The 56227-nt window shown below is 70.6% G+C and carries 53 protein-coding genes and 3 pseudogenes (2 of these 56 running past the window's edge); 31 read left to right on the top strand and 25 right to left on the bottom strand.

Annotation, left to right across the window (positions count from 1 at the left end; translation table 11 throughout):
• Together OG395_RS11630 and OG395_RS11625 are read right to left on the bottom strand one after the other, a co-directional pair.
• Positions 1–795, bottom strand: the 5' portion of a protein-coding gene (locus OG395_RS11630; protein ID WP_327242834.1) for a diaminopimelate decarboxylase. The gene continues 588 nt to the left of window position 1, outside the view; only the first 795 of its 1383 coding nucleotides appear in the window; the start codon lies at positions 793–795; its stop codon lies beyond the left edge, outside the window.
• A gap of 106 nt (positions 796–901) precedes the next feature.
• A complete protein-coding gene (locus tag OG395_RS11625) occupies positions 902–2548 on the bottom strand; it encodes a PucR family transcriptional regulator (RefSeq protein WP_327242833.1) in 1647 nt (548 codons plus the stop codon).
• A gap of 256 nt (positions 2549–2804) precedes the next feature.
• Between OG395_RS11625 and OG395_RS11620 the strand changes: the two genes are divergently transcribed.
• Positions 2805–4214: a M64 family metallopeptidase gene (locus OG395_RS11620; protein ID WP_327242832.1), complete on the top strand. Its 1410-nt coding sequence runs from the start codon at positions 2805–2807 to the stop codon at positions 4212–4214.
• Between the two features lie 28 nt (positions 4215–4242).
• On the opposite strand, the gene OG395_RS11615 is transcribed toward OG395_RS11620, so the two are convergent.
• The 3 genes from OG395_RS11615 to gndA form a co-directional block, all read right to left on the bottom strand.
• Positions 4243–5040 (bottom strand): family 1 encapsulin nanocompartment shell protein, encoded by a 798-nt coding sequence (locus tag OG395_RS11615; protein ID WP_266978310.1) that lies wholly within the window; start codon positions 5038–5040, stop codon positions 4243–4245.
• Positions 5040–6113 (bottom strand): Dyp-type peroxidase, encoded by a 1074-nt coding sequence (locus OG395_RS11610; RefSeq protein ID WP_327242831.1) that lies wholly within the window; start codon positions 6111–6113, stop codon positions 5040–5042. The genes OG395_RS11615 and OG395_RS11610 overlap by 1 nt, the downstream gene beginning before the upstream one ends.
• Positions 6114–6257: 144 nt before the next feature.
• Positions 6258–7700 carry an NADP-dependent phosphogluconate dehydrogenase gene (gene gndA / locus OG395_RS11605; protein ID WP_327242830.1) on the bottom strand — a complete coding sequence of 481 codons (1443 nt, stop codon included), beginning with the start codon at positions 7698–7700 and terminating at the stop codon, positions 6258–6260.
• A gap of 407 nt (positions 7701–8107) precedes the next feature.
• On the opposite strand from gndA, the gene OG395_RS11600 reads away from it, so the two are divergent.
• Together OG395_RS11600 and OG395_RS11595 are read left to right on the top strand one after the other, a co-directional pair.
• Positions 8108–8527 (top strand): MarR family winged helix-turn-helix transcriptional regulator, encoded by a 420-nt coding sequence (locus OG395_RS11600; protein ID WP_327242829.1) that lies wholly within the window; start codon positions 8108–8110, stop codon positions 8525–8527.
• Complete coding sequence (locus OG395_RS11595; RefSeq protein WP_327242828.1) at positions 8524–8961, top strand: hypothetical protein; 438 nt, start codon at positions 8524–8526, stop codon at positions 8959–8961. Before OG395_RS11600 ends, OG395_RS11595 begins: the two co-directional genes overlap by 4 nt.
• Before the next feature lie 198 nt (positions 8962–9159).
• On the opposite strand, the gene OG395_RS11590 is transcribed toward OG395_RS11595, so the two are convergent.
• The 3 genes and pseudogenes from OG395_RS11590 to OG395_RS11580 all read right to left on the bottom strand — a co-directional run.
• Positions 9160–9366 carry a hypothetical protein gene (locus tag OG395_RS11590; RefSeq protein WP_327242827.1) on the bottom strand — a complete coding sequence of 69 codons (207 nt, stop codon included), beginning with the start codon at positions 9364–9366 and terminating at the stop codon, positions 9160–9162.
• A 1-nt stretch (position 9367) separates the two neighbouring features.
• Positions 9368–9694, bottom strand: coding sequence for a hypothetical protein (locus OG395_RS11585; protein WP_327242826.1), 327 nt, complete (start codon positions 9692–9694; stop codon positions 9368–9370).
• A 203-nt stretch (positions 9695–9897) separates the two neighbouring features.
• A pseudogene (locus OG395_RS11580) lies at positions 9898–10215 on the bottom strand (substrate-binding domain-containing protein); the annotation flags it as partial.
• A gap of 274 nt (positions 10216–10489) precedes the next feature.
• Between OG395_RS11580 and OG395_RS11575 the strand changes: the two are divergent.
• On the top strand, positions 10490–11791 hold the full coding sequence (locus OG395_RS11575) for a transglycosylase family protein (RefSeq protein ID WP_327242825.1): 1302 nt from the start codon (positions 10490–10492) through the stop codon (positions 11789–11791).
• On the opposite strand, the gene OG395_RS11570 is transcribed toward OG395_RS11575, so the two are convergent.
• Positions 11761–13008 (bottom strand): DMT family transporter, encoded by a 1248-nt coding sequence (locus tag OG395_RS11570; RefSeq protein ID WP_442818542.1) that lies wholly within the window; start codon positions 13006–13008, stop codon positions 11761–11763. The genes OG395_RS11575 and OG395_RS11570 overlap by 31 nt on opposite strands.
• A 201-nt stretch (positions 13009–13209) precedes the next feature.
• On the opposite strand from OG395_RS11570, the gene OG395_RS11565 reads away from it, so the two are divergent.
• From OG395_RS11565 to OG395_RS11555, 3 genes and pseudogenes are all read left to right on the top strand, one after another.
• On the top strand, positions 13210–13944 hold the full coding sequence (locus tag OG395_RS11565; RefSeq protein ID WP_327242823.1) for a (2Fe-2S)-binding protein: 735 nt from the start codon (positions 13210–13212) through the stop codon (positions 13942–13944).
• 21 nt (positions 13945–13965) lie between these two features.
• Positions 13966–14558, top strand: a pseudogene (locus OG395_RS11560) (PA14 domain-containing protein); the annotation flags it as partial.
• Positions 14559–14986: 428 nt separating this feature from the next.
• Positions 14987–15529: pseudogene (locus tag OG395_RS11555) on the top strand (glycoside hydrolase domain-containing protein); the annotation flags it as partial.
• A gap of 68 nt (positions 15530–15597) precedes the next feature.
• Here the strand turns inward: OG395_RS11555 and OG395_RS11550 are convergent.
• Positions 15598–15960: an STAS domain-containing protein gene (locus OG395_RS11550; RefSeq protein WP_327249312.1), complete on the bottom strand. Its 363-nt coding sequence runs from the start codon at positions 15958–15960 to the stop codon at positions 15598–15600.
• Positions 15961–16280: 320 nt separating this feature from the next.
• Here OG395_RS11550 and OG395_RS11545 point away from each other — a divergent pair, with 320 nt between their 5' ends.
• Together OG395_RS11545 and OG395_RS11540 are read left to right on the top strand one after the other, a co-directional pair.
• The gene (locus tag OG395_RS11545) at positions 16281–16751 is read left to right on the top strand and encodes a helix-turn-helix domain-containing protein (protein ID WP_327242589.1); all 471 of its coding nucleotides are present in this window, start codon (positions 16281–16283) and stop codon (positions 16749–16751) included.
• A complete protein-coding gene (locus OG395_RS11540) occupies positions 16640–17422 on the top strand; it encodes an IS630 family transposase (RefSeq protein ID WP_327242822.1) in 783 nt (260 codons plus the stop codon). The genes OG395_RS11545 and OG395_RS11540 overlap by 112 nt, the downstream gene beginning before the upstream one ends.
• 13 nt (positions 17423–17435) lie before the next feature.
• Here OG395_RS11540 and OG395_RS11535 read toward each other — a convergent pair whose 3' ends face one another.
• Positions 17436–17948: a MarR family winged helix-turn-helix transcriptional regulator gene (locus OG395_RS11535; protein ID WP_327242821.1), complete on the bottom strand. Its 513-nt coding sequence runs from the start codon at positions 17946–17948 to the stop codon at positions 17436–17438.
• Between the two features lie 80 nt (positions 17949–18028).
• Here OG395_RS11535 and OG395_RS11530 point away from each other — a divergent pair, with 80 nt between their 5' ends.
• Positions 18029–19192: a PP2C family protein-serine/threonine phosphatase gene (locus OG395_RS11530; RefSeq protein WP_327242820.1), complete on the top strand. Its 1164-nt coding sequence runs from the start codon at positions 18029–18031 to the stop codon at positions 19190–19192.
• Positions 19193–19254: 62 nt separating this feature from the next.
• Here OG395_RS11530 and OG395_RS11525 read toward each other — a convergent pair whose 3' ends face one another.
• The 5 genes from OG395_RS11525 to OG395_RS11505 form a co-directional block, all read right to left on the bottom strand.
• On the bottom strand, positions 19255–19710 hold the full coding sequence (locus OG395_RS11525) for an ATP-binding protein (protein ID WP_327242819.1): 456 nt from the start codon (positions 19708–19710) through the stop codon (positions 19255–19257).
• A 99-nt stretch (positions 19711–19809) separates the two neighbouring features.
• Positions 19810–20253, bottom strand: coding sequence for a response regulator (locus tag OG395_RS11520; RefSeq protein WP_327242818.1), 444 nt, complete (start codon positions 20251–20253; stop codon positions 19810–19812).
• On the bottom strand, positions 20250–21875 hold the full coding sequence (locus tag OG395_RS11515; protein ID WP_327242817.1) for a sensor histidine kinase: 1626 nt from the start codon (positions 21873–21875) through the stop codon (positions 20250–20252). Before OG395_RS11515 ends, OG395_RS11520 begins: the two co-directional genes overlap by 4 nt.
• On the bottom strand, positions 21868–23121 hold the full coding sequence (locus tag OG395_RS11510) for a PP2C family protein-serine/threonine phosphatase (RefSeq protein ID WP_327242816.1): 1254 nt from the start codon (positions 23119–23121) through the stop codon (positions 21868–21870). The genes OG395_RS11515 and OG395_RS11510 overlap by 8 nt, the downstream gene beginning before the upstream one ends.
• 344 nt (positions 23122–23465) lie before the next feature.
• Entirely contained in the window at positions 23466–24356 is an 891-nt protein-coding gene (locus OG395_RS11505; RefSeq protein WP_327242815.1) for an RNA polymerase sigma factor SigF, read from the bottom strand.
• A gap of 404 nt (positions 24357–24760) precedes the next feature.
• On the opposite strand from OG395_RS11505, the gene OG395_RS11500 reads away from it, so the two are divergent.
• Positions 24761–26245, top strand: coding sequence for an SDR family NAD(P)-dependent oxidoreductase (locus OG395_RS11500; RefSeq protein ID WP_327242814.1), 1485 nt, complete (start codon positions 24761–24763; stop codon positions 26243–26245).
• 276 nt (positions 26246–26521) lie between these two features.
• Complete coding sequence (locus OG395_RS11495; RefSeq protein WP_266978285.1) at positions 26522–26695, top strand: hypothetical protein; 174 nt, start codon at positions 26522–26524, stop codon at positions 26693–26695.
• 153 nt (positions 26696–26848) lie between these two features.
• On the opposite strand, the gene OG395_RS11490 is transcribed toward OG395_RS11495, so the two are convergent.
• Genes OG395_RS11490 through OG395_RS11480 form a run of 3 tightly spaced genes read right to left on the bottom strand, consistent with a single transcriptional unit; the run spans position 26849 to position 29743 of the window.
• Positions 26849–28285, bottom strand: coding sequence for a lipase maturation factor family protein (locus OG395_RS11490; protein WP_327242813.1), 1437 nt, complete (start codon positions 28283–28285; stop codon positions 26849–26851).
• Between the two features lie 37 nt (positions 28286–28322).
• Positions 28323–28832: a DUF1990 family protein gene (locus OG395_RS11485; protein WP_327242812.1), complete on the bottom strand. Its 510-nt coding sequence runs from the start codon at positions 28830–28832 to the stop codon at positions 28323–28325.
• The gene (locus OG395_RS11480; protein ID WP_327242811.1) at positions 28829–29743 is read right to left on the bottom strand and encodes a YndJ family protein; all 915 of its coding nucleotides are present in this window, start codon (positions 29741–29743) and stop codon (positions 28829–28831) included. Before OG395_RS11480 ends, OG395_RS11485 begins: the two co-directional genes overlap by 4 nt.
• A gap of 131 nt (positions 29744–29874) precedes the next feature.
• Between OG395_RS11480 and OG395_RS11475 the strand changes: the two genes are divergently transcribed.
• Complete coding sequence (locus OG395_RS11475) at positions 29875–30327, top strand: hypothetical protein (protein WP_327242810.1); 453 nt, start codon at positions 29875–29877, stop codon at positions 30325–30327.
• A 23-nt stretch (positions 30328–30350) separates the two neighbouring features.
• Here OG395_RS11475 and OG395_RS11470 read toward each other — a convergent pair whose 3' ends face one another.
• On the bottom strand, positions 30351–31775 hold the full coding sequence (locus OG395_RS11470; protein ID WP_327242809.1) for a sensor histidine kinase: 1425 nt from the start codon (positions 31773–31775) through the stop codon (positions 30351–30353).
• On the bottom strand, positions 31772–32509 hold the full coding sequence (locus OG395_RS11465; protein ID WP_327242808.1) for a response regulator transcription factor: 738 nt from the start codon (positions 32507–32509) through the stop codon (positions 31772–31774). The genes OG395_RS11470 and OG395_RS11465 overlap by 4 nt, the downstream gene beginning before the upstream one ends.
• Positions 32510–32706: 197 nt before the next feature.
• Between OG395_RS11465 and OG395_RS11460 the strand changes: the two genes are divergently transcribed.
• From OG395_RS11460 to OG395_RS11420, 9 genes are all read left to right on the top strand, one after another.
• Positions 32707–34059 carry a ferredoxin reductase family protein gene (locus OG395_RS11460; RefSeq protein WP_327242807.1) on the top strand — a complete coding sequence of 451 codons (1353 nt, stop codon included), beginning with the start codon at positions 32707–32709 and terminating at the stop codon, positions 34057–34059.
• A 23-nt stretch (positions 34060–34082) separates the two neighbouring features.
• Entirely contained in the window at positions 34083–34523 is a 441-nt protein-coding gene (locus tag OG395_RS11455) for an FMN-binding protein (protein WP_327242806.1), read from the top strand.
• A 34-nt stretch (positions 34524–34557) separates the two neighbouring features.
• Positions 34558–35271, top strand: coding sequence for an FAD:protein FMN transferase (locus tag OG395_RS11450; protein WP_327249311.1), 714 nt, complete (start codon positions 34558–34560; stop codon positions 35269–35271).
• Between the two features lie 109 nt (positions 35272–35380).
• The gene (locus tag OG395_RS11445; RefSeq protein ID WP_327242805.1) at positions 35381–37447 is read left to right on the top strand and encodes a SpoIIE family protein phosphatase; all 2067 of its coding nucleotides are present in this window, start codon (positions 35381–35383) and stop codon (positions 37445–37447) included.
• 160 nt (positions 37448–37607) lie between these two features.
• Complete coding sequence (locus tag OG395_RS11440) at positions 37608–39014, top strand: wax ester/triacylglycerol synthase family O-acyltransferase (RefSeq protein WP_327242804.1); 1407 nt, start codon at positions 37608–37610, stop codon at positions 39012–39014.
• Positions 39015–39138: 124 nt separating this feature from the next.
• Positions 39139–40128, top strand: a complete 990-nt coding sequence (locus OG395_RS11435) for an aldo/keto reductase (protein ID WP_327242803.1) — start codon at positions 39139–39141, stop codon at positions 40126–40128.
• Entirely contained in the window at positions 40125–40436 is a 312-nt protein-coding gene (locus tag OG395_RS11430; protein WP_327242802.1) for an L-rhamnose mutarotase, read from the top strand. Before OG395_RS11435 ends, OG395_RS11430 begins: the two co-directional genes overlap by 4 nt.
• A 1-nt stretch (position 40437) precedes the next feature.
• Complete coding sequence (locus OG395_RS11425) at positions 40438–41292, top strand: amidohydrolase family protein (RefSeq protein ID WP_327242801.1); 855 nt, start codon at positions 40438–40440, stop codon at positions 41290–41292.
• A 42-nt stretch (positions 41293–41334) separates the two neighbouring features.
• The gene (locus tag OG395_RS11420) at positions 41335–42195 is read left to right on the top strand and encodes an Fpg/Nei family DNA glycosylase (RefSeq protein WP_327242800.1); all 861 of its coding nucleotides are present in this window, start codon (positions 41335–41337) and stop codon (positions 42193–42195) included.
• On the opposite strand, the gene OG395_RS11415 is transcribed toward OG395_RS11420, so the two are convergent.
• Entirely contained in the window at positions 42188–42892 is a 705-nt protein-coding gene (locus tag OG395_RS11415) for an anti-sigma factor family protein (RefSeq protein WP_327242799.1), read from the bottom strand. The two genes, OG395_RS11420 and OG395_RS11415, sit on opposite strands and share 8 nt — an antisense overlap.
• Before the next feature lie 36 nt (positions 42893–42928).
• Here OG395_RS11415 and OG395_RS11410 point away from each other — a divergent pair, with 36 nt between their 5' ends.
• The 4 genes from OG395_RS11410 (at position 42929) to OG395_RS11395 (ending at position 46772) form a co-directional block, all read left to right on the top strand.
• Complete coding sequence (locus OG395_RS11410) at positions 42929–43681, top strand: LytR/AlgR family response regulator transcription factor (RefSeq protein ID WP_327242798.1); 753 nt, start codon at positions 42929–42931, stop codon at positions 43679–43681.
• A gap of 63 nt (positions 43682–43744) precedes the next feature.
• Positions 43745–44107 carry a hypothetical protein gene (locus OG395_RS11405; RefSeq protein WP_327242797.1) on the top strand — a complete coding sequence of 121 codons (363 nt, stop codon included), beginning with the start codon at positions 43745–43747 and terminating at the stop codon, positions 44105–44107.
• On the top strand, positions 44104–45585 hold the full coding sequence (locus OG395_RS11400) for a sodium/solute symporter (protein ID WP_327242796.1): 1482 nt from the start codon (positions 44104–44106) through the stop codon (positions 45583–45585). Before OG395_RS11405 ends, OG395_RS11400 begins: the two co-directional genes overlap by 4 nt.
• A complete protein-coding gene (locus tag OG395_RS11395) occupies positions 45582–46772 on the top strand; it encodes a sensor histidine kinase (RefSeq protein WP_327242795.1) in 1191 nt (396 codons plus the stop codon). Before OG395_RS11400 ends, OG395_RS11395 begins: the two co-directional genes overlap by 4 nt.
• A gap of 22 nt (positions 46773–46794) precedes the next feature.
• On the opposite strand, the gene OG395_RS11390 is transcribed toward OG395_RS11395, so the two are convergent.
• On the bottom strand, positions 46795–47331 hold the full coding sequence (locus tag OG395_RS11390) for a hypothetical protein (RefSeq protein ID WP_327242794.1): 537 nt from the start codon (positions 47329–47331) through the stop codon (positions 46795–46797).
• Between the two features lie 124 nt (positions 47332–47455).
• Between OG395_RS11390 and OG395_RS11385 the strand changes: the two genes are divergently transcribed.
• Positions 47456–47653: a zf-HC2 domain-containing protein gene (locus OG395_RS11385; RefSeq protein ID WP_327242793.1), complete on the top strand. Its 198-nt coding sequence runs from the start codon at positions 47456–47458 to the stop codon at positions 47651–47653.
• On the opposite strand, the gene OG395_RS11380 is transcribed toward OG395_RS11385, so the two are convergent.
• Together OG395_RS11380 and OG395_RS11375 are read right to left on the bottom strand one after the other, a co-directional pair.
• Positions 47587–48153, bottom strand: coding sequence for a sigma-70 family RNA polymerase sigma factor (locus tag OG395_RS11380; protein ID WP_327242792.1), 567 nt, complete (start codon positions 48151–48153; stop codon positions 47587–47589). The genes OG395_RS11385 and OG395_RS11380 overlap by 67 nt on opposite strands.
• A 244-nt stretch (positions 48154–48397) precedes the next feature.
• Positions 48398–51298 carry a glycoside hydrolase domain-containing protein gene (locus OG395_RS11375; protein ID WP_327242791.1) on the bottom strand — a complete coding sequence of 967 codons (2901 nt, stop codon included), beginning with the start codon at positions 51296–51298 and terminating at the stop codon, positions 48398–48400.
• Positions 51299–51395: 97 nt separating this feature from the next.
• Here OG395_RS11375 and OG395_RS11370 point away from each other — a divergent pair, with 97 nt between their 5' ends.
• From OG395_RS11370 to OG395_RS11355, 4 genes are all read left to right on the top strand, one after another.
• A complete protein-coding gene (locus OG395_RS11370; protein ID WP_327242790.1) occupies positions 51396–52535 on the top strand; it encodes an ROK family protein in 1140 nt (379 codons plus the stop codon).
• A 222-nt stretch (positions 52536–52757) separates the two neighbouring features.
• Entirely contained in the window at positions 52758–53627 is an 870-nt protein-coding gene (locus OG395_RS11365; protein WP_442818751.1) for an ABC transporter permease, read from the top strand.
• Positions 53624–54544, top strand: a complete 921-nt coding sequence (locus OG395_RS11360) for a carbohydrate ABC transporter permease (protein WP_327242789.1) — start codon at positions 53624–53626, stop codon at positions 54542–54544. The genes OG395_RS11365 and OG395_RS11360 overlap by 4 nt, the downstream gene beginning before the upstream one ends.
• Before the next feature lie 49 nt (positions 54545–54593).
• Positions 54594–56227, top strand: partial view of a substrate-binding domain-containing protein gene (locus OG395_RS11355; RefSeq protein WP_266978259.1) — the 5' portion only. Its footprint extends 1 nt past the window's final position; 1634 of the gene's 1635 nt are visible here — the first part of the coding sequence; the start codon lies at positions 54594–54596; the stop codon is cut by the window's right edge — 2 of its three bases fall inside, at positions 56226–56227.

Genomic DNA, 56227 nt, shown 5'->3' with positions numbered 1-56227 from the left:
GGCGGAAAAAGTGGGCCGTACGGAGTCGTCCTCGAAGTTGACGGGCAGTCCGCCGCCGAGGTCGATGCTGGTGACCTGCCGGGCACCGAGGGTCTCGTTGATCTCCTCGGCGAGTCGGTACGTCTCCGCGACCCCGGTCGCGATCAGGTCCAACGAACAGCCCTGGGAGCCGACATGGGCGTGCAGGCGGGTCAGCCAGGAGTGTTCGGCGAATGCCCGGACGACACTCTCGCGCGCGCCGGGGTCGTGCAGTGCCACGCCGAACTTGGAAGTCGGTGTCGCAGTGCTCATCGCGCTGATGGAGCCCCCGCCCACCTGTGGGTTGATGCGCAGCCCGATGACGGAGACCGAACTCCGGGGCCGGAGCGAGTCGATGCGCCGCACCTCGTCGAGGCCGTCGGCATTGAGTGCCACACCGAGCGCGAGCGCCTGACGGATCTCGTCGCGCGTCTTGGCGGGGGAGTCGAGGACGATCGTCGAGGGTGCGAAACCGGCGTCGAGGGCGAGTCTCATCTCACCGGGGCTGGCGACCTCGCATCCCATGCCGCAGTCGGCGAGCAGTCTCAGCACGGGGACGAGGGACGCGGCCTTGGCGGCGAAGGTGTGCAGCACGGTGGCGGGCGTGTCGGTGAACGCGCCATGGAGGGCGGCGACCGAGTCGCGCACCCCGTCGGTGTCGATGAACCCGGCGACGGGCCGGCCCTCGCCGAGCAGCCCGGTGCCGACGGCGTGGCGGACCGCGGCGGCGACACGCGCGGAGGACGAAGGGCCCGGAGCGGGCGTGGTGAGAGGCATACGGCGAGAGTCGGTGATGGGGGCCCCACAGGTCTCTGTCGAGCAGAACAGGATCGGCGCCGGACCTTGGCCGCAGGGCCAACGACCGTACGAATCAGGGACAAACCTAGCCGCTCAGCCGGACGGCGAGGGTGATGAGCAGCCGGGTGTCGGGGTCGTCGAGATCGACGCCGTACCGCTCCCGGGCGCGGCGCAGCCGGTACCGCAGGGTGTTGGGGTGCAGGACGAGCTTCCGGGCGGCCCGGCCGACGTCGCCCGACGCGTCGAAGTAGGCGGCGAGTGAGCGGACCAGCTCGCCCCCGGTCGCCAGGTCGGACCGTACGAGGTCGTGCACCGGCCCGCTGCCCGCTTCCCAGACCGGCCGTACGGCGTCCAGGACCCGCAGGACGTCCAGGGAGGCACCGATTTCGGCCGCCCCGGCGTACCGCAGGGGCTCAGGCCCCCCGCCGTCCGCGGCGCGGTTGCGCAGCACCCGTACGACCAGCGCCGCCTCCTCGCAGGAGGCGGCGGCCCGCAGGGCGGTGGGCACGACGGGACCCGCCCCGACCCGGACCGGGGCGGAGCCGGGCATCGACACGGCGAGTGCGTCCAACTCACGTGCAAGACGCAGCACTTCCCTGTCCTCGCCGCGCTCGACGGGCAGCAGCACCAGCAGTCGGTCCCTCTCGCGCAGCACGCGCGCCGAGGGGTGGTACGAGGATGCCTGCAGGGCGAGTACATCCAGGACGCGGTCGGCCGACGCCCCTGCCGCGCCGTCGCGTTCGGCCACCAGGACCGCGCACGGCGCGTCCGGTGGCAGCCCCAGCGACCAGGCGTGGGTGCGCCGGTCCCCACGCCCGTACAGCAGGCCGCTCAGCGCATGGTTCCTCCGGCGCACGGCCCCGCTCTCGCGCAGCCGGTGCTGCACCAGGTGTGGGGCGGCGGCCTCCGCTCCGCGCCGCAGCGCATCCGCTGCTTGCGCGGAGAGCGCGCTCCCGTCCCTGGCCGCCCAGATGGAGCCGAGGACTTCGGAGCCGCTGCGGACCGCGATGATCAGACGCTCGGGGCTGTCGCCTTCGGCGGCCCGGTGGATGACGTCCCGGGAGGTCCACAGGGCACGGAGGATTCCGCTGCGCCGGAGTTCGGCGACCCGCCACTGGGGAACCCTGCCGCCGAGAATCGTGGACCGGCGGACCCCGTCGGCCTCGGGGCGGGTGGCGGAGTGGGCCAGCACCCGGAAGCGGGTGTCCTCGATGGTGATGGAGCCCCCGGTGTTCTCGGCGATGGCCGAGGCGAGGGCTGCCAGCCCGCCGGCTGAGGTGTCCCCCGTGGTGGCCGTCTCCCCGGTCCGGACCGCCTCGGCGTAGGAGAGCGCGGAACGCAGCAGGGTCGCGGTGTCGGTCCAGTCGGCCCAGGCCGCACGGGCGAGCAGGGCGATGCCCGACTCCTCGGCGGCGGCCAGTGCTTCGGGCGCCGCGGGAACCCCTTCCGTGTCGCGGAGCACGACGGCGCAGGCGCCGCGCCGGGCGGCCTCACGGACCGGGCCCGCCGCGGAGGCGGAGGAGGCCGGCGGGCCGACGGCCAGCACGATTCGCCGGTCGAGTGACTGTGCCTGCCCTTCGTCACCGACGGCCACACCGCGGACGCCGACGACGTGGTCGGCGGGCGCGAGCAACAGGCGGAGTGTGCCGCTGTCGTCGAAGGCCAGGATCTCGCGGAGCGTGACCCCGGAGTGCGGCTCCCGCCCCGGCTCGGGCACGTCGCGCCTCGTCATGGGAACCGAGCATACGAGCGACCGGCCGATGGCACGAGTACGCCCGGTGTCCGGTCGGCGAGGGGTGCCCGATTCGGGCTCCATGAGCGGCGATTGACCGGATTCGATCACCGAGCGCTCGGTTTCCGGGTCTTGTTCCGTGCTCCTTCCACCCCTAGGTTAAGCGTCAACCTAAGTCGATTTAATTCGCTGATTAGCAGCTGAGCGCACGCCGTTGCGCGTCCGCTCGACGTCGGAGCCCCTCAAGGAGTTGTACATGCGCATACGCCCGGCCACGCGCCGAACCACCGGATCGGTGGCGGCGCTTGCCGTTGCCGGCCTGCTCGCAGCGACCGCTGCCGCTGCCGCCCCCGCGGCGGCCGCCCCGACCGGGGGCGACGGCAAGGGCAGCCATCGCGTGGAGTACTTCCCGGAACCGGGAGGCGCCGGGAAGACCGTCGAGGTCCCGGCCACCGCACCCAGGAAGAGCGGCCGGAAAGCGGGCGAGTCCCAGAACGCCGCCGAGGCCGCTTTGGACGGTGCGGTCGGCAGGCAGCAAGTGACCGGCTCGACCGACGACCGGCTCGACGTCGTGATCATCGGTGACGGCTACACGGCCGACCAGCAGGCCGATTTCCACGCGGATGCCACGGCCAAGTGGGCCGACATCACCGCCGTCGAGCCGTACCGGAGCTACCGGGAGCTGTTCAACGTCTGGACCGTCGACGCCGTCTCCAACGAGTCCGGCATCAGCGGCGACCCCGGCGCCGGCATCGTCAAGGACACCGCGCTCTCCAGCTACTTCTGGTGCGGGGACATCGAGCGCCTCGTCTGTGCCGACATCGACAAGGTGGCCTCTTACGCGGCCGAGGCGCCCGCCGCCGACCTCGTCGTCGTCATCGCCAACTCCACCAAGTACGGCGGCGCGGGCTACTCCGGTCTGCAGGCCGAGGGCTACCCCTTCGGGGGCGTATCCACGCTCTCCTCCGACAACTCCAAGTCGAGCATGATCGCCGTTCATGAGATCGGCCACTCGGTGGGCCTCCTGGACGACGAGTACACGTACCCCTCGTACGGCACCTGGACCGGCGGCGAGACCGACGGACCCAACTCCACCACATACACCCCCGCGCAGCTCGCCGAGAGGCGCGCCAAGTGGTACCGCTGGCTGGGCGAGAGCGACCCGACGGGTTCGACGGTCGGCACGTACGAAGGCAGCGCCTACTATCCGCTCGGCATCTACCGGCCGACCTCGACCTCGCTCATGCGTGAGCTGTCCAGCACCGAGTTCAACCTGCCGGGACGCGAGGCGATGATCGCCGGGTTCTACCGCGCGGGCAACGCACTGAGCAGCACCCTCGACACGAGCGCCGCGATCACGCACGGCAAGCGGATCCGGGTCACCCTCGCCGGCCTGGGAAGCACCGGTGGCCAAGGACACGGGTCCGGCCCGGCGGACGGTCTCGCGCGGACGGATCTGCGCTGGTACGTCGACGGTGTCGAGAAGGTCTCCGCCCGCGGCCGCACCGCCGTCACCCCGGCCTCGCTCGGCGTGCGCGCGGACGGCCGCGGCCACTGGGTGACCGCCGAGGCCGTGGACCGTACGGACGCCATCCGCGACCCCGCGGTCCGCGCCCTGGCCACCGACACGCTCACCTGGACCGTCGAGGCGGCCGGGCACCGGTAGGCGGCAGCCCCGGACCCGGCCCCGGCCGTCAGGCGATGATCGGGACCACGGCTTCCGGCGTCAGCATCCGGAACGTGAACGACTGGTGGAAGTAGAGCCGGATGTGCGTCGCGTCGTGGTCCCGATAGCCGATGGACAGATCCTGGCCCAGGCGCAGTTCGAAATCGCCACCGCGGGTGGACAGCAGCACACCGCCGGCGACGGCGGGCGCCCAGAGGATCTGGTCGTCCAGCAGCCGAGCGAGATGCGTGGCCACCGGATAGCCGTGGTCGGACGTCTCGGTCGCCTCGGTGAACGCATCGGCGCCGAGCAGCAGCCGGTACGGCCCGTCCACACCGGCCAGCCGCAGCTGGGTCAGCGCCTGGCTCACCGTGGCCGGATAGTCGCGTGCATCGGCGGGCAGCGGCAGCGGAGCGTGCGAGGAACCGTCGCGCAGGCCGGTGATCCCGGCCGCCGCATACCCGTCGATGACGGCCATGTCCTCGGCGAACGCACAGGTCCGGGCGGCGTCCTTGACGGGCTGCCAGTCACTGTCGTCGGAGCCGCGCTCGACATCGTCCACCGCGGCCCGGGTCACCGTGAACGGCACCCGCCACTCGATCACCGGCACCGAGGTACGGGCCCGGGCGATGACATCCGGCGTCGGCGGGTCGATGTCCCGCAGATGCCCGTCACCGACCGCCGAGAACGACGGTCCCTCCGGATCCGTCACATCGATGACGCGGCGGCCCGCCAGGTGACGGCTGAAGGTGCGTCGGGCCTCCTCCTCGATCTGGTCCCAGGCGGCTTCCGTGACGGGGGCGAGCTCTCGGTGGAGGTTGTTCATCACTGGGCGCTTTCTTGCAGGCTGCCGATATGCAGCGAACCGTCCCGCGCATCCGCCGGAACCGTGATCCGTGCCACCGGCGCGGACGCAGGTTGCGACAGGGACTCGGTCCCGGACAGGAAGGGGGACGGCGGCGGGGCGTCGAAGAAGTCGGCGCTGGGGGCGTAGAAGAGGGTGCCGGTGACGGCGGTTGAGAAGTCGAGAATGCGGTCGTACGTGCCCGGCGGATTTCCGAGGAACATATTGCGGAGCATCTGTTCGGTCACGTCCGGATCGGCGGCATAACCGATGAAGTACGTGCCGAAATCGCCCTGTTCGAAACTGCCGAACGGCATGTTGGCGCGCAGGATCTCGCGCGCGGTACCGTCCGGCGCGGTGAGGGTGTTCAACGCGACATGGGAGTTGGGGGGTTTGACGTCGTCGGGCAGCTCGACGTCGTCCTGCTTGGTGCGGCCGATGACACGCTCCTGCTCCTCGGTGCTCAGCGTGTTCCAGGACGCCAGGTCGTGGAGGTACTTCTGGACGATGACATAACTGCCGCCTGCGAAGGCGGGGTCGGCTGCGGGGCCCACGAGCGCCGCCGTCCGTGCTCCGGCGCCGATCGGGTTCTCCGTCCCGTCGACGAAACCGAGCAGGTCCCGGTGGTCGAAGTACCGGAACCCCTGCGTCTCGTCGACGACCGTCACCGCCCCGCCGAGCCGGTCGAGCAGGCGCGCGGCCCACTCGTAACACGCGTCCATCCGCTCGCCCCGGACGTGGAGCAGCAGATCGCCCGGTGTGGCGGGGGCGTGGTGGCGCGCGCCGTGCAGCTCCTGGAACGGATGGAGCGAGGCCGGCCGGGGCCCCGCGAACAGCCGGTCCCAGGCGTCCGAGCCGAACCCGGTCACGCAGGCCAGTCCTGCGTTCGGCAGCCGGAAGTCGATGGAACGGGCGAACGCCGCAAGGTCCGGCAGCACGTCGCGTACGGCGTTCTCACCACCGGGTTCGATCGTGGCGACCAGGATCAGGGCGGCGGTGGTCAGCGGCGTGACGACGGGCTGGGCGGCGGCCGGGTCCGGGACGGCGTCGGGCATGCGGAGGCTCCGAGTGGGTGGTGGCGACGGCTCGGCGGGGGCATCCCGGTGGCGCGGGACGCCGACGGTACTCGCTGCTACTTACGCATACGTACGGCCCCGCCGCACCCCGGGGTGACCCGACCGGGCGACCGACCGCCCCCGTCAGCCGGTGGAGACCTCCGACCGGTCGCCGCCCCATAGCGTGTGGAACGAGCCGTCACGGTCGGTACGCCGATAGGTGTGCGCTCCGAAGAAGTCCCGCTGCCCCTGTGTGAGCGCCGCGGGCAGCCGGTCGGCGCGCACCCCGTCGTAGTACGAGAGCGCGGCGGCGAAGCCGGGGGTCGGTACCCCTTGGCGCGCGGCCTCGGCGACCACCGTCCGCCAGTCGTCCTGCGCCGCACCGATCTCGGCGGAGAACTGCTGGTCGGAGAGGAGGCTCACCAGCCCGGGGCGCGCGTCGTACGCCGCGCGGATCCGGTCCAGGAATGCGGCCCGGATGATGCATCCGGCCCGCCAGATCGCCGCCACCCCACCGAGATCGATGTTCCAGTCGTACGCCTCGCTGCCCGCCCGGATCTGGTGGAACCCCTGCGTGTAGGAGACGATCTTGGAGGCGTACAGCGCCTGTTCGACCTGGTCGGCGAAGGCTGCCGCCCCTGCCCCGGTGAGGGGAACGGCCGACGGCCCCGGCAACTCCCGCGCGGCCTCGCGGAGATCCACGTGGCCCGACAGAGAACGGGCGAACACCGCCTCCGCGATACCGGAGACCGGCACCCCCAGATCCAGGGCGATCTGCACCGTCCAGCGGCCCGTGCCCTTCTGCTCGGCGCGGTCCTGCACGATGTCGACGAAGGGCTTCCCCGTCGCTTCGTCCGTGTGGGCGAGGACTTCGGCGGTGATCTCGATCAGATACGAGTCGAGGCGCCCGGTGTTCCAGCTGCGGAATGTCTCGGCGATCTGCGCGGGGGAGTAGCCGGCCACCCGACGCAGCAGGTCGTACGCCTCGGCGATCAGCTGCATGTCCGCGTACTCGATGCCGTTGTGGACCATCTTCACGAAATGCCCGGCGCCGTCGGGGCCGATGTGCGTGGTGCACGGGGTGCCGTCCTTCGCCTTTGCGGCGATTTTTTCCAGCAGCGGCCCCAGGGATTCGTACGACTGGGTGGAGCCGCCGGGCATGATGCTCGGCCCGTTCAGCGCGCCCTCCTCGCCGCCCGAGATACCGACACCCACGAAGTGGATCCCGCGCTCCCGCAGCTCCTTCTCGCGGCGGCGGGTGTCCTCGAAGTGGGCATTGCCACCGTCGATGATGACGTCGCCCTCCTCGAGCAGCGGGGCGAACTCCTGGATCACGGCGTCGGTCGGATCGCCCGCCTTCACCATGATGACCAGCCGACGCGGCCGTTCCAGCGCCGCCACGAACTCCGCGGGTGTGCGTGCGGCGACGAAGGTGCCCTCGTCGCCGAAGTCCTTGACCAGGGCATCGGTCTTTGCGGACGTACGATTGTGCGCCGCGACCGTGAAGCCGTTGCGGGCGAAGTTCCGGGCGAGATTGCGACCCATCACCGCGAGTCCAGTGACGCCGATCTGCGCAGTGCCGCTCATCTGTGTGCTCCTGCAATCTGTCGAGGATGCCGGGATGACCAGTATGGATACGGGACGCGGGCATGGCCTGTTCACGCTGCCGCGGCAGAACGTCCGTACGGTCGGGTGAGGAGCCGCCCGGACCGGGCCGGTGGAACCGGATCTTCGGTGTGGAACAGGATCGTCGGCGACAGAGGGCCGGGCATGACCGGCCGGGCCGCCGACCGGCTGCCGGCGATCGGGGGGTCTCCTGACGCTGATGACGCAGCTCGACGAAGAACCCGCGCATCACGGTGAACAGCGGTCTGGGCCGTCCGGGGCTCCATGACGACCCTGGGAGCGATCGGGGCCCGGCCACGGACGGGGCGGCCCGATTTTGCAGCGGGTCATACGAAATCGTGTAGTCCGACATTGTGAAGTCCGAAACCGTGCCATCTGAGTGGTCACCCCTGCTGGCGCTCCAGCGGGCCACCCACGCCACCCTCCAGGTCCTCGCCGCAGAGTTGGTCGACCTGGACCTGACCGCCTCCGAGATCAATGCGCTGGCCAACCTCGCCGACGGCCGCGGGCGAACCGTGTCCGAACTGGGCGCGGCCGTCGGCGCCCGCCCCACCACCCTGACCAGCGTGCTGGACCGCCTGGAACGGCGCGGCCACATCACCCGGGGCACCCGCCCGGGAGACCGCCGGGCGGTGCTCGTCGAGCTCACATCCTCCGGACGGCTGGCCGCCACCACGATCCGCCAGGCCGTCACCGACCTGGAGCACCGCGCGCTCGGCGACCTGCCCGCCGACGCGATCGCCGGCCTGCGCACCGGCCTGCAGGCCCTGACAGAGGTGTCCTCATGACCCCGCACCAGCCCGTGATACCGACCCCGAGCGCGCCCACCTTCGAGACGTTGATGGCCGAAGTGATGACGACCGCCGAGCGGTTCGGTCACCGGGAGCATGTCCACCTGACGTGGCTGGCCGTGCGACGGTGCGGCGTGCCCGCAGCTGTCGGCCTGGTCAGCGACGGCATCCAGCGCATCGCCCGTGACGCGGGCGCGCCCCAGAAGTACCACGCGACCGTCAGTCGCGCCTGGGTGGAACTGGTTGGGCACCACGCGGCCCGGCCGGACGACGGCGACTTCGCGACGTTCGCCGACCGCCACTCCGCGCTGCTCGACAAGCGCCTGCTGACCCGCTTCTACCGTCCGGCAACGCTGGCCGACCCGCAGGCGAAGAACGGCTGGGTCGAGCCCGACCTCGCCCCGTTCCCCTGGCAGAACGCCGACCAGTAGTACTCGGGTCTACCGATCGCAGGAGCTCGTGAACCGGCTCTGAACTGCGATGATCCATAGACTATTTGGCCGTGACCGCGGATTGCGGTCGGTGCAGTAACTCATCCGGGTGGCCTCATGGGATGGCCCCTCCGCTGGGACGGCGGACGGGCCATCAGGTGCGCCGTCCTTCAGGAACACGGGAGTCGGCAGGAGGACTCAGTCGGCGACCGCGCTGTTCCGTTGCCGGCGGGCTTCCGTGACGGACGCGTGAGCGGGCGACCCGGGAGGGATCTTCAGCACCCTGCCGCGCGGCACCGGGTCGAACTCGGGTCCGTCGATCGGCGCGTTGAGCACCTCCAGCCGGTCCCGCCGTGTGCGGGCACATGCTGCGACAGCATCGACGTCGCCGTCACTTCGTCTCACCTCAGACCGTCTGCAGGGCGGCGTCGAAGACCGGGTCGTGGACGTCGACGTGTCCGTAGACCTCGTCGACCATCGTGGCGGAGGACCAGCCCCCGGCGTCCCGGGCGCTCAACAGGTTGCCGTCGGCGGCGTCGAGAACACCTGCAGGGCAAGGTGCTCCGGCGGACGCGGCGGACGGCGTGCGCACCTCTGCCGCACGGCTGCGACCATGACGGCCAACCCGCCCATCGCCATGGGAGAGCTGCAGGACGCCGCCAACGACGACCAGGTCGAAGAAGAGCTCGATCCAGGAGGCATGCCGCTCACCGGGCGGCTGACGTGTACTCATAAGGAAGCCATCGGCCAGGTGGCCCACCTGCTGGAGGCCGGCGGCCAGGTCTCGCGGCGCGCCCTTGTGGACCGGCCGGGTGCAGGCTGCCAGGTGCTCCTCCCGTATTCGGTGCGCTCAGGTTCGTGGACCGGCCTGTCGTCCCGGCAGGCCGAGCCGTTTTCGGAGGCGTGTGGGCGATGGGCACCGCAATCGGCGGTCATCCTGCCGTGCTCCCGCAGGACATGGCAGGCACCCATGGCCATCGGGGCATTGGCGGCAAACACCCCGTCCACATCAGGGTGTTCGGCAAGCAGCCGCTCCATCGCGGCCTCGCCGCTCTCCTGCGTGAACCGTCCCTCCGCGATGGGGATGTGCGGATGTCCGAGGCGTGCCATCGTGTTGCGAAGACTGACCATCCGATCCTGGCCCGCGGGCAGATCGAGCGGCCCGCTGATCGTCGCGACACGACGGCAGCCCCGCGCCGACAGATGTTCGGCGGCGAGCCGCGCGCCGTCCTCGTGCGCGAGGTCGACACAGCTGGGCCTTCGCTGTCATGGACTTGTCCGTGCGGGCGCCTCCATGTGCCGGGGCGGCGCCACCACTCTGCCGGCGCCCCACATCACAGAGCGCTCTCCCACATCTGGGATCCAGCGTCTTCTGCAGGCATCGCCCCCTGCGGATGAACTGTGATCCGAGGTGCACCCGTTCCGCGCGTGGCAGGTGGTTTCTCGACTGAACTCTTGTCATCACCCTTTGTATGCCCATAAGTTGACCGCTTGCGACGTGTCCTACAGCCAGTGGGGGAGCCAAGTCATGGCCGCGAACGGACGGCACCGCAAATACCAGCCCAGCCGCATCAACCGTGCCTCGCTGACGGTCACGGCAGGCGGTGCGGGCATCGCGCTCCCGCTCATCAGCGCCGCCTCGGCGGGCGCCGCGTCGACGGATGTCTGGGAGAAGGTCGCCGCCTGCGAGTCCACCAACAACTGGCACATCAACTCGGGCAACGGATACTTCGGCGGACTGCAGTTCACCCGGTCGACCTGGGCGGCCTACGGCGGCACCGCCTACGCGCCGCGCGCCGATCTGGCCACCAGGGAACAGCAGATAGCCATTGCGGAGAAGGTGCTGGAAGCGCAGGGCCCCGGTGCCTGGCCGACCTGCTCCACCCGGGCGGGCCTGACACGGGGCGGTGACGCCCCCGACGTCAAGCCGCAGGCGGAGCGGACCGGCGGTCCCGTCGACACCTCGTCGAAGGGGACTCCCACCCCGAAGAACGCGAAACCGAAGGCCGAGAAGGCACCCGCGCCCGTCACGCCGACCACGGTGCCCGGCAAGCGCGAGGCGTACACCGTTGCGCGGGGCGACTCGCTCTCCGTGATCGCGTCGACCGAACATGTGAGAGGCGGCTGGCAGCATCTCTACGCGGCCAACCGCACGGTGGTCGGCGACGACCCGGACCTGATCTTCCCCGGCCAGCGGCTCACCCTGGACGCGGACCGGACCCCGAAGGCCGCTTCGAAGGAAGGCCTCAAGCCGGGCGCGTCCACCGGACCGCAGCAGAAGACGAAGCCGCGTCGGCAGGCGGAACCGAAGCACGAACAGGCGGAACCGCAGCACCAGGCGGCGAAACCGCACCGCACGGCAGAGCCGAAGCCGCGCCAGGCCGCAAAGCCCCAGCCCAGGAAGACCGAGCGGGCCGAGAACCACTCCGGGCTCGCCGCCCCGGTGGCGGCGACCCGCATCGGCACCTCGTACCACCAGGCAGGTTCCTGGGCCAGTGGGTATCACACGGGCATCGACTTCCCCGTCCCCACCGGCACCTCGGTCAAGGCGGTTGCCTCCGGCACGGTCGTGTCGGCGGGCTGGGCGGGAGCGTACGGCTACCAGATCGTCATCCGGCACAGCGACGGCAAGTACAGCCAGTACGCGCACCTGTCCGCGCTCCATGTGCGCGAGGGCCAGCACATCAGCGGCGGTCAGCGCATCGCCCGCTCCGGCTCCACGGGAAACGTCACCGGACCGCACCTGCACTTCGAGATTCGCACCGGCCCCGGCTACGGCTCCGACATCGACCCCGTGACCTACCTCAGAGCGGGCGGCGTCAGCGTCTGAACGCTGCCGGGCAGCTGCGCGGAGTCAGCCGGTCCGGCGGCCACCGGACCGCGTCGTCCCGAAACGGTGCGTGGCCGCGACGCAGGGCCGAACTCGACCCACCTCGCCCGACGACTCCCCAGCGCCACCGTCGCCGGGGGAGTGAGCAGCGACGAGAAGGATTCGGCAGCCGCCGGGTCGGAAACGGCGGGTGTGACCCGGGCGGGTTCCGTCTGCGGCCGATCCACCGCCGGTGCGCCCGCGAGCGCGACCGCACCGGCGGAGCCGGCGGCGCTCTCCGCGGCAGCCTCGGCATCCTCGATGATGTCCTCCGCGGCAGCCCCGGCATCGACCTCCGACACATCCGCGCCGATCCCCTGGATCCGCTGCTCCTGGCGCTGCTCCGCGCTCATCCGCTCCGTCGTCAGCAGGATCAGCCCGCCCGCGGCCACCACGCCGCACGCGAGCGCCAGCACCGTGCCCGCCGTGCTGTGGCGGAACCCCTCGCCGAACAGCGTGATACCGACCGCCGCCGCGATCACCGGGTTCACGACGGTCACCGTCGCGAGCGGAGCGGTGAGGCCGGCGCCCCGGTACGCGGCCTGGGACAGCAACAGCCCGGACCCGGCCAGCGCCGCGATCACCAGGAGTGAGGGCAGCCCCGCCCCCACCGCACCCGACGTCCACCCCATCGCCACCGTCTTCGTGAACACGGAGGCGATACCGAACGCGACACCCGCCGCCCCGGCCAGCGCCACGCTCCGTACCACCGGCTTCTGCATGCCCCTCGAGACCACGAGGAGCAGCGCCACGGCACCGAACGTCACGGTCGCGAGCATGAACTGCTTCGGCCCGTCCAGCGTGTGCGAATCGCCGCTGCCGGTGAGCGCGAGCAGGCCCGCCAGGCCGACCGTCGCCATGATCGCGCCGCGCCAGGCAGTCGCCCCGGCCCGGCGGCGCACGAAGAGGGCAGCCATCGGCAGGGCGAAGACGATGGTCAGCGCACCGAGCGGCTGCACCAGGCTGAGGGGGCCGTACGCCAGTGCCAGCACGTGCAGCACCGCACCCACACCGTTCAACGCCACCGCCACCCACCACACGCGGTTGCGCAGTGGGGTGAGCGAGCGGCCGTCTCCGGCCGTGGCGACGCGCTCCTGGACGATTGCCCCGGCCGCGTATGCGACCGCGGAGACCAGTGACAGCAGCACCGACAGTGCGAGGAAACTCATGTGCACCACGATGGCCTTTCAAAGCCGCCGAGTCGTCGTCCCTGAGACTGCGATCCGACGTACTGCTTTGGTAGTACGGCAGTGGTCCGCGTGTCCTCCTCCCGACGGTAGTCCTCCTCCCGACAGGCCTCAGGACGATCATCCCGCAGCGATACGGTGAACGGCGAGCCGTGGGACCCGGGATGCCCGCGACGTCACCAGGAGTGATCGATGGAACCCGCGCAGGAACAGCGCACGGAGCAGTCGGACGTGGCCTCGGTGGGCGGCTTCTTCGCTCTGCGCAGCACACCGGTGCCCGGCGGTGCACACCGCCCGCTGGCCCGGCTGTACGCGGGGGAGACGGCATCGCTCACAGCCCGTATCGACGCGGTCGCCGCCGCGCTCCGTACCCCCGAGCGCAGAGTTGCCGCGTCCGTCGCTCACCTGGGCCTGGCCGCCCGTCTCTGGTCGACGGCCCTGGGGCCGGCGGCCGTCGCGGGCCGCTTTCCCGATCTGTCCCCCGGCACGCTCCACTGGGACCCGCGGCGCCCCGCCCCCGACGACCTGTGGCACGAGCCGGTCGCCACGCTGCCCGGCACCGCGGACCGGATCCGCGAGGTCGTCCAGTTCGGCCATCTCGTACCGCTGGCGGAGGCGATCCGACAGGACGGACACCTCGCTCCGCGGCTGCTCTGGGGCAACGCGGGATCGGCCCTGGCCGGAGCGCTCCGTGAACTGATCGCCTGGGCGCGGACCCACCACCGCCCGGACGTCGCGCAACGGGCCCGCGCCCTGGTCGCCGAACTCTTCGACCACCCGGATCTGCGCACCACCGGCTCCCCGCACACCCCCGCGTTCCGCAGACGCAGTTGCTGCCTCTACTACCGGTGCCCGGGCGGGGGCCTCTGCGGGGACTGCGTCCTCGACCGTCGGCCGGGACCCTCACAGGACTCCGCCCCCCGGTGATCGAAACACCGCGCGCCGACTGAGAGGTCGCAGACCTCGCAGCCGGTCGAGTTGACCGCGGGCACGGCGTACGACCTCAAGGTCGAGTTCTTCGAGCACCAGGGCGGGTCCAACCTGCACCTCAAGTGGACCGAGCCGGGCGGCACCAAGGAGCCCGTGCCGCAGTCCGCCTTCCGGCTGCCCGACGGCTTCGCGTACGACGGTGCCATCGCCGCCACCGTTCTCGCGGACGGCCGCAGTCTCAAGCTGGACTTCGCGCAGAAGCTCGCGCCCTGCCCGAAGGGCTCGCCAACCACCTCGACGCCGTCATCGGTGGCGCGAAGTGGCCGCTCGGAGCCGTGAAGGCCGATCCCGCCGACCCGCACAGTCTCACTGTCGCGCTCAAGGAGCCGGTCGTCGGGAACAAGGCCGGCGATGCCACAGGTCTGGCCGATGTCCGCTACGACGGCCAGGGCGGGCTGACCGGCGAGGACGGCAGGGCCGTCGGGGCCTTCTGGTCCAGTGGGCCGAACCGCTCCACGTACGAGCTGCGCACCCGGTGGGCCGATGAAGTCGGCCCGGGCAACGCGCTGCCCGAGTACCCGCGTCCGCAGCTCACCCGTGACAACTGGCAGAAAAGCGGCGAGTACGGCGGGCTCGGCCTGGCCGTGCCGGGGCATGCCTGGGCCGTTCAGCAGTCATACATCGCGGTCGACCCGGCCACGTACACCGACGACCATCTGGCCAGGCTCGACGAGGTGCGGAAGATCGCCTGCCGGGGCAGCAACGGCGCCGTGTACACCCGGATCTCGGACGTGGAGGGTGAGTTGAACGGACCTACGACCGGAGGATCGTCAAGCCCGAGGTGAAGCGGATCAGGGCGGCGCAGGACGCGCTCGTCCGCGACGCCCCGAACCCGGTCGTGGCGGGACGCCCCACGCCCTGACCCATGGCCGTGCTCCGGCCCGCCCCCTCCCGGGCGGGCCGGAGTGTTCGCGTCCGAACCCTTGACGTGGATCACGGCGGTACCAAGAATGATCGCGCTCCGACAACGTTGGCCGTCGCTTTCACCGGACCCGCCGACCCGGCGCAGAGCGAGGGCTTCCACGAGGGCACGTCCTGGTAGTACCAGTGGCTCGTTCCGCAGGACCTGCCCGGCATGGTCGGGCTGATCGGCGGGAAGGGCGCCGCCAACCGGCGGCTCGACTCCTTCTTCGCGTACGACAAGCTGCTCGCCGATCCCGCGGAGACCGCCCGCGAGGTCTGGGTCAACGGCCCGTACGCGTACGACAACGCCGACAAGTACAACCCGCAGAACGAGCCCGACCTCATCGCCCCGTACACCTATCTCTCCCCCGGGCAGCCGTGGAAGACCGCCGATGTGGTGCACGCGGCCCTGACCCTTTTCACCGATGCCCCGACCGGCATGACGGGCAATGACGACCTCGGCACGATGTCCGCGTGGATGGTGCTCTCCTCCATCGGCGTCTTCCCGGTCCGGCCCGGCACCGACACCTGGGGCTTGTCCACGCCGGCCTTCGAACGCGTCGACATCGGGCTCGACCGGCGTTACTGCCCACGCGGCTCGTTCTCTCGGCTGAGCCCGGATCGGCCGGAAGCCCGGACGCCCGCCCCCTCGACGCACGAGGGGGCGGGCGTCCGCGGTTGCCGGAGTCAGGTGGGCGGCGGAGGGTCGATGGCCTCCGCAACGGTGTCGAAGACCGGCAACGCGCTGTCCAGACCGAGCACACCGATGAGCCGCGCCATGAACGGGGACGGCGTGGCCAGCCGCATCCGGGGGCCCAGCAAGGACTGCCCGTGGAGCAGCATGTTCACCGTCGTGGAGTCCGCGAACGACACGGCGGAGAGCTCGACGACGACCGGAGCCTGCCCATCCTGTGCCGCGTTCTCCAGCGCCGTACCGAGAACGCCGATGTTGTCGATATCGAGATCACCCGTCAGGGCGAGTACCAGGGCTCCCCGCTCCTGGCGTGGGACGATTCGAAAGGCTTTGTCACCGCTGGGCGATGGAAGCACGGAAGGCACCTCGGGATGCACTCGGTGAACGGGGACGACCGTCGTGGGCGGACGGCTCGGTCGCGATCAGCCCCGGCTTGCGGCGTGGGGTACCTGCCGAACGATAGAAGGGATAGTTGCCGCTTGACAACATTCTCCCTGAGTAACAATCTATTTCCAGTTGATCAACAACGACCGCACCCACGTCGGGTGCGGCTCGGTTACGCCCAGGACAGGGGCCGGATGAAACTAGTAGCGTGTCGCCGCTTAGTTATGGTGCACCTGACTGGGAGGTTGGTGTCTGGCAGGTTCCTTCCCCCTTGCCAGATAGGACTGTTGTTGTGGGTTCGCAGAAGAAGCGGCCGGTCAGTTTGACCGCGCAGGATCGTGAGGATCTGGTCCGGGTGACCACGACAGGTGTTCGTGGAGCCTCGATGATCATGCGTGCGCGGGTGCTGCTTGCGCTGGACAGCTCGGTGGGTGAGGTGGACACCAAGGAGGTGATCGCGGCCCGGCTCGGCGTCTCCGGTGAGACGTTGCGGCTGGTCGCCAAGCGTTTCACCGAGACCGGTGGCGATGTGCACGCCACGATCGCGCGGAAGAGGCGCGACCTCCCGCCGGTGCCCTCGCCGGTGACCGGTGAGGTCGAAGCCCGGCTGATCGCGATGGCGTGCTCACAGCCACCCCAGGGCTATACCCGGTGGTCGCTGCGGCTGCTGGAGAAGCACGTCGCGCTGGTCGAGGACATCCCCGATCTGGACCACTCCACCATCGGGCGGGTCTTAAAAAAACGGAACTGCGTCCTCATCTGAGAAAGTGCTGGACCATCCCGCCACGAGCGAACGCGGAGTTCGCGGCCCGGATGGAAGACGTGCTGGCCGTCTATGCCCGGCCCTACGATCCGGCACGTCCGGTGGTGTGCATGGACGAGAAGCCCTACCAGCTCCTCGACCATGCCCGCGACCCGCTCCCGGCCCGCCCTGGTCACGACGCCTGCCAGGACAGCGAGTACATCCGCCGCGGCACGTGCTCGATCTTTGTGTGGGTCGAACCCCTGCGCGGGTGGCGTCGAGTCCAGGCACTGTCCCAGCGGACCCGGATCGACTGGGCCGGCCAGGTCAAACAGTTACTGAGCGTGGACTACCCCGACGCCGAGGCCGTGGTGCTGGTGATGGACAACCTCAACACCCACGGCATCGCCTCACTGTACGAGGCATTCGAACCAGAAGAGGCCTTCGCCCTGGCCCAACGCCTCGAGATCCACCACACACCCAAACACGGGTCATGGCTCAACATCGCCGAGATCGAACTCTCCGCGCTGACCCGGCAATGCCTCGACCGCCGGATCAGCAACCTCGACAACCTCAACACCGAACTCTCAGCCTGGCAGAACGCCACCAACACCGACCAACGTCAGGTGAACTGGCAGTTCACCACCCACGACGCACGCATCAAACTGCGTCACCTTTATCCCAAAAATTAGCTGCGACGGTCTACTAGGCGCTCTCCGCGACATCGTCGCGCAGCCGGGTAGTCGGACCGCCGTCCCCCCCGATCCGCTCGGCAGCGGCCGTGTTGAATGCGGCGAGACCTTCCGCGAGGGCCGCCACCGCCGCCGACGGCATGCGTCCCAGGACCGCGGCGAACTCCCGGGTCCGGATCGCCCGGTACTCCTCCAACAGAGTGCGGCCCTGCTTGGTCAGCCGGAGCTCGACCTCCCGGCGGCTGATGGCACTGGGTTCCCGCCGGATCAGGCCCATGGCCTCCATGCGGTCGCAGAGCCGGCTCACCGAGGGCGCGCGCGAACCGAGCGCCTCACCGAGCGACCGGAGATTGCTGCCCTCCTGCTGCTCGATCACGAGCAGCGCCCGCAGCTGGGAGGGCGAGACCGTGCCAGGGCCCGCCGACTCCTGCCCCCGCGACCACAACACCTCCAGCAACTCGGAGGCGGAACAGACATCCGCGGACACCTGCTCAAGGGGGCGCGGATGACCGGTGGGGCGGGGCATCTGTCCACTCTTTCACCCTGCGCACCCGTCTGTCAGCCCGGAACCGGCCCCGCCGCCGCTCGAAGAAAGCCGGAGCGACCGTGAACGCCCGCCCGGATATCGAAAGAGCGGTGCGCGCAGCGGCACCGTACGCCTTGGTGGAAACTGTCCGCGAAGCGCTCCGGAGGGAGTACGGTGCGCTCCACGTGCAGCTTCTGCTGGCGGACTACGGCATGACCGTACTCAAGCCCGTCGACCCGGTCGACGGCCCCGGCGACCCCCTGTCGATGCACAACAGTCCGGAGGGCCGGGCCTTCGGCAGCCAGGAACCGCGCGAGCAGCCCCTCCGGCACGACGAGGCACGCGATCATCACCTCCCGGTGACGGTGCGCGGGGAGCGGCTCGGCATTCTCACCGTGCGGCTGCCTGCCGAAAGCTCCACCGCGCGGACGGTGGACGAGCTGACTCACGTGGCCGACCTCCTCGGCCACGAGATCCTGGTCGCGGAACGGGACACCGACCTCTACCACCGGGCGCGTCGGGTCAGCAGGCTCACGCTCGCCGCCGAAATGCAGTGGCAGCTCCTTCCCGCGCGGGCCTGCACGGCGGCCGAGTACGCCATCGGTGCCCAGTTGGAGCCCGCCTATGCCATCCACGGCGACAACTTCGACTGGTCCGCCGACGCCGACGAGCTGACCGTCGCCGTGACCAACGGCATGGGCGAGGGCATCCGGGCGTCCCTGCTCACCAACCTCGCCGTGAACGCGCTGCGCAACGCCAGACGGGCCGGGATCGGCATCGCCGACCAGGCGTCCCTCGCGGACCAGGCGATCTACGCGCTGCACCGCGGCGGTGCCCACGTCTCCACCCTGCTGCTCCACTTCGACCTGGCCACCGGCCGGGTGGGCGCCGTGGACGCCGGCTCTCCCCAGCTGTGGCGGCTGAGGGGCAGAACGGTCACCCGTATCGACTTGGAGGCGGAGCTTCCGCTCGGCATGTTCGAGGAGTCCCAGTACTCCGTCCAGGAGTTCCAGGTGGTGCCCGGGGACCGGCTGCTGCTTGTCAGCGACGGCGTCTACGAGGCCGCGTCGCCGCTGGGGGAGCTGTACGGGGAACGGGCTCTGGCCCGCGCGCTCCTGGCGACCAGGCTGCTGCCGGCAGCGACCGTGCCGCGCGCCGTGCTGCGTGAGCTGGCCGAATACCGGGACTCGGAGACGCTGGACGACGCCCTCGTCCTGTGCATCGACTGGTTCGGGAGGTCTTAGAGGCTCTCCCCGGGACAGGAGCTGAAGGCTCTTCACAGGACCGGGGCCGGGCTGCTCCCGGGTCAGCTGCTGAGCTCGAACTCGGCCCTGATGCGCTTGCCCACCGGCACCCGCTCGGCGGTCAGCCGGTCGCACAGGGCGACCACTATCTCCATGCCATGACCGCCGAGGCGGCTCGGATCGGGGGAGAAGAGGACGGGAAGCGCCGTGCTGCTGTCGTAGACCGTGACGCTGATCCGCCGCGCGGTGCCCTCAAGCTCCAGCAGGTAGGGGCCGTGGGTGTACCGGTCGGCGTTGGTGACCAACTCGCTCACGGCCAGCATCAGGTCGTTACGGGTGTGCTCGCCGAGCACCGCCAGCCATTCCGTGGTGAGCCTGATCAGAAAGCGGTCGGCCAATGCGCGTGCCTGTGCGATGCATCCCGGCTCACCACCGAACACTTCGGCGACGTGCAGTGCCTCGGTGGGCCAGTGACCCTGATGCGGGTCGTCCGGCCGGGAGAGGGCGTGTTGGTTCATGAGCTCCAGCCAGGGCGCAGCAGGGGAGGTCGGTGACCTTTTCTTCGCGGTTCATCTACCCGTGTCATGAGATCCCACTCCTGGGAATGACGAGGGTGGTCAGGAGCGACCCGGCAGTCGTACGACCGTCACGAAGAACTCGTCGATCTGGCGCACGGCCGCGATGAACTGATCCAGGTCGACCGGCTTGGTGACATAGGCGTTGGCATGCAGTTTGTAGCTGCGCAGGATGTCCTCCTCGGCGGAGGACGTGGTGAGCACGACCACCGGAATGAGCGCGAGCTCCGGGTCGTTCTTGATCTTCTCGAGGACCTGGCGGCCGTCGTACCGGGGCAGGTTCAGGTCGAGCAGGATCAGGTCGGGGCGCGGAGCGTCGACGTGGTCGCCGCGGCGGTAGAGGAAGTCCAGGGCCTCCTGTCCGTCCCGCGTCACATGGAGAGTGTTGCGGATCTTGTTGTCCTCGAATGCCTCCCGGGTCATGAGCTCGTCGCCGGGGTCGTCCTCCACGAGAAGGACTTCGATGGGCTGTACCGGGGTGTTCACGGGGCATCTCCGGAGAGTTCGGGACCAGGAGCGGCGGCGGGCTCCGTCGCCGGGTGGCGCGCCGTACCGGGGCTGACCGGCAGCGAGAAGTGGATGCGAGCGCCTTCGCGGTAATCGGGGTCCAGCCAGATCCGGCCGCCGTGGAACTCGATGATCTTGCGGCAGAGAGCGAGTCCGATGCCCGTGCCGTCGTACTCGTCGCGGGAGTGCAGACGCTGGAAGATGATGAACACCTTCTCTGCGAACTCGGGGGCGATGCCGATGCCGTTGTCCTGCACGGTGAAACGCCATTCGTCCTCCTCCCGGACACAGCCGACCGTGATCACGCACGGGACCTCCGGGCGGCGGAACTTCACCGCGTTCCCGATCAGGTTCTGCCAGATCATCGCGAGGGTCGTCGGGTCACCGGTCACCTGCGGCAGCGGCTTCTCCCGGACGAGGGTGGTGCCGGTCTCCTCGATGGACAGCGCGAGATTGGCCACGGCCCGGTCCAACGAGCGGTCGAAGTCCACGGAGTTCCAGCTGTCGTGGACCCGGCCCACCCGCGAGAAGGTGAGCAGATCGTTGATGAGCACCTGCATCCGCTTGGCCCCGTCGACCGCGAAGTCGATGTACTGCTTGCCTCGCGCGTCCAACTCCTCGCCGTACCGTTTCTCCAGGAGCTGGCAGAACGAAGCCACCTTGCGCAGCGGCTCCTGGAGGTCGTGCGAGGCGACGTAGGCGAACTGCTCAAGTTCGGAGTTGGAGCGACGGAGCTCCTCGGTCTGCTGGGCCAGCAGCGATTCGCGTTCCTGGGCCTCGTCGAGCTCCGACACCAGACGACTGCGCATGTCCTCGACGGTTGCCGCCACCGCCCGCACGTCGGACGGCCCGTGCACCTCTATGCGGTGGCGGAATGCGCCGGCCCGTACTTTCCCCGAGTCGGCGGCGAGAACGCTCAGCGGGCGGCCCACCACACGGTTGAACAGCATGCTGAGCGAGATCACGGCCAGCGCGAAACCGATCACCAAGGCGATCATGGCCCGGTCGCGTACGGTCCGGGCGTCGTTGAGCTCGGCGCGCGCCCGGTCCCGGGCGGCATCGAGGTGCTTCTGCTGCGTGCTGTACAGCGAGCGCAGGATGTCGAACTCCCGCTTGCTCTCAAGGATCCTGGTGGAGGAGTCGGCCGCCGGACCGTCCTGCCGGACCGCAGCGATCAACGGCTCCGCGTTCAAGGCGCGCCAGCGCGCGGAAGCCTCGGCGATCCGGTCCAGATCACTGCTGAACGGCTGTTCGTCGCCGAGTGCCGCGCGCACCCGGGCGATCCGCCGCTGTTCGTCCCGCTTGCCGGCCTCGTAGGGTTCGAGAAAGGTCTTGTCGCCGCTGAGGGCGAAGCCGCGGACCCCGGTCTCCTGATCGAGCAGCGCATTCTGCAGCTGGAAGGCGGAGGAGCGGGCCGGCTGGATGCGGTCCACCAGTTCGGTGGTCCGGTCCGATATTCGGGACAGCACGAGCCCTCCCACCACCAGACATCCGCAGACGACCAGCACGAAACCGGCCAGGATCAGATGCACCCAGTTCTGGACCGACAGGCGCGAGAACCACGGCCCGCGCGAAGCCGGTCCGGTCGCTGTGTCACTCATGGGGCGTCTTTCTCCAGCCGAGGTGTAGTACGGCGACGTCGTCGGCGAGGCCGCCGTAGGGCGAAGCGCTCTCGGTGGCGCCGATGACCAGCGCGTCGATGAAGGGGCGGGCGGCAAGATCTCCGAGGCGCCGCGCCATCGCGAGCAGTCCCTCTTCTCCGAGCCGGGAGTCCGGACCCGTGCGCCCCTCGAAGAGTCCGTCGGTGAAGAGCACGACACCGCCGTCGCTCGGGAGGGCGAGTTCGGTCGTCGACCACTGGCCGGCTCCGGGAAGCAGCCCCAGCGCCATGCCGCCCTCGGGCTCCACCCACTCGACCTCCGTGCCGCGCCGCACCAGAAGCCCCGGATGTCCGGCCCGCACCACCCTGACGTGCCCGGCGTCGCGCGGGAAGACGAGCGAGGTCACCGTTGCGAAGGCATGCGGGTCGGAACGCTCGGCGACGAGAATCGCTTCCAGGAGCCGTATCTGTTCCAGTGGATCGGTGTCGCACAGCACCGCTGTACGCCACGCCACGCGCAGACACACACCGAGCGCGGCCTCCGCCGCCCCGTGCCCCGAAACATCGCCGATCACGGCGTGCACGGTGCCGTCGCGGGTCTGCACCACGTCGTAGAAATCGCCGCTCAGCAGACCGTGCGCCCGGCCCGGCTGGTAGCGGGCGACGGCGTCGAAGCTCTGGTCGCGCAGCAGCGGCACGGGCAGCAGCCCGCGCTCCAGACGGGCGTTCTCCCGGGCCATCAGCTGATTGGCGTGCAGCGCGGCAGCGGCCCGTTCGACCTGCTTGCGCTGGAGGGCGTAGCGAATGGCGCGGGACAGTGCCTGAGGATCGAGCCGACCCTTGGCGAGATAGTCCTGGGCACCGGTGGCCACGGCGGTGAGGCCCGCCTCGGCGTCCGCGAGTCCGGTCAGTACGACGATCGCCGCGTCGGGAGTCGTCTCCACGATCTGGGTGACCGCCGGAAGCCCGTCCACATCGGGAAGGTGCAGATCGAGCAGCACACAGACCGGAGTGCTGACGGTCCGCAGGAATGTCAGGCCCTCGGCCAGCGTCTTGCGCCAGATGAGTCCGGAGCCCAGCTCGCTGTCGGCGAGCATCTCCTCGACGAGCAGGGCGTCACCGGCGTCGTCCTCGACCAGCAGGATCGCGGCGTCGACATTCCATACGGAACGTCCTGAGCAATGCTGTACCGGGAGGGTGACGTGGGCCGCAGGATGTGCCGAGGCGCTTGCGCGCGGCTCAGACACTCTCCACCCCCTCGCGCGGTCGGCGCAGGTCGTTTCCGGTCGTCCCGCAGCATATGCGAACGAGTGCTGTCGCCGTGCCGTCGGACGTCGACGTACCCGGCGGTGCGGTCCGTCGGCCGCCGGGACGCCACGGTCGGGCGGGCACGACGAGCCTGCCCAGTGAGCACGGTGAGTTCCGCCACCGTCTCCACCGACGCTCCGGCGCGAACGGCCGGAACCGCGTGCGGCTCCAGGTGCGCGCGGGCGCCGTCGGAGGCGGCCGCGGCATCACGCAGGCGACGCACGGCCGGTTCGAGCGGAGCGAGATCCATGGCCGAATGCTCCTCTCACGCTCCGTACCCCGGTCAGGCCTTCACGGACATTCCCGCGCGCAGCCGTTGGACGATCCGCGCCAGCAACCGCGAGACATGCATCTGCGAGACGCCGAGCTCGGCGCCGATCTGGGACTGCGTCATCTCCTGCCCGAACCGCATCTGCACGATCCGCCGCTCGCGGTCGTCCAGCTTCTCCAGCAGCGGCGCCAGCGTGTGGAGATTCTCGACCGCCTCCATGCCGGGGTCGGCCTCACCGAGGAGTTCGGCGTACGACCGCTGCTCCTTGCTCGACTCCGTGTCGGCCGAGGGACTGTCCAGGGAACCGGCCGAGTAGCCGTTCGCGGCGACGAGGCCTTCGATGACCTCATCCTCGGGGAGATCGAGACGGGCGGCCAGCTCCTTGACGGTGGGGTCGCGGTCCAGCTCGGCCGAGAGCTGCTCCTTCGCCTTCGCGAGATCGACACGCAGCTCCTGGAGCCGGCGTGGGACATGCACCGACCAGGTGGTGTCCCGGAAGAAGCGCTTGATCTCGCCGACGATGTACGGCACGGCGAATGTGGCGAACTCGACGTCACGGGAGAGGTCGAACCGGTCGATCGCCTTGATCAGACCGATCGTGCCGACCTGAATGATGTCCTCGGTGTCGTCACCGGCCCGGTTGCGGAACCGCGCCGCGGCGAAGCGCACCAGCGAGAGATTCATCTCGATGAGGGTGTTGCGCGCGTACTGGTATTCGTGCGTGCCCTCCTCGAGCACCTGGAGCCTGTCGAGGAAGAGCTTGGAAAGCTGGCGCGCATCCTTCGGAGCGACCTTTCCGGTGTCCTCGATCCAGGGCAGCTCAGCAGCTCCGGCACCGGTGAGCGCACCGGTCTCCTGGTGCAGTGTTCCTGCTCCGCTGGTCCGCTCCGAAGCGGTCACCATGTCGTCGCCCTCCCTGTTCGTCGGATGTATCGAACGGCGCCTGCCCCGCTTCCCCCGAGTGATGCGCGAAGATCCGGATTTCCTTTCGCCGGCCCGGTCACGGCACCCACTGTTGCCCCATGCGTGCGCGGTCCTGTCCTGGGTCCTGCCCCCGGAACCGCCGACGCCGCCCGGGTCCATGGCGTCCCCTCCAGCGGCCCGCTGTGGCGCCCCGCGCACCCGGATGGAGCAACGCGGCGGACATGGCAGACTTGAGCGGGGCGTTCGGCCCGAAGTGCGGCGGCTTCGCGCAAGCCCGCAGCCGGGCCTCAGCCCCGTGGACAGCCAGTCCTCGTGAGCCCGCTACGGCGATGCGCCGGGGGCCGCCGAGAGATCCCGGCGGCATGACTGACAGAGGAACGGCAATGACGGTGACAGAGGACAGCGCGGAGTTCGCTCCCGGTATCGAGGAGTTCGGTCCCGGTATCGACCCGGAGCGGCTGGCCGTCTGCCTGAGCGTGCTCGACGAACTCGACAGCATCGAGGTCGACCACCCCGACGCCATCGCCGTGCGCCGCGCCACCGCCGGCATCTACCGGACCGTGAAGCAGCGCCGCCGTCAGGAGCGCCGGGCCGCCAAGACCGCGCACGACAAGGCCGTCACCGAGGCCACCGCCACCGGATCCGCCGACCGCATCGACGACGAGACCCAGGGTGTCCTGCCGTCCTCCTCGGCCGGCGCCGAGATCGCCGGGATACTCCAGCGGCCCCGTTCCTGCTACATCTGCAAGACCCGGTACGTCGAGGTGGATGCCTTCTACCACCAGCTCTGCCAGCAGTGCGCCAAGGAGAACCGGGACCGCCGCGACGCGCGGACCGACCTGACGGGACGCCGGGCGCTGCTCACCGGCGGCCGGGCCAAGATCGGCATGTACATCGCGCTGCGGCTGCTGCGTGACGGCGCGCACACCACCATCACCACCCGCTTCCCCAACGACGCGATCCGCCGGTTCAAAGCGATGCCGGACAGTGACGAGTGGATCCACCGGCTGAAGATCGTCGGCATCGACCTGCGCGACCCCGCCCAGGTCGTCGCCCTCGCCGACTCGGTCGCCGCCGAGGGGCCGCTGGACATCCTGATCAACAACGCCGCGCAGACGGTACGCCGCTCCCCGCAGGCGTACAGCGAACTGCTCGGCGCGGAGTCCGCACCGCTGCCCGCGGGCGAACTTCCCGCGGCCGAGGTCATCGGCACCTTCGGCAGCGGCTCGGTCGACCGCGTCGCCGCCCTGCCCGCCGCCCGTAAGGAGGGGCTGAGCGCCCAGGACGTCACTGAACTGGCCCTGGTCACCGGTTCCGCCTCGCTGGAACGGATCGCTGCGGGCACCGCGATCGACGCGGGTGGTCTCGTACCGGACCTGCACCACACGAACAGCTGGATCCAGACGGTCGAAGAGGTCGAGCCGATCGAGCTGCTCGAGGTGCAGCTCTGCAACTCCACCGCGCCGTTCATCCTGATCAGCCGGCTCCGCCCGGCGATGGCCGCGACGGCAGCCAAGCGCGCCTATGTGGTCAACGTCTCCGCGATGGAGGGTGTTTTCAGTCGCGGCTACAAGGGCGCGGGCCATCCGCACACCAACATGGCCAAGGCGGCGCTGAACATGCTCACCCGCACCAGCGCCCAGGAGATGTTCGAGAAGGACGGCATCCTGATGACCGCCGTCGACACGGGCTGGATCACCGACGAGCGCCCGCACCCCGACAAGATCCGGCTGGCCGAGGAGGGCTTCCACGCCCCGCTCGACCTGGTCGACGGCGCTGCCCGGGTCTACGACCCGATCGTGCGCGGCGAAGCGGGCGAGGACCTGTTCGGCTGCTTCCTGAAGGACTACGCGCCGGCAGGCTGGTAGATCGATCCGTTGTCCGAAAGTGACTGAGCGCACACGTTCCATCGAGCGGGAAAGCGCTCATTTGGTTAGGCTGAGGTGAACGGACGCCACCCGGGGATCCACAAAACTCCCCGGGCCGTCCTGGGACAGGCTTGTAACCAGGCCGCCGTTCCGCCCCATGCCCGGCGCCACCGCGACCGAACTGTTCCTGCCCCACCCCACATGGGTGGTCGATGTCCGGTAATGAGGCCGGAGTGTCGGCGACGCCCGGGGTTACGCGACACAAAGGAGTGCGCGGTGACACCAGAACTGACGAAGCAAGAGAAGCGACCGGCAGAGCGACAGGGAGAGCGGGCCCGTCGGCCCGAGAAACTCCAGAACCTCGAAGTCTGGGCCAGGTCCGCGCCGATCCGGCTGGCCGGCTACGAGGACGATCTCGCCGAGCCGCACATCCTGCCCGGCATCGACTGATCGACGGGCCCGGCTGCGCGCCCGCCCGGCGTTGGTGATGCCCGTCAGCCAGGGAGCCCCGGCCTTCCGACACCACGGAAGTACGGGGCTCCGGCGTGTTCCGGCCCGGTCACCGCACCGGGCGGAGCCCACGTGGGCCTGGGGCCCGGGTCCTCAAGGGGGCGTGGTCGGGCTGATGCGGGCGGGGGCGAGGGCCACCGGTCTGATGAATTCCCGCACATAGGTGCGGTGCCACCAGTTCCCGGTGGCACGCAGCTCGCGCCAGGTCGTGTACCGGTAGCGGTAGACCCTGGCGCGGATGTGCGTGGGCGGGTTGCCGGGGAACGGGTTGTGGCGCAGCAGCCGCAGTGTGTCCCGGTCGTTCTCCAGCAACCGTTCCAGGAACGGTCCGAACCAGGGATGGGCGTACGCGGGAGAGAGCGCCGCGAACCACATCAGCCAGTCCAGGCGCAGGTGATACGGAGCGAACTGGCGCGGCAGCCTCCGCGGATCGCCCGGCTTGCCGCGGAAGCCGTACTCCTGCCAGACGGTGTCGGGGTGGAGGACCGTCTCGTCGGTGCCCTCGACCGCGATCTCGAGCCGGACCCGGCTGATGCTGCCGAACGCGCCGTACGTGTTGACGAGATGCAACGGGTCGAACGAACGGTTCATCACCTGGCGGCGGGAGATCAGATTGCGCGCCGGACGGTAGCTGAGGGCGACCACCAGCGCGGTGACGGCGATGACCACCACCTCGTACCAGAGCGGCGGCGCCGACTGCGCGGGCTGCGCAACGAACAGAGACCAGTCGACGGCGGACAGGGCGAGAGCGATGGTCACCCAGTTCAGCCAGGCGAAGTTCCCGGAGAGGACCAGCCACAACTGGGTGACGATCATCAGCCCCGCGGCCGCGCTCGCCACCGGCTGCGGGGTGAAGAGCAATATCGGGACGAGGAGTTGGGTGACGTGGTTGGCCGCCACCTCCACCCGGTGGACGGGCCGGGGCAGCCGGTGGAAGAACCAGCTCAGTGGTCCCGGCATCGGCTGGGTCTCATGGTGGAAATACAGACAGGTCAGCTTGCGCCAGCACTCGTCGCCCCGGATCTTGATCAGCCCTGCGCCGAACTCGACCCGGAACAGCACCCAGCGCAGCAGCCACAGCACGAGTACCGGCGGCGCCGTGTCCGCGTTGCCGAGAAAGACGGCGAGGAAGCCGGTCTCCAGGAGCAGCGACTCCCACCCGAAGGCGTACCAGAGCTGGCCGACCTGGACGATCGACAGATACAACGCCCAGGGCAGCAGCCACAGCAGCATCGCCGCCCAGAGCGGAACGTACGAATCCACCCCGGCGATCAGCGCGACCGCGAGCGCGCAGCCGGTCCAGGTGACCGCCGCGAAGAACCGGTCGGAGTAGTGGAGCCGGAAGAGACCGGGAGCGAGCCGCCAGTCCGTTCGCCGAAGGAACTCGGGCACGGGCAGCATGCCACGTTCGCCGATCAGCGCCCTGAACTGGAGGGCGGCGGCGAGAAACCCGACCAGATAGATGCAGGCGAGAGTCCGCTGGAAGATCAGCCGGCTGAGCCAGTAGCCATCTGCGGTGAACCATTCCATCACTTCCAGTATCGACGCTGCCGAGCGACTGAGCGCTTCAGCCCTCCGACACGATCCGTCCCAGCGTGGTGCCGAGCCGGCGTGCGTACCACCGCTGGAGCACCGGCACGAGGGGGCCCGCAACCCTGCTGTACCACCGGGCCGGGCGGGAGAACGCCAGCACGGTGAACCACACCGTGCCGTCGTCCGCCAGCTCCACCACGAAGCACTCCTCGCCGCGCTCGGGGTGCCGGTGCCGGGTCCCGTACGCGAAGCCGATGCGCTCCTTCTCGTACGCGGTCCAGACGACTTCGCACGGCGCGGCGAACCGGAACGGACCGAGCCCGATCGACACCCGCACGGAGGTCCCGGGCTCCGCGCGGGCCGTCGACGCCCGCACCCGGGTGCCGGAGGTGCGGTGCATGCGCCAGCCGGTGACGGCTGCGCCCGCCGCTTCGAAGTCGGCCCGCCCGCGACCCACCGCGACCCGGTGGTGGAGATGGTGGTAGCCGTCGGGGAGCGGGCCGAGCCGGGTGGCCCCGACCTCCGGGTACGTGAGGGTGCTCATGACGTCCTGCCTCCGTGGTCGGTGGGAAATGGGTCGGTGAGAAACGGGACGGTGCGGGTCGGGGCAGTACGGGCGGAGCCGGCGCCGTTCCGGAGCCTCTGCCAGGCGAGCACCGAGCAGAGCGCGAAGCCCAGCGCGTTGCCGAGGCCGTGCGTGGCGGCCATCCAGGTCGGCGTGGGGTGGGGCAGTCCGGTCGCCTCACCGAGCGCCCAGCTCAGCGCGAGCACCATCGTCACCACGAGGACGGCGGCCGAGGTGCCGAACAGCACCCGGGTGACCCGGTCCCGCCCGCGGCCACGGATCGTGCGCCAGGTCAGCAGAGCGACGGTCCACATCCCAGCTGTCAGAACGACTGCCCCCGCCAGCTCCGCCCAGTCCCCGATGAAGTATCCGGCGAGGACCAGCAGGGTGCCGAGCGGCACGCTCAGCGCGGCGAACCGGCCTCCGGGACTGTCCGTGACCCGGCAGACGAGCCCGGAGACCAGGGCGGCGGCGAATCCGGCGAAGTGGAAGTGCGGCACGGTCAGGGCGAGGATGCCGAGCCCGAAGCCGAAGAGGGTGTGCCCGGAGCGCTCGGCGACCAGGGCGAGAGCGGCGACCGACGGCGTGACCAGGGCGGTGAGCAGCGCGATCTCGGCGGGTGCGGCGCGGTGGGTTGTGGTGGACCTGACCATACGGAGCAGGCGGGGCGGCGCGTGCAGGGCGAGGAGCGCGGCCCCGAGTGCGTAGCAGGCGGCGAGAGCTGTCGCGGGGCTGCCGCGCGGCAGCCAGAGAGAGATGGCGCCGGGTGCGGCGAAGAGCGGCCACAGGCGGCGGATCCGGTCGAGCTCGGGCGCGCAGGTCAGGTGCAGACCGGCGGGAAGGACGACCAGCATGCCCAGCATCACGATCGTGTCGACCAGTACGGACATGCCGCAGCCCCCGCCTTGAACGCGTTCAAGTAGCTTTCCGTGCCGACCCTAGAGGCTTTCTTGAACGCGTTCAAGGCGACGGCGGCGGGGAGCAGGTGACCGGGCTCGCCGCAGGAGGCAGGATGTCCCGCATGGAGATCATTCCCGGACGCGGCGTCGACCTCGTCAAGATCGGTGATCCGCGTGCCCAGGTCGAGGAGCGCGTGGGGCAGCCGCACCACGGGCCCGGCGGTGACCGCGCCGTCTACGCCACCTCGCCCACGCTGGTGATCACCTACGCGGCGGACGACACGGTCGAACTCGTGGAGATCGCCCACCACGGCGGCATCGACGATGCCGAAGCCCGCTACGACGGCGTCCGGCTGACCCACCGATTCCTCGATGACGTCGTTGCCGAGCTCCACGCCAAGGGATACACGAGCACCCCCTCCAGCATCGGCCACGACTTCCACGTCGGCTTCGCCGTCTGGTCCATGCACTCACTGAGCGCGGGAGACCTCGATCCGGCCGCCTCGGAGGACGACGAGCGGGCCGTCGCGGAGGGCGTGTCCGTGGCGCCGTACGCCTACTTCGACGAGGGATAGCGGGGGCGGGCGAGGATCCTGGGTCAGCGCGGGAGGGACACCCGGAATGCCGTGTGTCCCGGCCGGCTCACGACATCGGCCGTGCCGCCGTGGGCGGTGACCACCGCGCGCACGATGGCCAGGCCGAGTCCGGTGCTGCCGGTGGCCCTTGAGCGGCTGGGGTCGGTGCGGACGAAGCGCCCGAAGATCTCCGGCAGCAGCGCGTCGGGGATGCCCGGCCCGTTGTCCGTGACGGTCAGCCGGACCTCGGCGGCCTCCGCGCGGAGCCGCACCGTCACCTCCGTACCGTCAGGGGTGTGTACCCGGGCGTTGGCGAGGAGATTGCCGATCACCTGCTGGAGACGGTGCGCGTCGCCGGTGACGGTCACGGGTTCCTCGGGGAGGTCGAGGAGCCAGCGGTGGCCGGGACTCGCGGCCCGTGCGTCGTCGGTCGCGTCGAGTACGAGGAGGGTCAGATCGACCGGTTCGTGGTCGAGCTCGCGCCCCGCGTCGAGGCGGGCGAGCAGCAGCAGATCGTCGACCAGGCGGCTCATCCGCCCGGACTCCGACTGAATACGTTCCAGGGCGTGCCGGACCTCGGCGGGCACGGGGCCGTGGTGGCGCAGGGCGAGTTCGGCGTGGCCACGGATGTTGGCGACGGGTGTGCGCAGCTCGTGGCTGGCGTCGGCGGCGAAGTGCCGCAGCCGTTCCTCGCTCGCCTGCCGCCGGGCGAGCGCGTCCCCGATGTGTCCGAGCATGCGGTTCAACGCGGTGCCGACCTGCCCGACCTCGGTGCGAGGATCGGTGACGGGCAGCGGGTCGGGCATGGCGACCTCGCCACTGGCCAGCGGCAGCCGGGCCACGCCGACCGCCTGCTGCGTGACGCGCCGCAGGGGGCGCAGGGAGACCCGCACCCACAGGGCTCCGGCGACCCCGGTGGCGAGCAGGGCCGCGCCGAACACGACCCCCTCGACCGCTTCGAGCCGATGCAGGGTCTCTTCCACGGGGTGCAGCGGCAGTCCGGTGATCAGCACGTCCCGGTCGTCGCCGGCGACGGCCGCGACCCGGTAGCCACCGAGCGCGGAGAGCCGAACGCTCCGGCCCTCCCCGTCGTCGGGCACGGCCGCGAGCGTGCGCCGGTCGTCGGCGGTCAACGGCACCTTGCGGACGTTCTGCTCATCGACCACGGCGGCCTGGGTCACCCGGCCGTTCAGCAGCCTGGCGCCGAAGGTGGAGTCGGCCTGGCCCCGCGAGTCGGGGCGGTTGTCGGCGTCCCGCGCGGCTTCGTGCTCCAGGCTGGCAGGAAACCTGCCGCCGGCCGCCGTCAGTTGCTGGTCCAGGCGGCGCACCAGGAAGCCCTGGAGGGCGAAGGCGGTGGTGAGTCCGACCGCGAGACATGCGGCGGCGAGCAGCAGGACGAGCCCGGTGGTGAGCTGCCCCCGCAGCGTGTGCGGCGGCGGCCGCCTCATGACGGATCCGGTTTCAGGACGTACCCCAGTCCGCGCACTGTATGGATCATGGGAGTGCGGCCCGCGTCGATCTTCTTGCGGAGATAGCTGATGTACAGCTCGACGACATGGGCGCGGCCGCCGAAATCGTATGCCCAGACCCGGTCGAGGATCTGTTCCTTGGACAGCACCCGGCGCGGATTGCGCATCAGGAAGCGCAGCAGCTCGAACTCGGTGCGGGACAGCTCGACGACGGCGCCGCCGCGTCGGACCTCCCTGGCCTCCTCGTCCATGGTGAGCTCGCCGACCGTCAGCCGGTGCCGGCCCGGCGCACTGGCCATCCCGGCCCGCCGCAGCAGCCCGCGCAGGCGGGCGAGGACCTCCTCCAAGCTGAACGGCTTGGTCACGTAGTCGTCGCCGCCCGCCGTGATCCCGGCGATACGGTCCTCCACAGCATCGCGGGCGGTCAGGAACAGCACGCACACCTCACGGGCCTCGCGGCGCAGCTCCCGCAGCACGCGCAGCCCGTCCATGTCGGGCAGCATCCAGTCCAGCACGACGGCGTCCGGCAGGAACTCGCGCGCCGCGGCCAGGGCGGAGGCGCCGTCCGCGGCCGTACGGACCTGCCAGCCCTCGCCGGTCAGTGCTCCGGCCAGCACCTCGGTCAGATCGGGTTCGTCGTCGATGACCAGCACCCGCACCGGGCCTCCGTCGGGGCGATGCAGGGGGGGTGGCTGTGTGCGGTGGTTGTCCATGGTCTGTCCAGCATCCCCCGACGCAGACGGCGGCGGGGCTCCGGGGACCTCTGAGTTCCCTCTGAGTTGCCTCTGAGTTGCCGCCGGAATCCCGGCGGACCGGGGGGGCCGGCCGCCCATTCAGAAGGTACGCAGAGGATGCGCTGCGAGGCTTGCCGCCAGTGACCGCCCGAGCGGTCCGTTACGAGGGGAGCTCCATGACCACCACAGTCCCCGCCTCGCCGTATGCGAGCAAGGGCACCCGCCACCGCCTCCCGCCGCGCAGCGCGGCCCCGCATCTTGTGTCCGCTGTCATTTACGCGGGGGCCGTGGCCGTGCTCGCCCTGTGGTGGAGTGACACGTCGGCCGTTGTCGGCATGGCGGGCTGGCTGACCAACGCCGGGCGCATCACCGGGCTGCTGGCCGGGTACGCGTGCGCGGTCCTGGTGGTGCTGATGGCCCGCATCCCCCTGCTGGACCACAGCATCGGAACCGACCGGCTGGCGCGCCTGCACGCCCTCGGCGGCCGGTGGACCGTCTCCCTGGCCCTGGCCCACACCCTTCTGGTCATCTGGGGTTACTCCCTCAGCGCCCACACGGACCTGGTGAGCCAGACCTCCGTCCTGGTCCTTCACTACCCGGACCTCCTCAAGGGCACCGTGGGCTTCCTGCTCCTCCTCCTCACGGGCGCCGTCTCCGCCCGCGCCGCCCGCCGCAGGATGAGCTACGAGACCTGGCACTACCTTCACTTCGCCACCTATATGGCGATCTTTCTCGCCTTCGGCCATCAGCTCTCCAACGGCGCCGACTTCGTCGGCAACCGACCCGCGCAGCTGGCGTGGTACGCCCTCTACCTGGGCGCCGCCGCCCTGATCGTCTGGTACCGGTTCGTGGTCCCGGTACGGCGCGCGCTGAGGCACCGGCTGACCGTGACCGCCGTGTACGCCGAAGCCCCCGGCGTCGTCTCCGTACACCTCACCGGCGAGCACCTGGACGAGCTGGGGGCCGAGCCGGGGCAGTTCTTCCGCTGGCGCTTCCTCACCCCGGGCCTGTGGTGGACCGCCAACCCGTACTCGCTCTCCGCGCCCGCCCACCCCCGCCATCTGCGGATCACCGTCAAGGCCGACGGCGCCCACAGCGCCGCGCTGGCGCGTCTCGCACCCGGCACCCGGGTCTGGGCCGAGGGACCGTACGGGAGCTTCACCGCGCGCCGTCGTACCGCCCGCCAGGTGCTGCTGCTGGCCGGCGGGGTCGGCATCACTCCGCTGCGGACCCTCTTCGAGACGCTTCCGGGACCGGTGACGCTCGTCTACCGCGCCCGACGGGCCGAGGACCTGGCACTGCGCGCCGAGCTGGACGCCATCGCCGCCCACCGCCGCACCACGGTCCACTACGTCGTCGACGGGGGTTCCCCGCTGACCGCACCGGCTCTCAGCCGTCTGGTCCCCGGACTGGCCGCGCACGACGTCTACCTCTGCGGTCCGCCCGGCATGACCGAGGCGGCGATCCGCGCCCTGCGCGACGCCGGAGTGCCGCGCCGCCGCATCCACCACGAGTCGTTCGCGTTCTGATGAGTGCCCCGAGGAGAACCAGCATGCGCCGAGCCGTCCTCACCACCACCGGCACCAGTGCCCTGGTCGTGGCCCTGCTGTCCCTGAAACCGCACCAACCGCCCGGTCTCCTCGACGCGGTCGGGCGGCCGGCGACCACGGCCTCCCCGCGCACGTCCACCGGCGCCCCGCCCGGCACCGCCGCCGCGACGGGCACGTTCAACGGCGACACGGTCGACACGCGGTACGGACCGGTACAGGTCGCCGCGACCCTCGTCAAGGGGAAGCTCACCGCCGTGCGGGTGCTCCGGGCGCCCGATGAGAACGGCCGCGATCAGGAGATCGCCGCGTTCGCGCTGCCCCGGCTCACCCAGGAGGCGCTGGGTGCCCAGAGCGCGGACATCGACTCCGTCTCCGGAGCCAGCTACACCAGTCAGGGCTATATGGAGTCCCTGCAGAGCGCATTGGACCGGGCCGGTGGCTGATCGCGGGCAGGGGCTGCGCCATGTCGAGCACGTGATGGGCACGGTGTTCTCCTTCGACATCAGGGACCGGCCCACCCCTGCGATCCGTCGCGCCCTCGACGATGCGGTGCGCGGGCTGCACCACGTCGACGCGGTGTTCTCCACCTACCGTCCGGACAGTGCCATCAGCCGGCTGGGCTGCGGCGAGTCCGGGCTCGGCACGTGTCCGGCCGAGGTCCGTGAGGTCCTGGACCTGTGCGGCGATGTCACCCGGGTCAGCCGTGGCTGGTTCAGTGCCACACCCGGCGGTGTCCTCGACCCCTCCGGGCTGGTCAAGGGGTGGGCGGTCGAGGCCGCCTCGCAGCTGCTGTACGAGAGCGGCGCGCACAACACCTGTGTGAACGGCGGCGGCGACCTTCAGCTGCGTGGCGAGGCCGCCCCCGGCGCCCCTTGGCGGATCGGTGTCGCCCACCCCCTGCGCCGCGGGACGCTGGCCACCGTGGTGACCGGGCGCGATCTGGCAGTCGCCACCTCCGGAACGGCCGAACGCGGCGCGCACATCCTCGACCCGCACACCGGTACACCGGCCCTGGGCCTTGCATCGATCACCGTGGTCGGGCAGGCGCTGACCCTGACGGACGCCTTTGCCACGGCTGCGTTCGCCATGGGCGGTGGAGCACGCGGCTGGCTGGAGTCGCTGGACGGGTACGAGGCGCTCGCCGTCACACCCGACGGCCGTGAGTGGCGCACCAGCGGATTCGGCTGGTAGCCGCGGCAACCACTTGTGGGCCCAGGCCTGTTTACGGAAGCGCTTCGCCCTGCCGTCCGTCGGACGGGATCGTTCGAGGAATCGGGCAATCAATGGCAAAGTGTCCCACATGGACGATCGGGTGGCGGGTGCCCTGTCACTCCCGGATGACTGGCCCGCCCACCCGGATCTCAGCCTCGCCCTGAACCGTATGGGCAGCTTCGACTGGGACCTCGACAGCGGACTCATGCACATGGACCGGCCCGCGCTCGACGTGTTCGACCTGCGGGCCGATGAATACGGCAACCGGCCGGAGAGCCTCTCCCCACGTGTGCCGCCGGACGAGAGGGTGCGCCTCGATGCGCTGGTCTCGCAGGCACTCAAGAGCGGAGAGAGCAACTACGGCGCGTACTTCCGGATCCTTCGGCGCGACGGCACGATGCGCTGGACCCACACCCAGGGCTTCATCCGCCGTGACGTGACCGGCCGCCCGCGCCGGATCATCGGCATAGTCAGGGACGCCACCCAAGAGCTGGCCGATTCCACAGTCCGCCACGAGCAGGACGAGGAGCGGCGCCGGCGCACGAGGCTGGTGGAGGGCGCCACGGCCGCCCTGGCCCACGCCCGCACCGTCAGGGACGTCATCGACGTACTCAAGCACTCCCAGGGGCTGGTCCTGCTCGGAGCCACCAGCCTCGTCATGGGGTTGATCGAGGCGGGGCGCATCCATCTGGTGGCCGACGGGCCCGAGGGGTCCTTCGTGCCGGGCACCCGGTACACCCGTACGGACGAGCCGTACCCGATGAGTGAAGTGGTCCGCACCCTCGCGCCCCGCTTCATCGAGTCCGCCGAGGACTTCGCCACCTCGTACCCGATCCTGTGGCCGCACATCAGTGACCTCGGCATCACCTCCGCCGCCTATCTGCCGCTGATCGCCCAGGCCCGCCCCATCGGCGCCCTCGGACTCCTCTACGGCGACAAGGACGGCTTCACCGGCGACGAACGCAATCTGCTGGTCGCCCTCGGCAGCTCCATCGCCCAGAGCCTGCAGCGGGCCATGCTCTACGAGCAGGAGCACGACCTCGCCGAGGGGCTCCAGCAGGCCATGCTGCCACGCCGGGTCCCGGATGTGCCGGGCGCGCAGATCGCCGTCAGGTACCGCTCGGCGAGGCTCGGTCGGGACATCGGGGGCGACTGGTACGACGTCATTTTGCTGCCCGGCGGCCGGGTGGGCGCCGTCATCGGCGACGTCCAGGGCCACGACACGGACGCGGCGGCGGTCATGGGACAGCTGCGCATCGTCCTGCGGGCCTACGCCGCCGAGGGGCACAGCCCGGCCGCAGTCATGGCCCGCGCCTCCGTCTTCCTCCATGAGCTCGACACCGACCGCTTCGCGACCTGCACCTACGCCGAGGTCGACCTGACCACCGGGGTGGTGCAGCTCGTCCGGGCGGGGCATGTCGAGCCGCTGGTACGCGACGTCGACGGCAGCTGCCGCAGGCTGCCCGCCGAGGGAGGGCTGCCGCTGGGGCTCTCGGCCGAGTTCGGCCGGCTCGAATACCCGGTCAGCACCGTCGAGCTGGACCCCGGCCAGACGATGGTGCTGTACACCGACGGCCTGGTGGAGCTGCCGGGCGCCGATCTCGACGAGGGCATGCAGCTACTCACCTCCGTGATCCGGGGCGGATCACGGGACCTCCAGAGGCTGGCCGACCAGCTGTGCGAAACGGTCGACGAGCGAGGCGGCGAGGACGACGTGGCGGTCCTGCTGCTGCGCCGCAAGGCCACCCACGCGCCGCAGCCCGGCGGCCGGCTCCAGCAGCATGTCGCCCAGAACGATCCGGAGGCGCTGAGCTCGGCCCGGCACATGATCCGCGCGGCGGTGCGGGCCTGGGGCGCGAAGGACCGGGCGGACGAGGCCGAGCTGGCCGCCGATGAACTGATCACCAACGCGCTGATGCACACCGACGGCGGGGCGATTGTCACCGTCCGGGTGCTCGCCGGGCCCGAACGGCGGCTGCGGGTCGATGTCGAGGACCGGTCGAGCGCGCTGCCGCGCCCTCGTGACGCGGGGGTGTCCGGCGTCTCCGGGCGTGGGCTGATGCTGGTGGACCGGCTGACGGACGCCTGGGGGGTGGAGTCCCGCGGCAGCGGCAAGTGCGTGTGGTGCGAGTTCATCGTCCCGGGGCGCGAGTGACATGTGGCGAGGATTGACACCGATGGGCGTGATGCGGACTACCCGACAGTAACAGAAAGTAACATGTATGTACTTGACCGTAACCGATCGCGGGCGATTGACTGCGACTGCGGCAGTCGTTGACTCCGGCAATCTTTGTCTTCGATGACATGAGGAACCGTTGGGCACTGAACTACTGGCACCTCTCGATCTGGCTTTCTGGCACCTCGAAACCGATGCGCACCCCATGCACCTCGGCGCGCTCGCCGTCTTCTCGCCGGCGCCCGCCCCGGCGCCGGGCGTCACCGCGGACGCCGTGGTGGAGCTGCTCGGCGCCCGCGCCGCGGCGATCCCACGGCTGCGGATGCGCGTACGGGACGTCCTGCTGCCGGTCGGCGGCGCCGCCTGGTCCGCCGACAAGGACTTCGACGTCTTCCGTCACGTCCAACGCGTGCTGCTGCCCCGGGACGACGAGTCGCCGGACGGCGGCTTCATGGCTGGGGCCACCCGGCTTGCCGGCGAGCTGATGGAGCGGCCGCTGGAGCGGGGGCTGCCGCCCTGGGAGATGTACGTCATCTCCGGTGCCGACGAGGGTCCCTTCGCCGTGCTCGTCAAGCTTCACCACGCGCTCGCCGACGGCATGCGCGCCGTGGCCATCGGCGCCGGGATCTTCGACGAGATCGCCTCCCTCGGAGCCCGCGCCCGCGGCGGTGCGAGCGCCCGTCGGGCACGCCCGGTCCCGCCCCGCTCGTGGATGCCTGGGCCGCGCCAGGTGGCCGGATTCGCGCTGGGCCGGATCGAGGACCTCTCGCGGGCGTTCGGGGTCGGTGCCTCCGTCGTGCGGGCCAGCCGCCTCGATCTGCGCGGCGCCCCCGCGCTCACCGCGATCTCCAGCGGCACCCGGCGGCTGGCCACCGCGGAGTTGGACGGCGAGTCCGTCCACCGGATCCGCCGGGTCGCGGGCGGGACCACCAACGACGTCCTGCTCGGCGTCGTCGCCGGAGCGCTCCGCCGCTGGATGGTGGAGCGCGGCGAGCAGCTGCCGGTCGCCGACCCGCGCGCCCTCGTGCCGGTCTCCCGGCGCAGGCCCGGCACCGGCGCAGCCTCCGGAAACCGGCTCTCCGCCTATCTGGTCGGGCTCCCCGTCTCCGAGTCCGACCCCTGGGAGCGGCTGCGCCTCGTCCGCACCGCCATGAACCGCAACAAGGCCGCCGGACCACTGCGGGGTGCGGGCGCCGTCGCGGTGCTCGCCGATCAACTGCCCTCACTGGCCCACCGATTCGGCGCCCCGCTCGCCGGCAGCGCCGCCAGGATGCTCTTCGACGTGCTGGTCACCAGCGTGCCACTGCCGCGCTCGGCGCTCTCGCTGGGTGGCTGCCCGCTGCGGGCCGTCTACCCGATGGCGCCGCTGGCGCGCGGGCAGTCACTGGCCATCGCCCTGTCCACGTACGGCGGCCGGGTGCAGATCGGCCTGGTGGCCGACGGCAAGGCGGTCCCCGACCTGGAGCGACTGGCCCGTTGCGCGGAGGACGAGCTGCGCGAGCTGCTCGCCCTGCTGCCGGTCGCACAACCCTCCCAACGGTCCTGATAGATCGGACAGATTTTGGCGGCGGCGTGGTATTTCGTGGGGCCAAGGGTGTTGACGTGCCGAAGTGATCCGATGAATATTCGTTGTGCAGGAATTAACGATCATCGGTGAGGGCGGCAGCGGCATGCGGCGAAACAGGCTGGGAACCAGTGCGGTGGAGGTGACCGAGCTGTCGTTCGGGGCCGCCGCCATCGGCAACCTCTTCCGTGAGGTCGACCCCGCCCAGGCCGCGGCCGCCGTGGACGCCGCCTGGGACGAGGGCGTCCGCTACTTCGACACGGCACCGCACTACGGGCTCGGCCTCTCCGAACGCAGGCTGGGCGCGGCCCTGCGTCACCGGCCGCGCGACTCCTACGTGGTCTCCACCAAGGTCGGCCGGCTGCTCGACCCACTCCCGGCCGGCCCGATCGCCTCGTACGACGGCCTCTCCGAAGGCTTCGCCGTGCCCGCCACCCACCGCCGCCGCTGGGACTTCAGCGCCGACGGCGTACGCCGCAGCATCGAGGACAGCCTCGAACGGCTCGGTCTCGACCGCATCGACATCGCCTACCTGCACGACCCGGACGACCACGCCGAAGCCGCCTTCCGTGAGGCCTACCCGGCCCTGGAGAAGCTGCGCGCGGAAGGCGTCGTCGGAGCCATCGGCGCAGGCATGAACCAGACCGCGATGCTCACCCGCTTCCTCCGCGACACCGACGTGGACACCGTCCTCTGCGCGGGGCGCTACACCCTGCTCGACCAGTCCGCGCTCGCCGAGCTGCTGCCCGAGGCGACCGCACGCGGCCGCAGCGTCGTCGTCGGCGGAGTCTTCAACTCCGGGCTGCTCGCCGACCCGCGCCCCGGTGCGACCTACGACTACGCGGCCGCCCCGCTGACCCTTCTCGACCGGGCCCTGCGCATGAAGGCCGTCGCCGAGGGCCACGGCGTACCGCTGCGCGCCGCCGCCCTGCACTACCCGCTCGCCCACCCCGCCGTCGCCACGGTGCTCGTCGGCACCCGCTCGCCCGACGAGATGCGCGACGCCGCCGACCTGCTCTCCCGCGAGGTCCCCGACGCCCTCTGGGACGAACTGCGCGCCGAGGGCCTGCTCACCGAGGACGGACACCGGCCATGAGAATCGCCCTGCACACCAAGGTCCGCGCCGACCGGATCGAGGAGTACGAGGCGGCGCACCGCGAAGTTCCCACGGAGCTCACCGCGGCGATCCGCGCTGCGGGCGCCACCTCCTGGACGATCTGGCGCAGCGGCACCGAGCTGTTCCACGTCATCGAGTGCGAGGACTACGCCCGGCTCCTCGCCGAGCTCGAGCAGCTGCCCGTCAACGTCGCCTGGCAGGCCCGGATGGACGAACTCTTCGACGTGGCCCACGACTACTCGTCGGACGGCGCCGAAGCCGGTCTCCCCGTCGCCTGGGAGCTGTGACATGACCGGCCGGCAACGGATCGTCGACGCCCACCACCACGTGTGGGACCTGTCGGTACGCGACCAGGAGTGGATCAACGGCGAGGAACTGGCCCCGCTCCGGCGCACCTTCACCCTGACCGACCTGGAGCCCGAGGCCCGCGCCGCCGGGGTGTACGCCACGGTCCTCGTCCAGACCGTCACCGTCCCCGAGGAGACCCCCGAGTTCCTCGCCCTCGCCGACGACAACGACCTCGTCGCGGGGGTCGTCGGCTGGACCGACCTCACCGCGCCCGGCATTGCCGACACCCTCGCCGCCCTGCGCGAACTCCCCGGTGGCGACCGGCTCGTAGCCATCCGCCACCAGGTCCAGGGCGAACCCGACCCCGAGTGGCTGCTGCGCCCCGAGGTGCAGCGCGGACTGTCCGCCGTGGCCGCCGCCGGACTCGTCTACGACCTGGTCGTCCAGCCCCACCAGCTGCCCGCAACCGTCAGGGCCGCCGCGCTGCTGCCGGAACTCACCTTCGTACTCGACCATGCGGGCAAGCCGCCCATCGCCACCCGGAGCCTGCACCCCTGGGCGGAAGACGTCCGGGCGCTGGCCGACCGGCCCAACACCGTCTGCAAACTCTCCGGCCTGGTGACCGAGGCAGACCTGCGCTCCTGGACGGTCGACGACCTCCGCCCGTACTCCGACACCGTCCTCGACGCCTTCGGGCCCGACCGCCTGATGTTCGGCTCCGACTGGCCGGTCTGCCGGCTCGCGGCGAGTTATACGGAGGTCGTCGACGCCGCACGCGCCCTCACCGAGGGACTGGGCGCGGACGAGCGGTCGGCGGTCTTCGCGACCACCGCGGAGCGGACCTACAGGCTCTGAGGGCGGTGGCAGGGCGCAGCGGGCTGCGGCATCCTGGGATCCATGCCCGAACTACCGGAGATCGAGGCGCTGCGGGTCTTTCTCGACGAGAACCTGGTCGGCAAGGAGATCGCCCGCGTCCTGCCGCTCGCCGTCAGTGTGCTCAAGACGTACGACCCACCGCTCACCGCCCTGGAAGGCGGCACGGTCACCGGCATCGCCCGGCGCGGCAAGTTCCTGGACATCGGCGTCGGCCCGCTGCATCTGATCACCCATCTGGCCCGGGCGGGCTGGCTGCACTGGAAGGACAGCTTTCCCGCCGCTCCGCCGCGCCCCGGCAAGGGCCCCCTGGCGCTGCGTGCCGTACTCACCGGCGGGGACGGCTTCGACCTCACCGAGGCAGGTACCACCAAACGCCTCGCCGTGTACCTCGTGCACGACCCCGGCGAGGTGCCCGGCATCGCCCGCCTCGGACCCGACCCGCTCGACGCCTCCTTCGACCGGGACGCGTTCGCCGCACTGCTTGCCGGGGAACGGCGCCGGGTCAAGGGTGCCCTCCGCGACCAGTCCCTGATTGCGGGCATCGGCAACGCCTACAGCGACGAGATCCTGCACGCCGCGAGGATGTCTCCGTTCACACTCGCCGCGAGCCTCACCGACGACGACATCACCCGGCTGTACACGGCCCTGCGCACCACTCTCCGCGACGCCGTCGCACGCTCCAGCGGAGTGGCGGCCGGGAAGCTCAAGGCGGAGAAGAAGAGCGGGCTGCGTGTCCACGGCCGCACGGGCGAACCGTGCCCCGTCTGCGGGGACATCATCCGGGAGGTCTCGTTCAGCGACTTCTCGCTCCAGTACTGCCCGACCTGTCAGACCGGCGGCAGGCCACTGGCCGACCGTCGTCTCTCCCGACTCCTCAAATAGAGCGGCGGGTGAGTTCCAGCAGCTGCCGCCCGTCCGCGGCACGCACCTCGAAACGGTCGATGGCCGCCGGGCGCAACGCGGCCCCGCCGTGCACCACCAGCGTCTCCTCGTCCGGCCCGGTCACCGACCAGGTGGTGACCGTCTCCTCGCTGCCGTCCCGTCCGACCGCCACCAGCGCGCACACCCCCGCCTCCGGCACCCGCGCCACCTCCAGACCGACGTCCGTGCCCCACTCCTTGGCCCCGGCCGTGACCACGGCCGCCATCCCCGTGGCCCGGTCCGTCGCCGCCCATCGCTGCGCCTGCACCGTTCCCGCAGGCCCAGCCGGCGTGCCGATCACCGCGAGCGGCCCGCCCACCGCCAGGACCACCGCGGCGGCCACCAGCGCCAGACGTCTGCGGCGGCTCCTGCGCCGCCCGGCCACCACCGCGCCCACCGCCCGCCGCACCAGCTCGGGACCCGCCCGAACCACCGGATCCACCCCCGGCGGCGTCCGCCGGGCGTACTCCCCGAGCACGGCCGTCACCGCGCGGAACTCCGCCGCCCGGATCTCGCACAACGGGCACTGCGCCAGATGCTCCTCGAAGCGGAAGGCATCGGCAGCGCTCAGCACGCCCAGTGCGTAGGCGCCGACATGGCGATGAGGTTCCGGGGTGCGCATGCAGTCCGGTACGGAACGCACCCGTGAATCACTCAAGCCAACACCAACGGACACGCTCTACACTCCGGCCTCATGCTGCGCGTACTCGCCGTCGACGACGAAGCACCCGCCCTGGAGGAGCTGCTCTACCTCCTGCGCGCCGACCCCCGCATCCGCAGCGCCGAAGGTGCCACCGGGGCCACCGAGGCGCTGCGCCGGATCGGCGGTGCCGTCGACGCCGGTCCCGACGACCCGTCCGCCATCGATGTCGTCTTCCTCGACATTCACATGGCGGGCCTCACCGGACTCGATGTCGCCCAGCTGCTGGCCGGGTTCGCAGCGCCCCCGCTCATCGTCTTCGTCACCGCCCACGAAGGGTTCGCCGTCCACGCCTTCGACCTCAAAGCCGTCGACTACGTTCTCAAGCCTGTCCGTCGCGAACGCCTGGCCGAAGCCGTCCGCCGCGTCGCCGAACAGGTCGGCGACCGCTCCGCTTCCCTCCAGGACACCGCAGCCGACCAGATAGCCGTCGAACTGGGCGGAGTGATCCGGTTCATCCCGATCGACGACATCGCGTACGCGGAGGCGCAGGGCGACTACGCCAGGCTGCACACCGCGGGCGGCAGCCACCTCGTCCGGATCCCCCTCACCACCCTGGAGGAACGTTGGCGCTCGCGCGGATTCGTCCGCATTCACCGCCGCCATCTCGTCGCCCTCGGCCGGATCGACGAGCTGCGGCTCGACGCGGGCAGCATGAGCGTCCGCATCGGCACCGCGTCGCTTGCCGTGAGCCGCCGACACACCCGCGCCCTGCGTGATCTACTCATGCGGCAGACGGGCCGCTGACCAGGGACTACCCAGGTCCGAAAGCTTCCCAGAGGGGTCCCCGGCTGCGTACACTCCGGGCCCATGTCCGCAGAGTCGACGCCCCGGCGTGAAGTGGTGACGGGGGAGCCCCGGCGGGTGCGCCCGCTGCCCCGCTACCGCACCCAGTCGGAGATCGACGAGCAGACCGCGCTCGGCGGCGCCTACGTCCGCTCGCTGATGCGAAGCCAGCTGCGCGCCGGACTCACCGCGTTCACCGTTCTCGCTGTCGTCGTCGGCACGCTGCCGCTGGTCTTCGCCGCCCTGCACAGCGCCGCCGTCGTCTGGGCGGTCCTCGGCTTCGCCGCCTACCCGCCGCTGACCCTGATCGCCTGGTGGTACGTGCGGCGGGCCGAGCGCAACGAGCGCGACTTCGCCCGGCTCGTGGAAGGCCGACCCGCACAGTGAGCCGCACGTACGCGGTGGTGGCCGTCGCCGCCGTCGTTCTCGCCACCGTCCTCGTCGGCGGTTTCGGGCTGCGCATCTCCCGTACCACCTCGGACTTCTACGTCGCCTCCCGCACCGTGCGCCCCCGGCTCAACGCCGCCGCGATCAGCGGCGAGTACCTCTCCGCCGCATCCTTCCTCGGCATCGCCGGCCTGGTGCTCGTGCACGGCCCCGACATGCTCTGGTACCCGGTCGGCTACACCGCCGGCTATCTGGTGCTGCTGGTCTTCGTCGCCGCGCCGCTGCGCCGCTCGGGGGCGTACACCTTGCCCGACTTCGCGGAGGGGCGGCTCGAATCGCGGCAGGTGCGCAGGCTGGTGAGCGTGCTCGTCGTCGGGGCGGGCTGGCTCTACCTCGTACCGCAGCTCCAGGGTGCCGGGCTCACCCTGAAGATCCTGACCGGGGCGCCCGGCTGGCTCGGCGATGTGCTCGTCGCAGCCGTCGTCGTGGTCGCCGTCGCGGCGGGCGGCATGCGGTCCATCACCTTCGTCCAGGTCTTCCAGTACTGGCTGAAACTGACGGCGCTTCTGGTCCCCGCGATCTTCCTGGTGCTGGCCTGGCAGGGTGACGGGCGGCCACGGGTCACCTTCGACGAGCAGCTGTCCGTCTTCCGGGCCGACCATCCGCTGTACGCGACCTACGGGCTCATCATCGCGACGTTCCTCGGAACGATGGGGCTGCCGCACGTCGTCGTCCGCTTCTACACCAGTCCGAACGGCCGCGACGCCCGGCGCACCACCGTCGCCGTCCTCGCCCTGATCGGCGTGTTCTACCTGCTGCCGCCCGTGTACGGGGCACTGGGCAGGCTGTACGCCCCCGAGCTGATCCATGGCGGGGACGCGGACGCCGCCGTGCTGCTGCTGCCCGCACGCGTCGTCGGCGGGCTCGGCGGTGACCTGCTCGGCGCGCTCATCGCGGGCGGCGCCTTCGCCGCGTTCCTGTCGACCGCGTCCGGACTCACGATGGCCGTCGCCGGCGTCATCACCCAGGACGTCCTGCCCTCGCGCGGCGTACGGCACTTCCGGCTGGCCACCGTTCTCGCCATGTGTGTGCCGCTGGCCGGGTCGCTCATGGTGAGCCGGGTGCCGGTGGCGGACTCCGTGGGGATGGCGTTCGCCGTATCGGCGTCGTCCTTCTGCCCGCTGCTGGTCCTCGGCATCTGGTGGCGGCGGCTCACGCCGCCGGGCGCGATCGCCGGACTGGTGCTCGGCGGCGGCTCCGCGTTCCTGTCCGTCGCGATCACCGTCAGCGGTGCGGTGCGCCCGCCCGGTTGGCCGCACACCCTGCTCGCCTGGCCCGCCGTCTGGTCGGTGCCGGTCGGCTTCCTCGCGATGGTCCTGGTGTCGCTCGCCACGCCCGGTCGCATACCGGTCGGCACGAATGCCGCGATGACCCGCTTCCATCTGCCGGAGGCCCTGATACCCGGGAGGCACCGATGACAGGGCCCACGTACGCCGTTCTCGTCCTGTTCGTGCTCCTCCTGCTCGGCGCCGGGTTCCTGCTCGGCCGCCGCACGGCCCGCACCGTCCGCCCCAGCGATGTCGGCACCCCCGTCGAGCATGCCACCTTCGAGACGCTGCACACCGCATCGCTCGCCGCGCCGCCGCTGCGCGCCGGACTCACCGAGGAGAGCGCCCGCAAGTCAGCCCGCAGACTGCGTTCCCTGCTCGGCACCGACGCGCTCTGTCTCACCGACAGGGACCGGGTCCTCGTCTGGGACGGCGAGGGCGACCACCACGGCAGACACGTCATGGACCAGGTGCAGGGGCTTCTCGCCAGCGGCCGCGACACCGCCTTCCACAGCGACTGCGACGACCTCGACTGCCCGCTGCGCTGGGCCGTCGCCGTGCCGTTGACCGTCGATCACCGAGTCCTCGGCACCCTGATCGCCTACGCCCCGCGCGAGTCGGCGGTCCTGGCCAGGGCAGCCGGAGAGGTGGCCCGCTGGGTCTGCGTACAACTCGAGCTCGCCGAACTCGACCGGTCCCGCACGCAGCTCATCGAGGCCGAGATCAGGGCCCTGCGTGCCCAGATATCCCCGCACTTCATCTTCAACTCCCTCGCCGCCATCGCCTCGTTCGTCCGTACCGACCCCGAGCAGGCCCGCGAACTGCTGCTGGAATTCGCCGACTTCACCCGCTACTCGTTCCGCAGCCACGGCGACTTCACCACCCTCGCCGACGAGTTGCACTCCATCGACCAGTATCTGGCCCTCGTCCGGGCCCGCTTCGGTGAACGGCTCGCGGTCACCCTCCAGGTCGCCCCCGAAGTCCTGCCCGTCGCCCTGCCGTTCCTGTGCCTCCAGCCCCTGGTCGAGAACGCCGTCAAGCACGGACTCGAAGGCGCCGTCACCCGCAGCCGCATCACCATCAGCGCGCTGGACGCGGGCTCGGAGGCAGAGGTCGTCATCGAGGACGACGGCACCGGAATGGACCCGGAGCGGCTGCGGCACATCCTGCGCGGCGAAGGAGGACACTCCACCGGCATCGGACTGCTCAACGTCGACGAGCGGCTCCGCCAGGTGTACGGCGACGACTACGGGCTCGTGATCGAGACGGGCATCGGCGCCGGGATGAAGATCACGGTGCGGCTGCCGAAGTACCGCGCCGGGGTGCACGGTTCGTGAGGGGCAAAGGTACCCGCCGTGCTCAGTACAGATGGATCGCCAGATGCCCCAGTGGCAGCCCCAGCTGCCAGGCGGGCGTCCACACCTGGGCCGACACCTGCGCCCACTCCTCGTCGCCCTCGGTGCCGAGCGGCTCCCACGGCGGCGGCCCGATCGCGTCGAGATCGGTGGCGAGCAGCTCCGTCTCGTCCAGCCACCGCCAGGCACGCCGGGCCAGCGCCAGATCGGGATCCGGAACATCCCGGCCGTCGTCCGGCGAGGGGACCGCGGACGCCGCCGCGTCGAGCCGCTCGCAGACCCAGCGGCGCCAGGCACTCCCGTACGCCGTGAGCAGCCGCAGCTCGTCCATCCGGGTCGCGGGCAGCGCATCGGCCACCGCCCCGTCGGAGAGGAAGATGGTCAGGGCGAGCGCCTCGCGCCCCGCGCGGTACTCCAGCGTCGACGGCTCCATCAGATCGCCGGTCCGCAGCAGTTCATCGGCGATGTACTCGGCGTACATCCAGGCCATCGGGACCAGCAGCCCGTCCCCACTGGTTCCATCCGCACGTTCCGGACGCATCCCGTCTCGCCTCTTCCTCATCTCGGCACCGGGCCACACGCAGCATTGAACCGGGGGAGCGCGCCCCGCGTGGCCAGAAGGACAGGATCCGACCGACCCGATCCGTCACAGACACGAGGTTGCGATGACCGCCGATCCCGGGGAGGGACCGCACATGCGGCAATTGCTCGGCGCGTATGTGCTCGATGCGCTCAACGACGGGGAGGCCCGGCTGGTCTCGCAGCATCTGCAGGACTGCGACGGATGCGCCGCCGGCTATGTGGAGGTCGCGGAGACGGTGTCCTTGCTCGGCCTGCTGAGCGAGGAGGACCTGCTGGAGTAGCCGGGCAGGTTGCGGGAGAGCAGGCGCAGCGCGTAGTAGGAACGGGACTTGACCGTGCCCGCCGGTATGCCCAGCACCTGCGCCGTCTCGCCCACGCTCAGCCCGCGGAAGTAGATCTGGACCAGCACCGCACGGTGCTCCGGGCTGAGCGTCCGCACCGCCTCGCGGACATCGAGCGCGGCGACGGTCGCCTCCGCCGTGTCCTCCCGGCCCGGGGCGCTCTCCAGTACGAGGTCGCTGACCTCCGTCGGCCGGGCCTGACGGGACCTGCGCGCATCGATCGCCAGCCGCCGGGCGACCGTGAAGAGCCAGGGCCGCATCGATTCGTACGGACTGTCGAACGCCTCGGGGTGCTGCCAGGCGCGTACGAGCGTCTCCTGGAGCAGATCCTCGGCGCGCTGCCGGTCGCCGAAGGTCAGACCGAGCAGGAAGTGGAGGAGCGCGGGACCGTGTTCGCGCTGCAACGCCGCGAGGGCCCGCTCATCGGTCGTCGTGGTCATGGTGAACGCCCCTTTCCCGCGGAGGCCCCTGCCGCCTCGCCGCTGCCTGCGCCGTATACGAACGCATCGGGGCCGCGACGAACAGAAGATGCACCGGGGCGTGCGACGAGCGGTCGCACGGAGCGGCGAATGGTGCGGTGAACGGTCGGCCGGGCGGTGAACGGACAGGGGGCGGCCGACGTACGGCGCGCGACCCCGCACTCGGCCGGGCGTACGGCGTGGCCGGGTGCGGGGTCGGTGGCGGTCAGCGTGGAGCGGGCGCCGGCCGTACGGAGAGCAGCCACCCCCGGCCCGGTGCCACCGGGACCGGCTCGCCCGCCGCGAACGAGCGTTCCGGCTGGAAACCCTCGATCGCGGGTGCGTACGCCGCGACCGGGTCGCCGGAGCCGGTCAGCACGCACTCCACCGGCGTCGATGCCCACGAAGCGACCGCAGTCGCCGTCCCGCCCGGTCCCTGCCAGCTGGAGGCGAGTACATCGGCCCGGCCGGTCGTCACGGGCGGCTCGTCCGCCCACCATCCCGTGAAGCCGGCTTCGGGCAGCCGCAGCGCGTCGAAGGCCCGCCACAGCGGCCGGACATCGGTCATCGGGGCGCGCGCCGTCATCCCGAACACCAGGCCCCGCCACGGGTTGCCGCCACCCTCCAGCATCTCGCCCATCAGCCCGAACGGAATCCCGGAGAGCTCCACCAGCCAGTACGCGGGGTCGGTCCCCTCGTAGTCGAACAGCTCGCCCAGCCAGAGCCGGTCGGTGTACGGCATCAGCTCCGCGTACAGATTGGCGCTGGACGCGAAGCCGTCCGGCTCCCGGTACTGGTTGCAGGAGTGCAGATCGATCAGCGGCGCGGTGTCGCCGGACCGGGCCAGTGTCTTGCGGACCCGCTTCATGGTGGTCCGGTCGTACGCCACGTCGTCGAGGTAGAGTCCGTCGACCCCGATCCGGCGGCGGAGCCGGTCGATTCCGCACACATAGGAGTTGTGCCAGCGCGAGTCGCCCGAGGTCACCACAGCGACGTCGCTGACGTCGGGCGCCACCCAGCCGGGGACGTAGTCCGTGCCCAGATGCTCGCGCAGCCAGGCGTGTCCGCCGCCGGGCCCCGGCGCCAGGACCTCGCTGCCCAGGGAGGCGAGGGCGGGTAGCTCAGGGTTGTGCCGGGTCAGTTCACGCACGGTGTCGTACACCTTGACGCGGATGCCGAGCCGGTGTGCCTCGGTGGTGTAGTCCCGCAGCACATCGGCGGCCAGCAGCGGGTCGTTGATGTACGGGTTGGGCGGCGTGGCGTGATGGATGTTGACGACGTTCGCACCGTAGGCGGCGACCTCCGCGGGGGCGGCGTACGCATGGAAGTAGCGCTCGGCGAGCTGGAGTCCGGGCCTGATCGGCTTGAACGGGGTGAGCAGCAGCCGTAGTTCGAAGCAGCGGCTCTCCCCGGCGGCCATCCGCAGCGGACCGCTGTACGCGCTCACCGTCCGCACCCCGTCCTCGGTGCGCAGCCGGACCCCGCCGCTGCCGTCGCCGGCCCAGGAGCGAGGCGTGACCAGGGGCTTCTCGCGGTAGTAGTTGGTGTTCAGCGGTCGTGCGTAGTGCTCGTCGCGCAGCGAGAGCTGGACACCCGCGGCGGGGGAGCCGAGCCAGAGCGCGTCCTGGTTGTGGGCGGGGGTGTCCCACTGCCAGTCGTACGTCTCCGGGCAGACCTGCCCCGGCAGCCCGAGACCCATCGCGTACCGGGCGATGTCCGCCCGGACCGGCACGTCCAGGCGCACGTCGAGGGCGAGCTCGTCGACCGCCTCGACAGTCGTCCGTACGACGAGGAAGCCGTCTGCCTCCAACGCTCCCTCGGCGCGCAGCCGGAGACCCGGGCCGGTGGCCTCGCAGGACCAGCGGACGCGCGCCGGTCCGGTCCGGTCGAGCCTCAGCGGACCGTGGTCGAGCGGGTGGCCGACCGTGAACGTGACCGGTCCGGAGAGCAGATCGCGTTCCGGACCGTCCGTGCCCGTCACCCCGGAGGTGAACGACGAGGTGAGTCGCTGCGGGAGCCCGGCGGGGCCGATCTCCACCGCCCGGCCGAGGATCTCCAGGCGGCGTCCGGCCACCTTCACCGGGGTGAACGGCGGGACGATCTCGTCGTCCTGGCCGAGCGTCGAGTCCAGCCAGCGCAGCCGGGCCAGCCGGGCGGGGTCCCCGGCGCCGTGGTCGGCAACGGACTGCGGACCGACGGTGATCCGCAGCGGCAGCACCTGCTCTCCGGTGCCGTGGGCGCGTACGGCGATCTCGCCCTCGTACGTGCCGGGCTCGGCGGCCTCCGGGATGTCCAGGCCGAACCAGAGCGCGTGGACATGCCCCCTGACGACATCGATCCGGTTCTCGAACGGCTTCCCGCGTGCGTCGGTGCCGCCCGCACTGAGCGACCGGACCGGGAACGGCAGTCCCCGGACCTCGGTACGGATCTCCGTCAGCGCCTCCACCGCGTACACCCCGGCCTGCAGCACGTAGAACTCGCCGCGCGACGCCGCACCGGTGAACGGGGCGGACGGCACGGCGTGGGCCCAGGGGGCGGGCAGCCGGTCGTACCGGCCCAGCGGATGGTCGCGGTCCTCGCCGAACAGCAGGAACGGCTCGTCCGGATGTGCAGCGGTCAGCGCCGCGCACTCGTCGGCCGTGGCCGCGAACCCCAGCGGGGCGAACGAGTCGACGGCGCTCACGGCCTCGTACCGGAACGCCTCCGCGCGCGGCAGCGACGCCCAGACCCCGTCCGGCCGGTGCAGCCCGCATCGGTGCACCCAGTCGGGGTCCGCGGTCGGCGTCGGATGCCGGTAGGCGGCCTGTGGATAGTAGGGACGGCCCGTGTGCGCGTACGGCAGATAGTGCACGGCGTAGTCGCCCGGACCCTCCACCGGCTCGAACGCGATACGGCCGCGCTCCGCCGTCACCTCGATCCGGACCGTGTTCCGTACCCGGCTGCCGGACGGGGCGAGGACCAGGACATCCACCGCCCCGGGGTCCGGATCCCTGCGCCGCCACGGCAGTTCCGCCCCGAGAACGGGGCCGCCCGAGGGGGCACGCACCAGGATCCGATGATTGCCGTACATGTCGCTGTCCCACGAACCGAGCCCGCACCGCAGCTCGGGATGGCCCTGCTCACCCATGTCCGCACTCCCTCAAGGGCGCTATTTATTAGGTAAGTTGCTGAATCGCCATGGGACACCATGGAGATCCGACGATCATGCTGTCAAGGGAGACGCCATGGACCGGGGTGGGGACGCCTCGCTGCTGCGCCGACTGAACACGGCCGCTGCCCTGCGGGTGATGCGCGAACGCGACGAGGTCACCGTGCCGGAACTCGCCGGGCTGATCGGGGTGTCCCGGCCGACCGCGCAGGACCTCACGGCGCAGCTGCTGCGCGAGGGCCGACTGGTGGAGCTGCGGGCCAACAGCGGTTCCGTGGGCCGCCCGGCCCGCCGCTTCCGGTTCCGGGCCGAGGCGGGACATGTCATCGGCGTGGACATCGGGGCGCACAAGGTGCTGGTGCACGCCGTGGACCTGCTCGGCCGCACCGTCGCCGCGGAACGGGTCGCCGTCACCCCCGCCCTGACCGCCCGGGAACGGCTGGACACCGTCCGCGGGGCGATCGAGGCGTGCCTGGCCCGGCCGGAGAGCGCCGGAGTGCGCCCGCTGGCCACCGGCATCGGCACCAGCGGCATGGTGGACCTCGCGGGCCGGGTGGTGCGGAGCACCGCGCTGCCCGGCTGGACCGGACTCGACCTCGGGAGCGAGCTCGCGGACAGCGCCCCGGGCCCGGTACTGGTGGGCAACGACATCCAGCTGGCGACCTTCGCCGAATGCGCCGGGGGAGTGGCCGTCGGGGTCCGGGACGCCATCTACCTCTACGTGGGCAACCGCCCCGGCATCGGCCTGTGGCTGCACGGCCGGCTGCACCGGGGCCACGGCGGCGCCGCGGGCGAACTGCTGCCCCCGGACGGCTGGTCGGCTGCCTACCGGCGGCTGCTGGACTGGGCCGCCGGACACCAGGGCGCCGAGCTGCCCACCCGGGACAGCGCTGCCCGCGCCGTGGTCGAGGCTGCGGCGGCCGGGGACGGCGGCGCACGGTACGCGCTGCGCGCCTTCGCCGAGTCGCTCGCCGCCTGCCTGGCGCCCCATGTCGCCGCCCTCGATCCCGAGCTGGTCGTGCTCGGCGGCGGTATCTCCCGGGCCGGAGCGCTGCTCAGCGAGCCGTTCGCCGCGTCACTCGCCGCCCTCTGCCCCAACACGCCGCATGTCCGGAACTCCTCGCTCGGCGAGGAGTCGACTGCGATCGGGGCAGCCCGGCTGGTACTGGAACATATCGAGAACACGGTGCAGAAAAGTCCAACTCCACAGGACTGAATGGCTGTTGACGTACCGGTCCGACGCTTCGATGATGTGGCCACTCTTTTCCGAAAGTTGGTTTCTAAATTCGTCGTTCCGTCAGGCCAGGGAGTACGTGTGACATCCCCTGCAACAACGCGCAGCCCACGGGCGGCGTCCCCACCAGCGCCCAGGGCGAAGACCGGCCGGCCCCCGCTGCGGCGCGTACCGCTGCGGATCCGGCTGCGGAACAACTGGGTGATGCTCGCCCTGATGGCCCCGGGCCTGCTCTTCTTCGCCGTCTTCTTCTACGTGCCGATGCTGGGCAACATCGTTGCCTTCCAGGACTACCAGCCGTTCATCGGCTTCAAAAGCAGCCCGTGGGTGGGCCTGGCCAACTTCCAGGAGCTCTTCTCCGATCCGGCGTTCTGGGAGTCCGTACGCAACACGCTGGCCTTCGCCGCGCTGCAGCTGATCTTCTTCTTCCCCGCCCCGCTGGCCCTCGCGCTGCTCATCAACAGCCTGGTCAGCAGCCGCGTGAAGAAGTTCGTGCAGAGCGTCGTCTACCTCCCGCACTTCATCTCCTGGGTGCTGGTCGTCGCCCTCTTCCAGCAGGTGCTCGGCGGAGCGGGACTCATCAGCAACTTCCTGCGTGCCCACGGGCTCTCGGCCCTCGACGTGATGACGGATCCCGGCACCTTCCCGATGCTGATCACCGCACAGGTGATCTGGAAGGACATCGGCTGGGGCATGATCATCTATCTGGCGGCGCTCGCCAACGTCGACCAGAGTCTGTACGAATCGGCTGCCGTGGACGGCGCCGGACCCTGGCGACGCATGTGGCACGTCACCCTGCCCGCCGTCCGAGGCGTCACGATCATGCTGCTGGTACTGCGCCTCGGCGACGTACTGTCCGTCGGCTTCGAGCAGTTCCTCCTCCAGCGCGACGCGGTCGGCGCCCGGGCCTCCGAGGTCCTCGACACCTACGTGTACTACCACGGCGTGGTCTACGGCGACTGGGGCATCGGCGCCGTCGCCGGCCTGGTCAAGGGCGTGGTCGGCGCACTGATGATCTGGGGCGCCAACCGGCTCGCCCATGCATTCGGAGAGCAAGGGGTGTACAGCAAATGACCATCGGACTGCCCTTGCTGAAGCCCCGGACCGCCGACCGCAGGGCCGCCTGGGAGGAGCCACCGACCCGGCTGGGCTCGGCTGCCAAAGCCGTCGTCCTCACCGTCATCGTGGCCGTGATGACCCTGCCGTTCCTGGTCGTCCTCTCCACCAGTCTCGCCTCCCGCGAGGAGGTCACGGCCGCCGGGGGATACGTACTCTTCCCGACCGAGCCCACCCTGCAGGCGTACCGCACCATCCTCTCGGGCGGACTGGTCACCCGCGCCGTCACAGTCAGCGTCCTGATCACCGGCATCGGCACGGCGCTCTCCCTGCTGACGACCATCGCCCTGGCCTATGCGCTGAGCAAGCGCGGCGTCCCCGGCAGCAGGCCCGTTCTGCTGCTCGTCCTGTTCACCCTGCTCTTCGCCCCCGGCATGATCCCGATGTACGTCCTGGTCAAGGAGCTCGGACTGCTCGACTCGTACTGGGCGCTGATCCTGCCGGGCCTGGTCAACGCCTTCAATCTGGTGGTGATGAGGGCGTTCTTCATGAACATCCCCGAGGAGCTGTACCAGGCCGCCCGGATCGACGGAGCGGGCGACTGGCGGATCCTCACCAGGATCGTGCTGCCGCTTTCCAAGGGCGTCATCGCCGTCGTCGGGCTCTTCTACGCGGTGACGTACTGGAACGCCTTCTTCAACGCGATGCTCTACCTCAACGACTCCGGCAAATGGCCCATCCAGCTGCTGCTGCGCACCTATGTGGTGCAGAACAAGCAGATGGCGGCCGACCAGCTCGGCGTGGCCCATCTGCCGCCCCAGCAGTCGATCTCCATGGCGGTCGTCATGCTCGCGCTGATCCCGATTCTGCTGCTCTACCCGTTCCTGCAGAAGTACTTCACCAAGGGCGTACTCACCGGCGCCATCAAGGGCTGACCCTTCCCGTCCCTCGTCCCCAGCGCGGAGAATCCTCATGATCACTGGCGTGTCCCGACGCACCTTCCTGGGCCTGAGCACCGCCGTCGCGGCGGGTGCGGCCTCCACCTTCCTCACCGGCTGCGGCTCGTCCACGGCAGGCAAGGGCGAGGCAGCATCGGCCAAGGTGAAGCTTCCGTCGTACATCCCCTTCACCAAGGTGAAGCCCGACCTGGCGCCCAGCAGCAAGGGCCTGTCCGCGGGCTTCCTCTCCTACCCCAAGGAGCTCGTCCAGAGCATCGCGAAGACCCCCGGCGACGGCTCGAAGGTCACGCTGCTCACCGAGATCTGGACCCAGCCGCCGCTCCCCAAGGGCACCAACGACTACTGGCAGAAGGTCAACAAGGAACTCGGCATCGACCTCACCGCCATACTCGGCACCGACCCCGGCTACGAGGAGAAGTTCCCCGCCATCGTCGCGGGCGGCGATCTGCCCGACCTGATGTGGATACCGCCGAACCAGGGCCTTCAGCACATCGCCCAATTGCTGGAGGGCAAATGCGCGGACATCACGGAGTACGTCTCCGGGGACGCGGTCAGGGACTATCCGAACCTCGCCGCGATGACGCCCGCGCACTGGAAGACCGCGGTCGTCAACGGAAAGATCTGGGGCGCGCCGAGCCCGTACCCGGCCCTGGGCCAGGTGTACGGCGGCAACCCGAGGATCTGGGACAAGGCGGACGGATTCTCCGCGAGCAGCACCGATGAGTTTTTCGCCAAGTGCAAGGAGGTCACCGGCGGCAAGGTGTGGGCGCTCGAGCCGATCTACTCGAATGCCGTCAGCGTGCTGAGCCAGTGTTACGGATCCCCCAACAAGTGGGCCCGGGAGAAGGACGGTTCGGTCACCTTCTGGATGGAGTCGGACGAGTACGCGGAGGCCCTGAACTTCGTCCGTAAGCTGAAGAAGGCCGGCGTCTTCTATCCCGGCGACCCGAAGATGGCCGACGCCTATCTGAAGATGGCCCAGGGATCGATCGGCGCGGTCGTCTACGCCAACCCGGCGGGCGCCCGCAAGGACACGCGCACCAACGACCCCTCCCTTGCCGCCGAGATCCTCATCCCCTTCGACGCGGACGGCCACAAGGCCAACGCCCACTACCACGCGTTCGGCACCATCGGGTACACCGCGATCAAGAAGGGCAGCGAGAAGCGTGTGCGCATGCTGCTCGACGTGCTCAACTACCTCGCGGCGCCGTTCGGCTCGAAGGAGCGCGAGTTCCTTGAATTCGGAGAGGAAGGCTCCGACTTCACCTACGACAAGCAGGGCTTCCCGCAGCGCACCAAGAAGGGCAAGCAGCAGGTCGAGGGGTTGTTCAGCGGCCTGACCACGGCGACGACATCGCCCTTCGTGCTCGCTCCCTCGCTCTTTCCCGGCACGCATGGCGCCGACGACGTCCGCGACATCTACGGGGTCGAGCAGAAGCTGATCGAGACCGCCATTCCGAACGCGGCCGTCGGCCATTATTCCGACGCCTACACCCAGTACTACGGTCGTATGTCGACCGAGGCCAACGACCTCATCAACGACATCGTGGCCGGGCGCAAGAGGATGAGCGAGTGGAAGCCGTTCTGGTCGGAATGGGGCTCCAAGGGCCTGGACCAGATGAAGAAGCAGTACCAGAAATCCCTCGAGCAGAACCCCTG

Source organism: Streptomyces sp. NBC_01320, from assembly GCF_035974375.1.
Classification (GTDB): Bacteria; Actinomycetota; Actinomycetes; order Streptomycetales; family Streptomycetaceae; genus Streptomyces; species Streptomyces yanii.
This window is presented reverse-complemented; position numbering and strand designations above follow the sequence as displayed.

Excerpts from the sequence above, each read along its gene's own strand:
- OG395_RS11615 (WP_266978310.1), bottom strand. The coding sequence starts at position 5,040 with ATGAACAACCTCCACCGAGAGCTCGCCCCCGTCACGGAAGCCGCCTGG.
- OG395_RS11465 (WP_327242808.1), bottom strand. The coding sequence starts at position 32,509 with ATGGACAACCACCGCACACAGCCACCCCCCCTGCATCGCCCCGACGGA.
- OG395_RS11595 (WP_327242828.1), top strand. The coding sequence starts at position 8,524 with ATGACCCCGCACCAGCCCGTGATACCGACCCCGAGCGCGCCCACCTTC.
- OG395_RS11430 (WP_327242802.1), top strand. The coding sequence starts at position 40,125 with ATGAGAATCGCCCTGCACACCAAGGTCCGCGCCGACCGGATCGAGGAG.
- OG395_RS11370 (WP_327242790.1), top strand. The coding sequence starts at position 51,396 with ATGGACCGGGGTGGGGACGCCTCGCTGCTGCGCCGACTGAACACGGCC.
- OG395_RS11485 (WP_327242812.1), bottom strand. The coding sequence starts at position 28,832 with ATGAGCACCCTCACGTACCCGGAGGTCGGGGCCACCCGGCTCGGCCCG.
- OG395_RS11455 (WP_327242806.1), top strand. The coding sequence starts at position 34,083 with ATGCGCCGAGCCGTCCTCACCACCACCGGCACCAGTGCCCTGGTCGTG.
- OG395_RS11480 (WP_327242811.1), bottom strand. The coding sequence starts at position 29,743 with ATGTCCGTACTGGTCGACACGATCGTGATGCTGGGCATGCTGGTCGTC.
- OG395_RS11470 (WP_327242809.1), bottom strand. The coding sequence starts at position 31,775 with ATGAGGCGGCCGCCGCCGCACACGCTGCGGGGGCAGCTCACCACCGGG.
- OG395_RS11535 (WP_327242821.1), bottom strand. The coding sequence starts at position 17,948 with ATGCCCCGCCCCACCGGTCATCCGCGCCCCCTTGAGCAGGTGTCCGCG.
- OG395_RS11585 (WP_327242826.1), bottom strand. The coding sequence starts at position 9,694 with ATGAGTACACGTCAGCCGCCCGGTGAGCGGCATGCCTCCTGGATCGAG.
- OG395_RS11475 (WP_327242810.1), top strand. The coding sequence starts at position 29,875 with ATGGAGATCATTCCCGGACGCGGCGTCGACCTCGTCAAGATCGGTGAT.
- OG395_RS11385 (WP_327242793.1), top strand. The coding sequence starts at position 47,456 with ATGACCGCCGATCCCGGGGAGGGACCGCACATGCGGCAATTGCTCGGC.
- gndA (WP_327242830.1), bottom strand. The coding sequence starts at position 7,700 with ATGAGCGGCACTGCGCAGATCGGCGTCACTGGACTCGCGGTGATGGGT.
- OG395_RS11450 (WP_327249311.1), top strand. The coding sequence starts at position 34,558 with ATGGGCACGGTGTTCTCCTTCGACATCAGGGACCGGCCCACCCCTGCG.
- OG395_RS11425 (WP_327242801.1), top strand. The coding sequence starts at position 40,438 with ATGACCGGCCGGCAACGGATCGTCGACGCCCACCACCACGTGTGGGAC.
- OG395_RS11420 (WP_327242800.1), top strand. The coding sequence starts at position 41,335 with ATGCCCGAACTACCGGAGATCGAGGCGCTGCGGGTCTTTCTCGACGAG.
- OG395_RS11460 (WP_327242807.1), top strand. The coding sequence starts at position 32,707 with ATGACCACCACAGTCCCCGCCTCGCCGTATGCGAGCAAGGGCACCCGC.
- OG395_RS11515 (WP_327242817.1), bottom strand. The coding sequence starts at position 21,875 with ATGAGTGACACAGCGACCGGACCGGCTTCGCGCGGGCCGTGGTTCTCG.
- OG395_RS11625 (WP_327242833.1), bottom strand. The coding sequence starts at position 2,548 with ATGACGAGGCGCGACGTGCCCGAGCCGGGGCGGGAGCCGCACTCCGGG.
- OG395_RS11405 (WP_327242797.1), top strand. The coding sequence starts at position 43,745 with ATGTCCGCAGAGTCGACGCCCCGGCGTGAAGTGGTGACGGGGGAGCCC.
- OG395_RS11620 (WP_327242832.1), top strand. The coding sequence starts at position 2,805 with ATGCGCATACGCCCGGCCACGCGCCGAACCACCGGATCGGTGGCGGCG.
- OG395_RS11505 (WP_327242815.1), bottom strand. The coding sequence starts at position 24,356 with ATGGTGACCGCTTCGGAGCGGACCAGCGGAGCAGGAACACTGCACCAG.
- OG395_RS11525 (WP_327242819.1), bottom strand. The coding sequence starts at position 19,710 with ATGAACCAACACGCCCTCTCCCGGCCGGACGACCCGCATCAGGGTCAC.
- OG395_RS11445 (WP_327242805.1), top strand. The coding sequence starts at position 35,381 with ATGGACGATCGGGTGGCGGGTGCCCTGTCACTCCCGGATGACTGGCCC.
- OG395_RS11490 (WP_327242813.1), bottom strand. The coding sequence starts at position 28,285 with ATGGAATGGTTCACCGCAGATGGCTACTGGCTCAGCCGGCTGATCTTC.
- OG395_RS11610 (WP_327242831.1), bottom strand. The coding sequence starts at position 6,113 with ATGCCCGACGCCGTCCCGGACCCGGCCGCCGCCCAGCCCGTCGTCACG.
- OG395_RS11395 (WP_327242795.1), top strand. The coding sequence starts at position 45,582 with ATGACAGGGCCCACGTACGCCGTTCTCGTCCTGTTCGTGCTCCTCCTG.
- OG395_RS11575 (WP_327242825.1), top strand. The coding sequence starts at position 10,490 with ATGGCCGCGAACGGACGGCACCGCAAATACCAGCCCAGCCGCATCAAC.
- OG395_RS11500 (WP_327242814.1), top strand. The coding sequence starts at position 24,761 with ATGACGGTGACAGAGGACAGCGCGGAGTTCGCTCCCGGTATCGAGGAG.
- OG395_RS11435 (WP_327242803.1), top strand. The coding sequence starts at position 39,139 with ATGCGGCGAAACAGGCTGGGAACCAGTGCGGTGGAGGTGACCGAGCTG.
- OG395_RS11390 (WP_327242794.1), bottom strand. The coding sequence starts at position 47,331 with ATGCGTCCGGAACGTGCGGATGGAACCAGTGGGGACGGGCTGCTGGTC.
- OG395_RS11410 (WP_327242798.1), top strand. The coding sequence starts at position 42,929 with ATGCTGCGCGTACTCGCCGTCGACGACGAAGCACCCGCCCTGGAGGAG.
- OG395_RS11365 (WP_442818751.1), top strand. The coding sequence starts at position 52,758 with ATGCTCGCCCTGATGGCCCCGGGCCTGCTCTTCTTCGCCGTCTTCTTC.
- OG395_RS11360 (WP_327242789.1), top strand. The coding sequence starts at position 53,624 with ATGACCATCGGACTGCCCTTGCTGAAGCCCCGGACCGCCGACCGCAGG.
- OG395_RS11565 (WP_327242823.1), top strand. The coding sequence starts at position 13,210 with ATGGAACCCGCGCAGGAACAGCGCACGGAGCAGTCGGACGTGGCCTCG.
- OG395_RS11375 (WP_327242791.1), bottom strand. The coding sequence starts at position 51,298 with ATGGGTGAGCAGGGCCATCCCGAGCTGCGGTGCGGGCTCGGTTCGTGG.
- OG395_RS11380 (WP_327242792.1), bottom strand. The coding sequence starts at position 48,153 with ATGACCACGACGACCGATGAGCGGGCCCTCGCGGCGTTGCAGCGCGAA.